This is a genomic window from Sphingobacterium faecium, from assembly GCF_003054045.1.
GTDB classification, from domain to species: domain Bacteria; phylum Bacteroidota; class Bacteroidia; order Sphingobacteriales; family Sphingobacteriaceae; genus Sphingobacterium; species Sphingobacterium faecium.
The window spans coordinates 57,672-115,342 of the sequence record NZ_QBKH01000002.1; the positions used below are offsets into that span (position 1 = coordinate 57,672).

Here is a 57,671-nt window from a genome sequence, read left to right on the forward strand (position 1 = left end):
CGATCGGTGATCGCGTGATCTCACTACAAGTTGCGGATGTGAATGTCGGTATTCTTTATATGTTTGGTGTGATCGCATTAGGTGTGTACGGTATTATGCTAGGCGGTTGGGCATCGAACAATAAATTTTCACTAATGGGGGCTATTCGAGCAGCTTCACAAAGTATTAGTTATGAGATCGCAATGGGATTATCCATTATTGCCTTATTGATGATTACAGGATCACTATCCCTAAAAGAGATCGTTGCAGACCAATCCGGATTTGTTAATTGGAATATTTGGTCTCAGCCTTTGGGTTTTATCATTTTTATGGTTTGTGCTTTTGCAGAGTGTAATCGTGTTCCATTTGATTTGCCAGAATGTGAGACTGAATTGGTTGGTGGATATCATACAGAATACTCTTCTATGAAATTGGGACTCTATATGTTCTCTGAATATATCAATATGTTTGTTTCTTCGGCATTAATGGCTTCTCTTTATTTCGGAGGGTATAATTTCCCTTTTATGAATGACTTAGGTCTTTCGGAGAATTGGATAACGATTCTGGGCGTATTGGCATTCTTTATTAAAATATTTGCTTTTATCTTTTTCTTTATGTGGGTACGATGGACTTTACCAAGATTCCGTTATGACCAATTAATGAATTTGGGATGGAAAATGTTAATCCCTTTAGCCATAGCAAATATCGTTTTAACAGGAATTATTACATTGATTAAGGATACATATTTTTCATAGAAAGGAACCGTTATGCAACCACTAAGTAATAGGAAAAAAGTTTTAGAACAGAAACCGATGAATTTTATGGAAAGGATTTATTTCCCAGCCATTGTAAAAGGTTTGTCCATTACGTTAAGACATTTTTTTAAAAAAATACCTACGATTAAATATCCCGAGCAACAACGACCTTTTTCTAAAAATTTTAGGGGACAACACTCTTTAAAACGAGATGAAGAAGGGCGTGAGCGTTGTACGGCTTGTGGATTATGCGCCTTGTCGTGCCCAGCAGAGGCGATCACGATGATTGCTGCTGAACGAAAAAATGATGAAAAGCATTTATACCGAGAAGAGAAATATGCCGCAGTATATGAAATCAATATGCTCCGTTGTATTTTCTGTGGTCTTTGCGAAGAAGCATGTCCTAAAGAAGCCATTTATTTGGATGGACCACATGTGACCGCCGATTATTTACGTAAAGATTTCATTTATGGAAAAGATAAGTTGGTAGAACCAAAATTTGATATTACAAAGTTGAATAGTTAATCAAAGACTTATGACCGTTTTTTATTTAGTTGCTTTCCTTTCTATTTTTTTCGCGCTGATGACCATCTTCACGAAAAACCCGGTGCATAGTGTTCTGTATCTCGTAATTACGTTTTTTACATTTACCATTCACTATATTTTATTAAATGCACAGTTTTTGGCTGTGGTGAATTTCATTGTATATATGGGTGCAATTATGGTGCTCTTTTTATTTGTACTGATGTTGTTGAATCTCAATAAAGATACAGAGCCTATGAAATCCAATCTAGTAAAAATGATGGGTGTGATTGCAGGTTGCTGTTTGGTAGTTGTTCTTTTTGGTGCATTTCGAGTTTTTGACTTGTCAAATCCTTTGATTGTAAAAGATCCCGATATCGGTTTAGTGAAAAATTTGGGAAAAGTGTTATTTAAAGAGTTCCTGCTTCCGTTTGAATTGTCTTCGATTCTATTGTTAACGGCTATGATTGGAGCAGTTTTATTGGCGAAAAAAGAAACAAGAAAAGTATAATGGAAGCAGCAATTCAACAATTACAAGGTGTTCCAATCAATCATTATTTGATTTTTTGCAGTATAATTTTCGTCATTGGTGTGATCGGCGTGCTTATTCGTCGTAATGTCATTATTATGATGATGTCTATTGAATTGATGTTAAATGCTGTTAATCTTTTATTAGCTGCATTTTCAGTGCAACATGGTGATGCTTCGGGACAAGTATTTGTATTCTTTATCATGGCTTTGGCAGCAGCAGAGGTTGCGGTCGGTTTAGCTATTATTATTATGGTATATCGAAATACGAAGTCGGTAGACATTGAGTCTCTTCACAAACTTCGTTGGTAATTTAGAGCATTAAAAAAAAGAAAGATAGTAGCTATGCGTGATTTAATTTGGTTAATTCCTTTATTGCCCTTGATTGGATTTCTGATCAATGGTATAGGACGACAAGTACTTTCAAAAGGTTTGGTAGGTTTTATCGGTAGTACTACCGTATTTGTTTCCTTTCTATTGAGTTGTACCTTATTTGCATCTATATATGAGGACCGTACGAGTGGTGAAAGTGGAATTATATTATATCATATTTTTGATTGGATCAAAATTGGAAATTTAGATATTTCTCTTTCGTTTCTGGTTGATCCCTTAAGTGCAATCATGTTACTCGTTGTAACGGGTATAGGATTTTTAATACATGTATACTCAATTGGATATATGCAGCAGGATGCTGGTTTTGCAAAATATTTTGCCTATCTGAATCTATTTATATTTTTCATGTTGCTATTGGTGATGGGGTCCAATTACTTGGTCATGTTTATTGGCTGGGAAGGAGTAGGGCTATGTTCCTATTTATTGATTGGCTTTTGGTATAAAAATAGTGATTACGGCGCAGCCGCGAAGAAGGCTTTTGTCATGAACCGCATCGGTGATTTGGGGTTTCTGTTAGCCGTTTTCTTTATATTCAATGCATTTGGTTCTTTAGAATTTGCAACTGTATTTCAATCTGCGAAAAACTATCCTATTGGGGATATGACCCTATTAACGATTACACTTTTGTTATTCGTGGCAGCAACAGGTAAATCGGCGCAGATTCCTTTATTTACTTGGCTACCGGATGCCATGGCTGGACCGACACCTGTATCGGCTTTAATACATGCTGCTACCATGGTGACAGCGGGTATATATATGATTGCTCGATCCAATATTTTGTTTGTTCTTTCTCCTCTAACGCTCCAGATCATCGCTGTTATAGGTGTTTGTACTGCACTTTTTGCGGCAGCAGTTGCTCTAACACAAAATGATATTAAGAAAGTACTGGCTTACTCAACCGTGTCGCAGCTAGGTTATATGTTTTTAGGATTAGGTGTTGGCGCGTTTACAGGAGCTTTCTTTCACGTATTGACCCACGCATTTTTCAAAGCCTTATTGTTTTTAGGTGCTGGATCAGTTATTCACGGTATGAGCAATGAACAAGATATGCGTAAAATGGGCGGTTTAAAAAAAGTATTACCTATTACCTATATCACGATGCTGATCGGTACCATTGCCATTTCGGGGATTCCTCCCTTTTCTGGTTTTTTCTCGAAAGACGAAATTTTAGCTCATGCTTTTGCTGCTAACCCAATTTTTTGGATTTTGGGATTTGCCGGAGCTTTGATGACTGCTTTTTATATGTTCAGATTGATTTATCTGACCTTTTTCGGGACTTTTAGAGGTACTGAAGAGCAAAAACATCACTTACATGAGTCTCCTAAATCGATGACTTTTCCCTTAATCATGTTGGCTGTATTATCTATTTTTGGAGGAGTCTTAAATCTTCCAGAGGTATTAGGGGGAAATGCTTGGTTGGCTAATTTCTTATCCCCCGTATTTGCAGATGGTGCTCGTCTACAACATACGCATGCCATTGAGCATAGTACTGAATATATGTTAATGGGAGTATCTATTGTTGGAGTTTTAGTAATGGCATTTGTTGCTTACAATAAATATGTCAAGCAAGGGGTTGTTCCGCAGCATGATCAAGTGGCAAGGACTGGCCTTGCAAAACTTTCTTATCATAAATTTTATGTCGATGAAATCTATGATCAATTGATTGTAAAACCGATTAATTGGTTATCTGTATTTTTTGGAAAGGTTGTGGATACCTCAGGCATCGATGGTTTGGTCAATGCAATTGGTAGATCATCATTTATGACAGGAAAGGGAGTACGTCTTTTACAAAGTGGAAATGTAGGTTTCTATCTTTTACTGATGGTAGTTGGGGCAATTGCCATCTTTATATACGGTTTATTGAGTTTTTAACATTGTAATAGCTATTTGATAATCAATGGATAACCTATTTTTACTTATTTTAACCCCTATAATTGGCGCAATCTTTTTACTATTTGTATGTCAACATGCATTAGCGAAAAAAGGGGCGTTGATTTTGTCTTTGATCACGTTGGGTCTGACTATTCCTTTTATTTGTCAATTCAATGCTTCAGGTGACTTTAATTATGAACAATCCTATCCATGGATTGCTGCTCTTGGAGTAAATTTTCATATTGGTATTGACGGTATTAGTTTGCCTTTATTGGTTTTAACAAATGTTTTAGTGCCATTGATTGTGCTCACGACTTTTAAAAAACCTTTTAAAGGTGATTTCTATGCATTGATGTTTTTCATGCAGAGCGGTTTGATGTTAGTGTTCTCTGCTATGGATGCTTTTACATTTTATGTGGGATGGGAAGCTGCTTTAATTCCGATTTATTTTATATGTGCATTGTGGGGTGATGGAGATCGAATTCGAGTTAATTTAAAGTTCTTTGTCTATACGTTTTTTGGTAGTTTATTGATGTTGATTGCCATATTATATCTACACCAACAGGTTGCTACCCATGATTTTGAATGGCATTCTTTTGTCTCACTTGATTTGGATGCTTCTACACAACGTTGGATATTTTGGGCATTCTTTATTGCTTTTGCTATTAAAATACCCATTTTTCCTTTTCATACGTGGCAACCAAATACGTATACACATGCACCTGCGGCAGGCACGATGCTATTAGCGGGCATTATGTTGAAAATGGGTGTTTACGGTTTATTGCGCTGGTTATTACCCGTTGTGCCAGAAGCTGTTGCCAGCTATGGTCAACTAGTGATGGTTTTATGTGTTTTTGCTGTCGTTTATGCCTCCATCATTGCTATTCAGCAGCAGGATGCGAAGCGACTGATTGCTTATTCTTCTATTGCTCACGTTGGATTAATTAGTGCAGGTGTGTTTACTTGGAATTTAACGGGTATGGGTGGTGCTATGATACAAATGATCAATCATGGTATATCTGTAGTTGGTTTATTTTTCGTACTTGATATCATTCAAGATCGGACTGGATCAAGAGATTTAAGAGATTTAGGCGGTATTGCAAAGCAAGCCCCGCGATTGGCTATTGTGTTTTTGATTATTATCATGGGCGCAATTGGTTTACCACTAACAAATGGTTTCATTGGTGAATTTTTACTATTAAAAGGGATTTATGAATATGGCATTTGGTATGCCGTTTTTGGAGGGCTAACATTGATTTTGGGTGCTGTCTATATGTTACGGTTATATCAAAAAACAATGCTCGGAACAACATCTGAAAGGACTGCGTCTTTTGTCGATATTTCTGGTGTTGAATTATATACACTAATAATCATTTCAGGATTGATTATTTATTTAGGAATTTTTCCAAATAGCTTATTGCATATTTCTTCAGCTTCATTGGATGTATTGGCTACATTCCTTGGAAGATAATTTTAGACTTAAACTTTACGAATAATAGATTCGATTATGGGGGCGATTATTACATTATCAATATTAGCATTATTGGTACTTTACTTAGGGTTATTTAAAGCAAATAAATCATTATTACCGGTATCTTTAGTTGGACTCCTTGTCGTCATCGGCCTATTGATCCATGATTGGAAAGCAGAAGCTATACCTTTATATAACGGGATGGTTTTATTTGATCACTATGCTGTAGCATTCTCCATACTTTGTACCGTGATTACGTTGCTGGTTTTGATACTATCTAAGGGGTATTTCACGTCTTCTAGTGATCATGTGGCAGAGTATTATACTTTGTTATTATTTTCCTTAACGGGTGCTGTTTTGGTTAATAGTTTCCACAATTTGGCGCTATTGTTTTTAGGGATAGAGATTATGTCTGTTGCCTTGTATATTCTGGTAGGGATACGGAAGAAGGATCCTGCTTCCAATGAGGCAGCTATTAAGTATTTTATCATGGGAGCGTTTTCAACGGGATTTCTGTTGTTTGGTATCACTTTGTTATACGGCGCTTCAGGATCCTTTGATCTGGTTATGATTAAAGATTATGTCACGAGTCATCCTAATGAGATCTCCCCATTGTTTTATGGAGGAATATTATTAATGATTATTGGTCTGATTTTCAAAGTCGGTGCTGCCCCTTTTCATTTTTGGACTGCAGATGTTTATGATGGAGCTCCAATCTTGATTACCAGCTTTATGAGTACAGTTGTTAAGATCGCATCCTTTGCTGGCTTGCTTCGTTTATTTACATTCTCCCTTTTACCCTTACAGGATTTTTGGACACCAATCTTTTTGGGCATCGCCATTATTACGTTATTTATAGGTAATCTTTCGGCTTTAATGCAATCGTCATTTAAAAGAATGTTGGTGTATTCCAGTATTTCGCATGCAGGTTACATGCTGTTTGCTATTATTGGTGTGGGAATAAATTCTGCTAATGCTATTTTTGTTTACGGAGCTTCCTATTCTTTAGCTACTCTAACTGCTTTTGCTGGATTGATTTTAGTGAAACGAGCAATGGGTTCAGATCATTTCGAGTCATTTAATGGGTTGGCCAAAAAAAATCCATATTTAGCGGCTATCCTGACTATAGCGATGTTATCCTTAGCTGGTATTCCATTGACAGCAGGCTTTATTGGTAAATTTATGATGTTCAGTGCAGTAATGGCTGATTATCATATTTTGTTATTGATATTAGCTGTTTTAAATGCAGCGATTGCTGTATACTACTATTTAAAAGTGGTAGTAGCGATGTATTTTAGAAATGGTGAAGCTAAACATATCCCGATCAATATGAATTATGTTTTGCTCTTTATTGTGACCACAGTATTGACGATTTTAATCGGTGTCTACCCAAATTGTTTTATGGAGTTAATTTAGATGGTATAATATTTGTGAATATCGCATGCATAGCTTATATAAGCTATGCATTTTTTATTTTTATTTCATGCTCTATAATTTATAGACAAATTGTATATTGTCAGTAGAATAAGTAATTGCAGATATTCATGATGTTTTTAGTACCGATTATAACTACAATAAAAAGACTTTTTATTATTGCTGTTGTGCTGGGTATTTTGACAAGCCTAGGATTCGCACAACGAAATATTAAAGGTCGTGTCATCGATGGTAAAACTGGAAAAGGGATCCCTTTAGCTAGTATTTCTTGGAGTGGTCATCATGGTGGTACTTCTGCTGATACCCTCGGTAATTTTAATATTACCCTGCGGGATGAATTTGACCAGATTGCTTTTAGAGCTGTTGGTTATGAGCTTAAGTTAGTCGATCTCAATATGATTCAAGATTCGGTTTTGAATATTTTGCTCTCTGGCAAGGAAAATCAGATCGGTGAAGTAGTGGTTCATGCTAAAGGTCGTAAATATAAAGATCCTGCGTTGGCATTAATCGAAAACGTAATTGCCCATAAAGATGCTAATCACATCTCCCGGTTAAAACATATTCAATACGAGGAGTACGAAAAATCACAATTTGGTACTGTAGATCTAAAAGCAAGAGTAGATAAGCTCCCTCGTAAATTGCGGTTTTTGTTTGAGAATAAAGATACGATCAGTATCCCCGGTAGTTCTATTTTACCTTTTTTCTTAGAAGAAAATGTTTCAGAAGTATATTCCACATTCAAACCTTCAAGAAGGAAAAAAATCATTATAGGACATAAAGTGACGGAGTTGAATAAGCGTTATATCAACAATGCCAATATCCAAAGTTATTTTCAAGATCAATTTCGAAACATTGATATTTATGAGAATAACATTCAGTTGATCAGTAAATCTTTTTTAAGTCCAATAGCAGGAAATGCTCCTTCGTTTTACAAGTATTCCATTAAAGATACTTTAGTTCATAATGGTCTCAAGTATATTGAATTGTATTTTGAAGCCAAGTCAAAAATGGATGTATTATTTAAAGGATCTATTTGGATTTCTGATGATGATCGATATGCTGTTTATTATGCGGATATGGAGCTTGGTGAAGAGGCAAATATCAATTGGGTAAATTCCATAAATATCGGTTTAGAGTTTGAAAGGCATCCTGCTGGTCAAATGATCCCTAAGCGATCTAATCTTCAGATTTTATTTGGAACGAGTAAAGCAAATGCGTTGTATGGAAAGAAAGAAACTTACTATTCAAAATATAAAGATGATCCGATCAGTGATCAAATCTTCTCCGGTATTCCTATTGAGAAACGCTATATAGATCAAAAAGATACTGTTCAATGGGATCGTGTTCGTGTAGTGCCCTTAACACAAACAGAAGCAAATACCTATACCAATATTGATTCGCTATCCGAAATGAAATCTGTCAATCGATTGATAGCGATAGGTTATTTCCTTGTGCGAAGTTATTATAATGTTGGTAAATTTGAATTTGGCCCATTAGAGTATACTTATAGCTTTAATGAAATCGAGGGGAGTAGGATACGCTTAGGAGGGAGGACTACGGAGTTGCTGTCTAATAAATTCTTTTTCGAGGGGTATACTGCTTATGGCACCAAGGATCAGAAGCTGAAATATTATTTGAATGTGGCGCATACGTTAAATGGTCAGTCTATTGTACAATTTCCTGCACATTACCTTTCAGCGACTGTTCAGCATGATGTGATGGAACCAGGTCGTAGTCTAGGATATTTGAAGGGAGATGGTTTCTTCCAGTCCTTTAGGAGAAACAAACCGACGAAATGGTTATGGAATGATATTTATCGATTAGAGCATTTGATTGAGTTCGGCAATCATTTTAGTGTCAAGACGACTTTAACTCGGCATGAACGTAAAGCTGCTGGGGATCTTTCTTTTGTGACATCAAATGCATCGCCAGATACTATTCCAGGTATTAATACTAATGATGTGCAGCTGACATTGCGATGGGCTCCTGGAGAACAATTTTATTATCGCAATTTAGTCAGAACACAGATTCGGAATAAATTTCCGATTTTGACATTACAGTACAATAAAGGTTTGGATGGTTTCTGGAATGCAAATCAACGTTATGATGCATTGAGATTTAAAATTTTCAAAAGGATATTCATGGCTCCAGCCGGAACTGCTGATATGGAATTGAGTGCTGGTCAGATATGGGGCTCATTATATTACCCGCTTTTGGAAATGCCGGATATTCAAGCGGATAAATCGGGACCTTTGCAAAATTTTGACTTGATAGCAAATATGGAATTTGTTGCAGATCGTTTCGTCAAGTTTGCATATTATCACCATTGGGATGGTTACATTTTCAATCGAATCCCTTTATTACAGCGCTTAAAATGGCGTGAGGTAACAGGATTTAAGTTCTATTATGGAAAATTGAGCGATCGTAATAATCCCAATATAAATAAAGATCTCCTCCAGTTTGATCGCGATGATCAAGGTATTTACAAGACACAAGTGATGGGCAATCAACCCTATATGGAGGGAATCGTTGGGATTGATAATATTTTTAAAATATTTAGAGTCGAATATAAAAGAAGATTAACCTATCTGAACTTACCAAATGTATCTCGTGATACGTACGGCGTTTCACTTCATTTAAATTTTTAAATTTATGGAATATCAAAATCTATTATATCAAGTGGATAAGCATATTGCTTTTATTACGATCAATAGGGCTTCGGCATTGAATGCTTTAAATCAACAAACACTAGATGATCTTGAAGCTGCCCTTGTCTCTGCCCAAAGAGATGTCGAAGTTAAGGGAATTGTCATTACGGGTGCTGGTGAAAAAGCATTTGTTGCAGGTGCCGATATTAAAGAATTTATTGATCTTAGTCAATCTGATGCGCATTCTCTTTCTCAAAAAGGACACTATATTTTTACGGAATTGATCGAAAAATCTAAGAAACCTGTTATAGCTGCAGTAAATGGTTTTGCTTTAGGAGGTGGTCTAGAATTAGCGATGGCCTGTCATATGCGTTTTGCGTCAGACCAAGCGAAATTGGGCCTTCCAGAGGTTTCTTTAGGTCTTCTTCCAGGGTATGGCGGCACGCAAAGATTGACGCGATTAGTCGGGCGCGGAAGAGCATTGCAGATGATACTTACAGCAGATATGATTAGTGCTGATGATGGATTTAGAATGGGACTGATCAATGAGGTACTACCTGCTGAGGGATTAATGGATCGGGTGATTCAGGTCTTAGATCGGATTTTTTCGAGATCAAGTACTGCTGTAGCATCGGCTATTGATGCGGTAAATGCCTGTGATGATTCTTCTAGAAATGGTTACCAAGTCGAAATTGATCATTTTTCAAATCTATTTTTAACCGACGATTTTAAAGAAGGAGTGGATGCTTTTTTAGGAAAAAGAAAACCAAATTTCTAGTATTAGTCTTTTTGTTGCCCTATTTATTCAAACCACTTAAATAGAACATTATTTCTGTGATTACAGCATGGGTAAAAGCTCTTATCGTAAGTATTTAGCTCTATTTTGTAAACCAATAGCCAAGATATCATTCAAATATTGCATTTTTTGGTATGAAGGCGCTTTGTTTAATTATCAGGGAAGATCGAAAAAAACAATTGAGCCAAGATGATACAAAAAAACTTTTGTATATGTGAAATAATGATTTAAAGGAAGGATTATACACTATTTCATCATTAAAGGCGTTTTTTATAGTAAGATCGCGCAGAAACTGTGCGGATAAGAATTCATATTCAAAACATGATGCTTTGATCATTTTTTGAAATCAAATCCTAGAAGAACTTTAAATGTGCAGTCGTCAGATTTAAAGAAATTATCAGAATTTTCTCTGATTTAAAAATTTTAACAATGACAAATGATGAATTAAGAATGCTAGCCACTTGTTCGGGTAGAGGAGAAGTCGAAGAGATGGAACAAATCATTGCGCAAGCGACAAAAAAGATCGAATTTCAGGATTATGCCCTGAAAAATACAGTTGCTGAATTGATCCGCAATCAGCATTACAGCATTTTAGATAAATTTATTATTAAAGGATTTATTTCAACAGACCTGTATGATTATGATCGTTTTGATCATACTGTTATCTCGACATTGATCAATCCGATGATGGTGAAGGATGATGTGCTCGAAAGCTATCAGACTTGGTTAGGAGGCTATTTAAAACAAGTTGAAGATCTCGATGAACAAATTGCTGGTACAACACTTCTTGAATTTGCGCTTAAAGAAAATGCGCCAATCGAACTATTAAAAACTATTGTCACTGCAGGAGCTGATGTACATCGTGTAGACCAATATGGACAGACCTTACTATTTAAAGCATGTAACATGAGGACGCAAGTAGCGGATCATAAAAATAGTAAAGTAGACTGGTTATTATCTGAAGGAATTGATCCCAATATTGCTAATGTCGAACAAAAAACAGCGTTACATATGGCGGTAGATAACTTAAATATGGAGTTTATTACTAGCTTAATGGATGCAGGAGCGGATGCAAATTTTTTAGATTGGCATGGAGAAAGTGCTTTTTACTATGCTGCTGTCAGACAATCGAATCCTGACTTGTTGCTTAACATGTTAAATTACAGTCAACCCGATTTCCACAGCGTGAATAAACAGGGTGAAAATTTACTCAACGCTTTTCTCCGAATGATGCATATCGAAAACGACCGTCACTTGCACGTATTATCGTTGCTATTGTCAAATGGTGCAGATCTTACCGAACCCTCGCTTTGGTATCAGAAAGCAAAAACTGGAGTTGATTGGTTGGTAGAGAAGTCCGTTATCACAGTGGAAGAAGTCATGGAAAAAGACTTTATTGATGTCAATTATAGAGATGATCAGGGTAACACGCTTTTACACAAGGTGTGTCAAGTGAATCTCAATTACGATGAATTTAAGGCTCGTGATCTGTATAAAAAAGTCAAGTATTTAGTGGACAAAGGAGTAGATCCACAAATAGAAAATAGTTTAGATAAGAAAGCTGTGGATTATGCTATGGAAGACAATCTAAAGATAAAAACGGTAGAGTGGTTATTAAAATATTAAATCCAAAAAAATATGTCTCAATCATTTATAGTGGCTTGCGAAGGAGGTAAACGCAAGATTGCTGAAATTTTATTGGAAAAGAATCAGGTCGATGTCTCCTATACAGATGAAAGGGGACGTACCGCATTACACTACGCGGCACATCGTGGTTACTTGGATTTAGTGAAAAAATTAGTGGAAGCAGGAGCTTCTATAGATTATGAAGATCATCGGGGAGAAACACCTCTGTATTTTTCATTATTGCAAAAACAGAAACCTTCCGCTCTATACCTGTTAGAAAAAGGGGCAAATCCTCGTATTAATGATTTTGCCGGTAATAGTTTACTCCATATTGCTGCTCGTACTGGTCAACAAGATATGGCTGAACAATTGATTGGAGCAGGACTAGATGTAAATGCATTGAATAATGAAGCAGTCTCTCCCTTGTTACTAGCCGTTCAAGAGAAATATCCGCCTGTCGTTCAGCTTCTGGTTGTACAAGGAGCCAATCTAGATATCACAGATAAGGAAGGCAATACCGCATTAAATATTGCTGTCGCCTTGGGGTCAGTATCTATTGTAAACATGTTGTTGGATAATGGTGCTTCGGTCAATATGTTGAATGATCTCAGTGAGGGGCCCCTATTATTAGCCGTAAAATTGGGGAATCGTTTGCTTGCACAAAAACTGATAGAACAGGGTAGCGATATATTTGCTGAATCTGTTGAAGGAATCTCTCCCGTGTGGTACGTATGCAATAGCAATCAAAAGGAATTACTTGCGTTATTTCTTGAAAAAGGCCTATCGCCAGATTATGCGCGTCCTGTAGATTCTTTTGATGGAAAAGATGGAACATATCTTCAGACCTTGATTGCGCGTGCAGGTGGTCGGACCTTTATCTTGGGTATAGAGCCACATTATGCTGGTGAGACATTGCTACAAACTGCTACAAAAATGGGTTACCTATCTTTGGTGAAGCAACTATTAGATCGTGGGGCATCTATGAATAAGCAAGATGCATCTGGTAATACTGCTTTGCATTATGCAGCAGCATATGGAAAAAAAGATGTATTACGCTATCTACTCTCTAATGGGGCTCTTACAGATGTTTCAAATGTCCTTGAGCAAAAACCCATCGATTATTCGAATATGCAAGGATTTAACGAGATTACTGCCTTACTGATTGATTTTGGTGCGAAAACAAATGCCATCGATGAAGAACCTTTGAACGCAGGGAAAAAAGTGTTTTCAGAACCGAAACAGGGGATGGAAATGGGGCTCAAGAAACAAGCATTATTTGATTTGAAGGAATTAATGGATGCTGGGATAATCAATCAAGAAGAATTTGATCTGGAAAAAGCAAAAATACTAAAGGCATGATCTTCATCAATCATTTCAAAAAAGAAAAGCTTGCAAATTTAATTTGCAAGCTTTTCTGTTTAATGTGTAGCCCGTAGGGGAATCGAACCCCTGTTTCTAGAATGAAAATCTAACGTCCTAACCCCTAGACGAACGGGCCATTTGTTTATTAATGTGATGCAAAGATAAGCGCATTTTTTACTCTTCCAAAATAAATGTTACACCTTTTTCGTAACTGTTTGAATCTGAATAAAATTATTTTTTTATCTTCCTCTTTTAGCTTCGAAAATCGGCCTTATTCGACCACATATGCTAGTAAATAGTCATTGAACTTCTCATAGTATACATCAAAAGAGCGGTTGTACTGTTCACTGGTTAAGTACAATTTCAATAGCCCTTCCTCTTCATATTCAAAAGGAGCGATGGTCATATTGTGAAGGAAGGAAACTCCAGCGTTGCCCTGTAGTTTGTATACCGCTTCTTTTGCACTCCAACAAGCATAGAGTTGTTCGATCCGGCTTTTATCTTTAGAAATGAAGTGGAGTTCTTCTTCTTTGAGAAATTTATGTGCTATACGCTCTACTTTTGATTTGATCAATTCCATATCTATACCTACCTGTCCACTTGAACTTATAATTGCTCCCGCATAATCAAAAGAGTGCGTAAGGGATATCTTTTGTGGAAAATTGGCCAAGTATGGTTTGCCATTTGTATCCGAAGGACAGTCAATGTAAGCGGTTGTATTGAGTAAGGTTCGCAATAGTACCCGAGTCGCTAACCAGTGTAGGCGTCGCTTGCCATTGGAAAGGCTGGTCAGCTTTTGCTCCTCTATAGTATCTAATTGTAATTGCTCCGACAATGTTTGTTCATCTTCTTCAATTCGCCAAATTGCAAATTTGGTATGCTGATCCAATTCTCGTAGGTATACTAAGCTCATACTCAAACTTAGATAAATTTGATCTGATAAGCAATATAATTACATGGATATAGCAGTAAAGATTTTGTTGCAGGCTATTTCTCTTGATTAACTCCTTCTATATACATGTCATTGTCGTTGGTATTTTCGTTCATTTAAAAATTTTCATGACGGTTATGTTCTCAGAAACTAGGATAAATAAGGTGAAATTTTAATACTACTTCACTTTCCCGCAAAAAGTAGGAGGAGAAATCGATAACTTTGTTGTTGATATAGCACATTTAAAATTGTAAATAAAACAAATTTATCTAAGTTTGAAAATAAATGGTTATTGTGGGTTCAATTTAGAAATTTGAAATTCAGCTTTAATCATATGTAATAAAGAATAATCATGATTTTATCCGATAAACGTATACTTGAAGAAATTGAAAAAGGCCATATTGTTATAGAACCATATGATCGTAAATGCTTAGGCACAAATTCTTATGATGTTCACTTAGGAAAACATTTAGCGACCTACAGAAGTCGTGTGTTGGATGCTAAGAAACATAATGAGATTGATCACTTTGAAATTCCAGAAGAAGGATTTGTTCTTGAGCCCAATACATTATACCTTGGAGTTACTTTGGAATACACAGAAACCCATCAGCATGTCCCTTTCTTGGAAGGAAAATCAAGCACGGGTCGTTTGGGTATTGACATCCATGCAACAGCAGGTAAAGGTGATGTTGGATTTTGCAACACTTGGACATTGGAGATTTCCTGTGCACAGCCAGTACGTATCTATGCTGGTATGCCCATCGGTCAGTTGATTTATTTTGTTGTTGAGGGTGAGGTTGAAACGCTTTATAATACGAAGGGCAATGCCAAGTATAATACTAAGACGACAAAACCTGTGGAATCTATGATGTGGAAAAATTCATTTTAAAGAAGAGGTACACGGCAATTAAAATCAATATTTCCGGTATTGCCTTCTTATAGCACGAATTAAAAAAAACACCAGATTATCAATCTGGTGTTTTTTTATGCTTGGATATAAAATATGCAAACAAGATTAATTTTCAAGGGTGTAAGACATAGCCTTTAAAAACTTTTTTTTGATCTTTTATCCTCCGAATTCCATCAAATATGATTTTAAGAATTCATCCAAATCTCCATCTAATACAGCTTGAGTATTGGATGTTTCGTGATTGGTTCTTAAATCCTTAATTAATTTATAAGGATGTAAAACATAATTTCTTATTTGAGAACCCCATTCGATTTTCTTTTTATTGCCTTCTATTGCATCTGTTGCTTCTTGACGTTTTCGCATTTCAATTTCATACAACTGTGACTTCAATAATCGGAAAGCATTCTCCTTATTTTGCAACTGCGATCTAGATTCTTGATTTTTGATGATAATGCCTGTCGGTTTGTGGTGGAGTCGCACAGCAGTTTCGACTTTGTTCACATTTTGACCACCAGCACCGCCAGCACGAAACGTATCCCATTCGATCTCAGAATCTTTCACTTCGATCTCGATATTATTATCGATTAAAGGGTACACATATACGGATGCAAATGAGGTATGGCGCTTACCATTGGAATCAAAAGGTGAAATTCGCACTAAACGATGGACGCCGTTTTCTCCTTTCAAATAGCCATAAGCAAAATCTCCAGAAATTTGAAGTGTCACTGTTTTTATTCCTGCAACTTCGCCTTCTTGAGAATCCTGTTCAGTTACTTTGTAGCCATTTTTCTCTCCCCACATGATATACATGCGCATGAGCATAGCCGCCCAGTCACAGCTTTCTGTACCTCCAGCACCAGCTGTAATTTGTAGAATTGCATCCAGCTGATCTTCTTCAGCACTTAGCATATTTTTAAATTCCAACTCTTCTACTGCTTCTAGCGCAATATGGTATTGTTCATTAAGTTCGACCTCTGTGGCGTCACCCGCTTGATAAAACTCATATAATACACCTGTATCATCGACAGAGGCGGCGACTTGATCAAAATGATCAGTCCATACTTTCTGTACTTTGATCGATTGCAATATTTTTTCGGCTGCTTTTGAATCGTTCCAAAAATCTGGTTCTAAAGTAATTGCTTGGTCTTTTTCTAAAGCTTCTTTTTTGACATCAATGTCAAAGATGCCTCCTCAGGGAAGTTACACGATCCCTCAAATCTTGAATTTGTTCTTTGGTCATAATGGCAAAGATACAGCTTTCTACAGTAAATGCCCAAAAAGCTCATGGTAGCATTTTGGTGATCGAGATTAATTTTAATATTTCCGGATCAGTATAGTTTTGGAGGGCAAAGGAGAAATCATTAAATTTCTTTTATATATGCTACAATTAACATGGTAAATAAAACAAATTTATCTAAGTTTGATTAAAATAGAAAGATATGTTACCAAAAATAGATTTTACAAAGACGGCTGCTTACCGTTATTTAGCTGATCATTACATTAGTATTAATGCGCATAGTCTAAAAGATTTGTTTGATGAAGATTCATTCCGATTTGAAAAATACAGTATTGAATTCAATGATTTGCTTTTAGATTATTCTAAAAATAGAGTGAACGATGAGACTTTGGCATTATTACGACAATTGGCTCAGGAATGTCAGCTGAGTGAAGCTATCGCAGCGATGTTTGATGGAGAGAAGATCAACGAAACAGAGGGAAGACAAGTGTTGCATACTGCTTTACGTAATCAATCCGGAAAGTCAATTCTAGTGGATGGTCAAGATATTATGGAGGACATCAATGCGGTGTTGGGGCAGATGGAATCTTTTACACAGCGTATTCTTTCTGGAGAATGGAAAGGCTATACAGGTAAAACGATTACAGATGTGGTTAATATTGGTATTGGAGGCTCAGATTTAGGCCCTGTTATGGTAACGGAAGCATTGAAAGCCTACCGTACACATTTGAATATGCATTTTGTATCTAATGTAGATGGAACGCATATTGCAGAAGCCCTTAAAGGTCTTGATCCAGAGACTACCTTATTTTTAATAGCATCAAAGACTTTTACTACACAAGAAACAATGGCTAATGCCAATAGCGCCCGAGATTGGTTTTTAAATAGTGGTGCACATAAAGCTGATGTTGCGAAACATTTTGCTGCATTAAGTACCAATACTGCTGCGGTTGCTGAATTTGGTATTGATACGAAGAACATGTTCCAGTTTTGGGATTGGGTAGGTGGTCGTTACTCCCTTTGGTCAGCTATTGGTCTGTCGATCAGCTTGGCTATAGGTTTTGATCATTTTAAAGAATTATTGACTGGGGCTTACGAAGCTGATGAGCATTTTAGAACGGCATCATTTGAAGAGAATATTCCAGTTACTCTGGGTTTACTAGGTATCTGGTATAATAATTTCTTTGAATCAGACAGTCATGCGATCTTACCTTATGACCAGTATTTACATCGTTTTGCGGCTTATTTCCAGCAAGGAGATATGGAGAGTAATGGTAAGAGCGTAGATCGTAACGGCAACGCCATAGACTATCAGACAGGTCCAATTATTTGGGGAGAACCAGGCACCAATGGTCAACATGCCTTTTATCAGTTGATACACCAAGGAACCAAATTGATTCCTTGTGATTTCATTGCACCTGCGATTAGTTTAAATCCAATCGGTAAACATCATCAGATGTTATTGTCCAATTTCTTTGCACAGACAGAGGCATTGATGAATGGCAAATCGGAGGAAGTTGTAATTGCAGAGTTAAAAGCATCGGGCAAATCTGAAGAAGAAATTGAACGGTTGAAAAACTTTAAAGTATTTGAAGGAAATAGACCGAGTAACTCTATTTTGCTTAAAAAAGTTACACCACGTTCTTTGGGAACATTAATAGCGCTATATGAACATAAAATATTTGTGCAGGGCATTATCTGGAATGTATTTAGTTTTGATCAGTGGGGAGTTGAATTAGGAAAACAACTTGCAGGACAGATTCTTCCTGAATTGGAATCTGAAGATATCATCACGACACATGATTCCTCTACCAATGGATTGATCAACCAATATAAAGCTTGGCGTTCCTAATAATCTCTATAACATAAAAAAAGCGTGGTTAAATACTTAACCACGCTTTTTTTATATAAAACTTATTGATATATCCAGATAAGCAATTCTTTTTATAAAGATAGAATCTCTACGATTCTTAATAAATTTTGATTAATAGAATCAATATGTTTAATCGCCTTATTAAACGAAATAAATTCAACTTCACCGTGAACTAGACCTGCCATTTCTCCCTTACGACCCTCAAGGAGTGCTTCTACTGCAGCAACTCCTAATCGGCTAGCTAGTACCCTGTCCATACAAGTTGGGCTTCCACCACGTTGAATATGTCCTAATATAGATAAACGTACGTCATATTGTGGAAAATTTGCTTTAATTCTTTCTGAGACAACCATTCCGCCTTCCGAATCTCCTTCTGCAACAATTACTATGCGTGATGCTTTGCTTTTACGCGTTTTATCCAAGCGTTTCATAATGGCATCATAGTCCACATTAAATTCGGGGATCAATACCGCTTCAGCACCAGTACTAATACCAGATCTTAAGGCAATCAATCCAGAATCTCTTCCCATAACTTCAATAACAAAAAGTCGGTCGTGAGATTCTGCTGTATCTCTGATTTTATCAACAGCTTGTACAACCGTATTAATGGCTGTGTCATATCCTATGGTAAAATCAGTGCCTGCGAGGTCATTATCAATTGTTCCTGGAAGACCAATGATCGGAATATCAAACTCTTCAAGAAATTTAGAAGCACCTGTGAAAGTTCCGTCACCACCAATCACAACTAGCGCATCGATCTGATGTTCCTTAATGTTTTCATAAGCTTTTTGACGACCTTCAATAGTTCTAAATTCGTCACTTCTTGCTGTTTTTAAGATCGTGCCACCGCGCTGAATGATATTAGCGACAGATTTTACGTCCATGGCATACATATCACCATTGACCAAACCGTCATAACCTCTTCTTACGCCAAACACATTCAAACCATTATATATACCTGCTCTAACTACCGCGCGAATGGCAGCATTCATTCCTGGAGCATCTCCTCCAGAAGTTAATACTGCTATATTTTTAATATTACTCATATTTCAAACTTAAATAAATTGTCTCTTATATGCAATATAAATCAGTTGAATATCAAAAACAATGTAGGTGATATGATTTGTTTTTACTTATCACTTACATATTATTGTTCTATAAATCCTTTTTTCCTTTACTTATGACAAAATTTTTGGATAATAAAGAGGAATTATTTTTTAGTGTTAAATGCATCAATACCACTTTGCAAATATTTTGCGTATTCGACAGGATCATAGTTTGCTCCTGATGGCGGGACTAAAACATTTCCTTCTGTATCCACAATAACATAGAGCGGTTGCGAATTACTATTGAATTTTGAAGCTTGAAAATCGGAGTTTTTATTTCCGATATTTTTTATTTTTTTGCCTGAATAAGCTGATATAATTTGTTCTGCTGCTGGTAATTCTGTGCGGTCATCCACAAAAAGTTCAGCCATTACAAAACCTTCTTTTAATAATTTGGCTACGGTTGGATCTGTCCAAACGTTTGCTTCCATCTTTCTACAATTAACACAGTTCCATCCTGTAAAATCAATCAGTACAGGTTTTTTTAATTCTTTAGCTGTTTCTAAAGCCTGATCATAATCATAGTAAGGGTCAAATCCTTTAGGTGTACCACGCTCATGAAATATCTCTGCATATTTTTTCACTTTACCGTCTGAATGAGTAGGTGACCCATTTGCTATTCCTGCTGATAAATCAAAATCTTGAGTTGCTGATGGAGGTAAGAAAGCGGAGATAGATTTTAATGGTGCTCCCCATAGTCCTGGAATCATATACATGACAAATGAAAAAACCACAATCGCTAAGAATGTACGTGGAACAGATAAAAATTTCAATTCACTATCGTGTGAAAACTTAATTTTACCAATTAAGTAAAGTCCCATTAAACCAAAAATGACGATCCAAAGTGAAAGGAAAACTTCGCGGTCCAACCAATTCCAATGATAAGCTAGATCGACATTGGATAAGAATTTTAGTGCTAGTGCTAATTCCAAAAATCCTAAAACAACTTTTACACTATTTAACCATCCTCCAGATTTTGGAAGTGATTTTAAAAGCGATGGAAACATGGCAAATAAACCAAAGGGAATCGCTAATGCAATGGAGAATCCCAGCATACCGATGGCTGGCCCTAATCGTTCGCCTTTTGATGCAGCTTCTACCAATAAAGTTCCTATAATCGGTCCTGTACACGAGAAGGAAACTAAAGAAAGACTAAAAGCCATAAAGAAAAGACCTACTAACCCACCTTTATCGGATTTAGCATCCATTTTATTAACAAATGAGCTTGGTAGTGTGATTTCAAATGCACCGAAGAAAGATGCAGCGAAAGCCACCAATAGCAGGAAGAATATAAAATTGAATATACCATTTGTTGACAAAGCATTGAGTGCATCCGATCCAAAAAGGATAGTAATGATCATACCCAAGGCAACATAGATAATAATGATAAAAAGACCATATAATAAAGCTTTACTGATACCGCTTGCCCTAGATCCAGCCTGTTTTGTAAAAAAACTAACTGTCAAAGGTAGCATCGGAAAGATACAGGGCATCAATAGAGCTGCAAAACCACCAATCAATCCTGCGAGAAAAATCCCCCATAAAGACTTTTTTACTTCAGGTGTGGCTTTTACTGCTAAATTTTGCGTGTTTTTAACTGTATCTTGACTTATAGTGTCGGGACTTTCTGAAAAAACCAAATCTGAAGGGACGTCTGAAATTGCTGCCGTATCAGCTGATTCTGAAAATTCGATTCCTTCTACACTAAGCAATGAGTCTTGCACCGATGCAAAGGAGAAGGCAGGAATGAATAAACTGAAAATAACGAAGTAAAGTAAAAATAGTTTCTTTTTAGCCATTTTTTGTAGAGTTCATATGTAAGTTGTAAAATTAGAAAAAGGGGATGAGAATCCCCTTATCTTTTAGTAGTTGTAAAGTCAATTTTACTTCAGACAGATCAATTTGCAATATATTCTGACCAAGATGGCTGTTTTATGTTAGTTGGATTCCTAAAATTAACATTTTATTTAACCTCAAATTGGTTTTAACAAACCATTTGCGATTTAAAAAGATCTCCCTATAAAAAAGCGCCATTTAGATCTTTTTTTGCTTGATCTAAATAGCGCTAAATTTCTTGTATTGGTTTTATTATTTACTACTTGATGGTAACCGTAAATGCATAATCAGTTGGAGGAAGACATTGTGTTTTATCACACGCTTGATATTCAACAGAACCTTTTACGGTTGCAGTTCCTTTATTCAATTTTACTTTTTGTTGGAAAACAACTTCCTTATTAAAATAGCCTACATTCATTTTGAATACTTCTTCATACTTAGTCGCTGGTTTTGGCTCAGCTGTTTTACCATTTAATGTATAATCTTTAGAGGCAGGATATGTAAATGAAGTTGGAATAGGACCATTTTCACCTATGTTTTGAGAATAGATATGCCAACCATCTTGAATGGTTGCTTTGATAAAAATAACAGCTTCTTTACTGTTTAATTTTTTTGAAGCAACAGTCCATTTTACCGGATTATGGATTTGAGCTACAGCACCTGAAATAGCAAAAAATAATACTGCTATTATTAATGTTAATTTTTTCATTGGTATATATTTGTTTTAAATTGTTATGAAGCTATCATAAGTAAATTTATAGCTAATTATTAGCGGTATTGCTTATGATGATTTCATCAGAATAATTTGTTTTTGTTTATTTTAATAGTTATTGTGCTTTAGTATGACGTAGCAAAATAGCTAAAGTTTAATTTCCTTTAGCAAATTTAGTGCTTTGATGAGATATATTTATCTGTTGATGGTAAATATTTTTTTATGCTATAGTACATACTTAATTTCCTTGAGATCAAATGCCTTTATTTCCTGATTTATTTGCACTTGTAATTGACCGTTAGGCAGCACCTGTATAATTTTTCCTTTAATTTCTACATCCGCAATTTTATAGGTCTTTGTTTCATTTTTACGAAAAAGATGTTGATTGAACTCTTGAAGTTGTTGCACTTGATCTGCATTTTTCAAGCGTTTGTATTCGGTGTCTAAAAATAGATATAGTTCATTTGCTAAACTCGATATATCATATTCTTCAGCGGTATCATTAATCGATTTTAGCGATGTGATATGTGGATGGTCTATAAATGTGGTCTGATTCACATTAACACCTATTCCGATAACACTGGAACCAATTAAAGTTCCTTTGATGCTGTTTTCAATTAATAGGCCCGATATCTTCTTCTGGTTTACATAAATGTCATTAGGCCATTTAATTTGTACTATCTCTTTTGTTTTGGTCTTTAACCATTTCATAATCCCAAGACATATTGCACATGATAAGGCAAATTGCTCGTCGATTTTTAGAAAATGAGGATATACTAAAATTGATGTAATAATATTTTTACCTGGTTCGGTGATCCACATATTGCCCCTTTGACCTTTACCAGCGTATTGTTCAACTGCTAAAATGGCAGAACCTTCATCCTGTGGCTTGAATTTTGACAAGTTATCCTTAAAATAATCATTTGTGGATGACACTCGGTCGACAGTAATTACATTTTGACCAATGATAAGTCCTGAAAATGTGTTATTTTGCAAAGTGAAAAAATTTTAATTGTATATAATAGTCAAAACTATAATATTTTTTAATGGATAAAAATAAAAGTTCGGAATTGTCAACGCGCCTATCAGAGGTTGTTGTGTATGGTATGCAAGAGAAGAAAGCAAGTGAAATAGTGCGATTGGATTTGAGAGATATTAACAGTTCTGTTTCTGATTATTTTGTCATTTGCCATGCCGACTCCCATATTCAAGCCAATGCAATAGCAAAAAGTGTGGAGGATGAGGTTTATAAAACATTTGGTCAGGATCCTCAGTATAAGGAGGGACAAGGTATTGGAGAGTGGTTGATACTTGATTTTGTAGATGTGGTCGTTCATATTTTCAAAAAGGAGAAAAGAGCGCTATATGCGATCGAAGATTTATGGGGAGATGCTCAAATTCAAAATTTTCAAAGTGCATAGATTTGGATATAAAAATAGATTTAAAACGATATAAATAAGATAGAATGAAGAAAATACCAACTGGTAAAATAACCCCAAAACCGCCCAAGTTTAATATCTTGTGGTTAAGTTTTGCTTTGATTGTGGTTTTTTTTGCCCTACAATACGTTTTTAGCGATAGTACGGCTAAAAAGATTACTTACAGTGAGTTTGAATCTACAATCTTACCAACAGGAGATGTAGAGCGGTTAGAAGGTACTAAGAAAAATGACCTTGTACAGATTGACGTTTATATTAAGAAAGATCGTTTAAAAGATGAAAAATATAAGGATGTTGCTCCAGGACCCAATGCATTAGCATTAACTCCTGTTACTGGACCGCAATATTTTTTTACGGAAGCTTCTGCGGAGATTTTAGCGGCTAACTTAAAGGCAGCACAAGAAAATTTACCTGCAGGTACCCCGCGATTGAGTGTCAGCTATGAAGATCGTTCCAATCCTTGGGCCAATTATTTCGTAACGTTTATTTTGCCATTAGTCGTGATGGTATTATTATGGTTATTCTTAATGCGCCGTATGAATGGTGGAGGCGCTGGAGGTGGAGGCCAAATATTTAATATTGGTAAATCAAAAGCTCAACTTTTTGATAAGGAATCTTCCATCAATATCACTTTTAATGATGTAGCTGGTTTAGAAGAAGCGAAGCAAGAGGTTATGGAAATTGTGGATTTCTTGAAAAATCCACGTAAGTATACCAATCTAGGAGGTAAAATTCCTAAAGGAGCGTTATTAGTAGGCCCTCCAGGAACAGGAAAAACATTACTTGCGAAAGCCGTTGCTGGTGAAGCACAAGTTCCATTTTTCTCCTTATCAGGATCTGATTTTGTTGAAATGTTCGTTGGTGTAGGAGCTTCTCGTGTTCGTGATTTATTTAAACAAGCAAAAGAAAAAGCACCATGTATTATTTTTATTGATGAAATTGATGCTATTGGTCGTGCTCGTGGTAAAAACTCGATGATGGGTGGTAACGATGAACGTGAGAATACATTAAATCAACTATTGGTCGAGATGGATGGTTTTGGTACAGATTCAGGCGTTATCATCCTAGCTGCAACAAACCGTATTGACGTATTGGATAGCGCTTTATTGCGTCCAGGACGTTTTGATAGACAAATTTCGATTGACAAACCAGATTTAATTGGTCGTGAGCATATTTTTAAAGTGCACTTAAAGCCTTTAAAATTGTCGGAAGAGGTTGATGCCAAGAAATTATCCGCACAGACACCAGGATTTGCAGGTGCTGAGATTGCCAATGTTTGTAATGAAGCTGCTTTAATTGCTGCGCGTAAAAACAAGACGGAAATTGATATGCAAGATTTCCAAGATGCAGTAGATCGTGTTATTGGTGGTTTAGAAAAGAAAAATAAAATCATCTCTCCGGAGGAGAAAAAAATTGTTGCTTATCATGAGGCAGGCCATGCGATTGCAGGTTGGTTTTTAGAGCATGCAGATCCTTTGGTTAAGGTATCTATTGTACCACGTGGTGTTGCGGCATTAGGGTATGCACAGTATTTGCCTAGAGAGCAGTTCTTATATACCACAGAGCAGTTAGTGGATAGTTTGTGTATGACTATGGGTGGTCGTGTAGCTGAAGATATTACTTTTGGGCGTATATCTACTGGAGCTCAAAATGATTTGGAACGCATCACAAAATTGGCATACGCTATGGTTGCGATCTATGGTATGAATGAAAAAGTTGGAAATGTTTCTTTCCGTGATGGATCCGAGCAATTTCACAAGCCTTATTCTGACAAAACGGCAGAGTTAATTGACTCTGAAGTTCGTAATCTAATTACTGATGTTTATACCAGAACAAAGCAATTGTTACTAGAAAAACAAGATGGTTTAATCGCTATCGCAGAGAAATTATTAGAAAAGGAAATCTTGTTCCAGAGCGATTTGGAAGAAATTTTAGGAAAACGTCCATTTGACACGAAAACTACTTATGATGAGTTTGTGAATAGTGGAGATGGGGGTGGTGTTCCACAAACGGATCTACCTTTAGATGTTTTACCAGAAGAGACGAGTGTCGCAGAACCTAAAATCGGGATCAAAGAAGAAGATAATCCAAACACATAATATTTATTGTACAGCGCTTCTTATATTAAGAGGCGCTGTATTTTTTACTACCTCCGCCATATGAATGTTAAAAATAGCAGTAGCAAAGAGCAGATGTTAGGTAAGATCAGACAGGCTCTAGTTCAAAAAAGTGAAAATCCGCATCCCAAATTCAAAAAAACACCTTTATATCACGAGGAAGATGAATTAGTTGACGTTACGTTTGCGCGAGAACTGACAGCTGTTGGAGGGAAGTTTTTGTATTGTGATGGTGAGATCAATCTCATCGAAAATTTGATTCATTTAACGGAAGAAAATAATATAAAAAAAATATTTACTTGGGAAAAAGGTGTTCAAGACTTGTTGAATCCTTACGGGTTTCCTATACATACCAATGAAGTCGAATTTGATGCTGCTGATGCAGGGATTACGTCTTGTGAAGTTTTGATTGCACGTAATGGAAGTATCATGGTTAGTAATGCTAATGCTTCTGGACGGCGATTGGGTATTTATCCGCCAATTCATATTGTGATCGCAAAAGCTTCTCAAATGGTTTGGGATATTAAAGATGCTTTATCCTATATGCAACGTCGGTATGGTAATCAGATGCCTACGATGGTATCCACAGTTACCGGACCTTCGCGTACTGCAGATATCGAAAAACGCTTAGTTTTGGGAGCGCATGGTCCAAAAGAATTATATGTTTTATTATTAGAGGATCGTTTTTAATTATATGATACAGGAATATCTGTTTTTAACTCCCGTAGCGAGTATTATTTTTGCTTTAACCATAGCTTCAAGTATTTATAGTTTTTCAAATCCTCAAGTACTGGGTGAAATGATGTTGCACCCCTATAGCATCTATCGAAAGAAAAGAGTCTATACGATCTTAACGAGTGGGTTAGTTCATAAAGATTGGGGTCATCTTTTATTCAACATGATCACCTTTTATTATTTTGGATTTGGTTTAGAAAAGATATTAATCCAAATCAGTGATTGGGGTCATCTTCAGTTTGCCATTATTTATGTGTCAAGTTTGATACTCAGTGATATTCCAACCATTTTTCAGCATAAAAATAATTATGGTTACTACAGTTTAGGAGCTTCAGGAGCAATCTGTGCTGTATTATTTAGTTATATTATGTTTGACCCGAAAATGATGCTGGGTATCTTCATGATTATTCCGATGCCTGCGTATATATTTGCGGTCCTCTTTTTGGGGTATTGTGTATGGGCGTCTAGAAACTCAAGAGATGGTATCAACCATGATGCACATTTATTCGGCGCATTATCTGGAGTGATTATCACTTTGATCCTTTATCCTTGGATTTTTAAACATTTTGTAAGTCAGTTTTAAACTATCCTATCCAACTTTGGCGGTCAAGGCTTCTAAATTGAATAGCCTCCGCTAAATGATGGTTTTTGATATCAATTTCATGTTCCATATCGGCGATTGTCCTTGCAACTTTTAAAATGCGATCATAGGCCCGAGCAGATAAACCTAATTTTTCCATAGCATTTTTAAGTAATTTTCTTCCTTCAGCATCTATTTGGCATCTTTCCCGAACTTGTATACTACTCATTTGTGCATTATTATGGATATTTTGAAAAGCCCTGAAGCGTTCGTTTTGAATTTTTCTGGCTGCCATAACCCGTTCTCTGATGATATGGCTTTTTTCGGATTTTTGGTCAAACGTAAGTTCTTTAAAAGCCACTGGGGTCACTTCTACATGAAGATCAATACGGTCTAATAAAGGACCCGATATTTTACTTAAATATCGTTGTACGGTGTTGGTGCCACAGGTACAATCTTTTTCGGGATGATTATAGTACCCACATGGGCATGGGTTCATCGCTGCAATTAGCATAAAGCTCGCTGGATAGTCTACAGAAAATTTTGCTCTGGATATCGTAATGCTACGTGATTCCAAAGGCTGTCGCATCACTTCTAACACTGTTCTTTTGAATTCAGGAAGCTCATCTAGAAACAATACACCATTGTGCGATAAGGATATCTCTCCTGGCTGAGGATTCGTTCCTCCACCAACAAGTGCTACGTCCGAAATCGTATGATGTGGAGATCGAAAAGGTCTTCTAGTCATTAAAGATTCTTTTGCTGTTAATTGACCTGCCACAGAGTGTATTTTGGTTGTTTCTAAGGATTCCTCTATGGTTAATGGTGGCAATATTGTAGGCATTCTTTTAGCAAGCATTGTTTTCCCCGCCCCTGGAGGCCCTATCAAAATCAGGTTATGACCACCAGCTGCAGCTATTTCTAGCGCCCTTTTGATATTTTCTTGTCCTCTCACATCTCCGAAGTCGTCTTCATTTTGATTTGCATGATTTAAAAATTCATCCTCAATGGATACACTTGTTACTTTTAAATCACTTTTGTTATTAAAAAAATGAATTACTTGTAACAAATTATCGACACCCAGAACAGTTAAGTTTGAAACAATAGCAGCTTCTCTGGCATTTGTCTCTGGTAGAATTATACCTTTAAATTTGTCTTTTGCTGCTTGAATAGCAATGGGTAATATTCCTTTCACGGGTTGAATATTACCATCTAAAGAGAGTTCCCCCAAGATAAGATAATCTGCTAACCGATTTGCTTCTATTTGATTTGACGATGCTAATATGGCGGTTGCAATCGCCAAATCGTATGCTGAACCCTCTTTTCGAATATCTGCAGGGGCAAGATTAACGACTATTTTTTGCCTTGGCATTCGATAGCCACAAGACACAATGGCACTTTCTATTCTTTGTAGACTTTCTTTAACTGCATTATCTGGCAAACCAACGATATAGTATCTCGTACCTGCGGTTATATTTACTTCCACAGCTACAGAGGTGGCCTCGATACCATAAACGGCGCTGCTATAGGTTTTTGTTAACATAAAAATGGTTTAAACGGCTATTAAAGTTAATTAAATTTATCTAATAATTGTAAGAATTATTTTTTTTACCTTTAAAAATAACCTGAATTGTTTTTTTTGTTCAAATTTATTATATTGTAATAGCTGGTATTTATCATATATCAAAAAATATTGGCTTTTGGCAAACGATTTGCTTAGCTAATTGTATTATTACTGAATAAAACGGATTACAAAGGATTAACATTTTAAGTTTAATAATATGAATGATAATAGTAAAGTAGTATTGGCATTATTAGCAGGTTTGGCTGCAGGAACCGCTTTAGGAATTTTATTCGCACCTGACAAAGGAACAGAGACAAGAGACAAGCTTAATGAGTCATTGGCTGATTTGGGAGATGCTATTCGCGAACGCGCTGAAGAGCAGTTTGATCAGTTAAATGATTTTAAAGAAAAAGTTGTTGCTACTCTTAAAACAAAAATTAATAAAGGAGAAGAGATTTTCGAAGATGAAATTACAGAGCATGCATAAATAGCGGTAATTTTTACCTAAAGAAATTATTATCAATACTATAATCAGAGGCTTATAGCCTCTGGTTCTTAACATAGAAATAAATGGAAGAAGAAAAATTCTCGCTAAGTGGTACATTCCAAAAGACAAAGGAATATTTAGATTCGCAATTAAATTTAATTCGGCTAAAGACAGTGGAGCGATCTTCTCGTTTAATTGCAAGTTTGATTGTTGATGGTGCAAAAATAATTTTAAGTTTATTTATTGTATTCTTTCTTTGTCTTGCTTTGGGATTTTATTTAGGAGAAGTATTAGGAAGCAATTCTTTAGGTTTTTTAGCTACGGCAGTTATATTTTTGCTTGTACTCGTTTTGATTCGGGTACTTGAGCCGACGTTGGAGTCTAAATTTATGGATTTGTCAATTCGTCGATTTTCTGCGAAATGGACAGACGAATTAGAGGAAGAAGAAAATATTGTGAAACAAGAAAAAGTAGAAGATGACGAAACAAAGCAAAATTCATAACCTCGCAGAGTTGAAGGCGGAGATTACTCGTCTTAAGGTTTTAAAAAATGAACAAGAAGCGTACTTGAAATCGCAAATGACCTTGCTAAATCATAAAATAGAGACTCCTATGCGTATATTTAATGTCGTGAAATCAAATGTTCCGGGATTAAATATGATTACAGGACTTTTCTCTCCGGCAAAAAATAGTGGCGGCACAGATTCTGATTGGTTGACTAAAGTATTGCGAATTGGTGTGCCCTTCGTGATGAATCGATTTTTCTTTAAAAAAGCAAGTGTTTTGAAAAAAGCACTTTTATTATTAGCTTCAGAAAAAGCTCTTGGGCAGGTCAATCAGGATAGTATTACTGGTATTATTGCAAAAGTGACGGATTTTATTAAACCTAAAAAAAATAAAAAAAGAAAAGGGACCATCGGAACACCTCCCGTAGTGGAAGATCAGGTTAACGAATATGGTATTCCATCTTACAGTGAAACCTATTAAGATATATATTCTGTTAAGTTAGGTATGGTCTTCTGACTTATATCCTTGGAAATTGAATCTATTCTTTAGATCGCTCGTTTTCATTTTAACAGAAATATGTTTCTTGCTTTTTATGTGGTTTCTGGTAATAAGTGATCATTCATTTTTTTAAGATGATCATGCATTAAATTTTGATCAGATCATTTGATTTGAGTTTCTCTTAAGGTCTTCAACTAAATTTACCACATAAGCTATTGATTAGTGCAATAATAAGGTTATTTTTGCAGGATATTTTATTGTAATGGGTAAAGACAAACTTAGAAAATTTGCGGAGATTGGTACTTTTGACAATGTCGTAGAACTTGATGCTGGTAAAGCACTTAAAGGTCAATGGGCTAAATCGCATTTTAAAAATGATCATCCAATCGTTGTAGAATTGGCTTGTGGAAAAGGAGAATACACGGTCAATCTGGCAAAGCTTTTTCCCGAGAAAAACTTTATTGGTGTTGATTATAAAGGAAATCGTATCTGGAGAGGTGCTAAAACTGCTATCGAAGAAGGGATTCATAATGTTGGATTTCTTCGTATTCAGATCGAGACCATATTGGAACACTTTGAAGAAAATGAGATTTCTGAAATTTGGATCACATTTCCAGATCCTCAACCCCAAGAGAGTCGTGAGAAAAAACGTTTGACGAATCCTACTTTTTTAGGTCGGTATAAATTTGTATTAAAAGAAGGTGGATTGATGAATCTCAAAACAGATAATGATGGATTCTATAATTACACATTAGAACAGATAGAAATCTTGGGTTTGCATAAACATGCAGAGACCGCTGATTTATATCATTCTGATTTAGTAGATGAAGTATTATCGATCAAAACGTATTACGAAAAAAAATACTTAGCTGTTGATAAAAACATAAATTATGTAAAATGGTCTTTTGATCAGATTTAATAAATAAAAATAATCATATAAAAGGAGTGAGATTTTTAATTTACTCCTTTTTTTATGCTCTTGATTAACATGATGTTTATATTGCCTTCCATTTAGTAAAACAATGTTAACATAAAACTAGGGCTATCTTAATATAGTGATTGCATTTTTGTGCGGAAGTAAAACACGTTGACAAAACAATTTTGCATGAATCACGATTACCTATCTCATTTTAAAAAAGCACTGCTCGTATGTAGTATACTCGAATGCAGTTCTTATCCTCTTTTTGCGTCACATCTCCATCTTAAAACTCAAGAATCACCAGAAGAGATATTGGAACAAGAAAATATTTCTTTTCAGGGAAAAGTAGTGGATGGAAATGGACATCCACTTGCTGATGTTTCTATTCTTAATGGTAATAAGAGCATTGGAAAGACGGATAAAGATGGGGCATTTACATTAACGGTTGTTAAAGGAACAGTCTTAACTTTTAAGTCCTTGGGGCATCGCACCTATGAGGAGCATGTCAACAAACATTCTGCAGATGTCGAAATCAGATTACATGCTACCGAGCGCGCTCTTGAAGAAGTAGTTGTTACAGCATTGGGCATCAAGCGTGAAGAAAAGTCTCTTGGTTATTCGGTTAGTACGGTAAAGGGTGAAGAGCTTACGAATGCAGTTTCGAGCAATTGGATGGATGCGCTTTCTGGTAAAGTGGCGGGCCTCAACTTGATGCGCTCAGGAGCGGGTCCAGTAGGATCAACAAAGATTATTTTACGTGGAGAGAATAATCTTACAGGAGAAAATCAAGCATTGATCGTTGTAGATGGTGTGATGATCAATAGTGGATCAGGTCGACGATCAGGCAATGCCTCTGATGCTATTTATGGTACTGGTGGTGATAATATGCCAGCAGATTATGGTTCTGGGATGGATGATCTAAATCCTGAAGATATCGAAAGTGTTTCCGTATTAAAGGGACCGGGAGCAGCAGCTCTTTATGGACAAAAAGCAGCCAATGGTGCGGTGATTATTACGACTAAATCTGGCGCCAAAAGAAATGGAAAATCATTAGGGATCACCTTAAACTCCAATACTTCATTTGAAAGCGTCAATCGTTGGCCAGACCTCCAATATGAGTATGGTCAGGGGACCGGTGGCGCAGATTATTATTCATTCGGGACTTCAATTGATGGGGGGAGTACAAGCGGTACGAGTTCTGCATATGGACCTAAGTTTGATGGTCAATACTTTTTTCAATATGATCCGAACCTTCAAACAGTAGGCACAGAACGAACCCTTTGGAAGCCCTATAAAAATATCAATAGTTTTTTTGATATTGGTAAAACTTATATGAATACCCTCTCTATAGATGGTGGAACGGAAAAAACCAATGCACGCTTCTCGGCGACCAACGTGCGGAATACCTGGATTGTGCCTAATACGGGCTATGACCGTAATACAGTTGCTTTATCTGTCAACTCAAAGGTGAGTGATAAGTTGAGTATCACTTCGAAGGTAAGTTATAATAACCGGCATAGTGATAATCTACCAGGAGCAGGTTATGGTAATCAATCGTTGATGTATTGGTATATCTTTTGGCAACCTAGTGCAGACGTAAATTGGTTACAAGATTATTGGGTAAAAGGTAAGGAGGATCGGAAAATCATGTATCCATTTAGCAGTTACCCCGAAAATCCATATGCGATTTCTTATGAATTTATTAACCGTAATAATCGTAATACATTTACGGGTAATGCACAGGCCTCTTATCAGTTTTCAAAAGAATTTAGTGCACAAGTTAGAGCCTCTATCGATTTCTCCAGCGAAGATCGAGCACAGTTGCGACCTTATGATGCCGGTTCTAAATTAGCTGAAGGAAGTTACCGTACACAAGAAATTTTTTCAAAAGAAACCAATCTCGATTTCTTATTGAAATATGATAAAAAAATACATGAAGATTGGCAAATAACTGCTACAGGAGGTGGAGCTACATTACGTAATCACTATCGGATGACCTCTTTAGCATCGGATGGTCTAACTTTTCCTGGAGTATACAACCATACTAATAATAAGTATGGTATTAAAAGTGTTCAAGACATTAGAAATTTTGAAATCAATAGCTTTTATGGTTTAGTTACAGTAGGGTACAAAGATTATTTATTTTTTGATGCTACTGGACGTATGGATTGGTCGAGTACATTAGCTTCGTCCATCGTTCCCGATAAAAATGTAGGTTTCTTCTATAACTCGTTCAACAGTAGTTTGGTATTATCCGAATTATTTTCATTGCCCAAAACTATTAATTTTGCAAAATTGCGAGCATCTGTTGCTTGGGTAGGATCGGGAGTTGATGCTCCCTATATGACGCAGTTTGGATATTCAGGAGGTAATCCTCTTGTTGGAGGTTCACTGCAAAACCCATCTACACTGGTCAATCCTTATATCGAACCGCTTTCGACACGATCCATAGAATTTGGAACAGATGTGCGCATGTTTAAAAATCGCTTAAATGTTGATGTAGCAGTTTATCAAGGAAATACAAGTAAACAACATCTTTATCGTACGATAGATCCATCGTCAGGCTACTCCAGATACTTAATGAATATGGGTGAAGTTCGCAATAGAGGTTTGGAAGTCGCTATCAATACCAATCAACTTGTCAATAAGGAAGGATTTAATTGGTCATCGACGATCACTTATAGCGCTAACGGAAATACCATTATGTCTATTCCCGACTCTTCTATTGTGCTTCAATATCGTTCAGTCGGAAGTGGACAAATTGTAGGTTTACAAGGAGGAAGTATGGGAGATATGTATGGCATAGGATATCAACGTGCTCCAGACGGCCAAATTATATACGATGAAAAAACCGGTGTAGCCTTACTCACGGAACAGGTTGTCTATTTAGGTAACACGATTCCAACAGGCAAATTTAGTTTGGGAAATACATTTAGTTATAAAAATTTTAGATTAAACGTCTTATTTGATACTCAATGGGGAGCAGTTGGTCATTCGCTGACCCATTATAAATTAGCAGAACAAGGTAAAACAAAAAATACACTTCCAGGGCGCTATAATGGGATCATCGGAAACGGTGTTGTTTCCAACGGGGATGGTACTTATCGCAAGAATGATGTAGTCGCAACCAATATCGACGAATATTACCGCTCACATTATGGTCAAGACAATGCCGAAGGAAGTACATTTCCAACTGATTTTATCAAATTTCGTGAAGCAAGACTGGATTATTCTTTCAAAAAAGATGTTTTAAAACGGTGGGGATTAGATAGGGCTACTATCGGTCTTTATGGAAGAAACCTATTTATTTGGTCTAAATGGCCGGCATTTGATCCTGAATTTGGAACATTGGATGGTGGAGATATTGTAAAAGGTTTTGAAATCGCTCAATTTCCATCTACACGCACGATAGGATTTAATTTAGTCTTTGGTTTTTAAGCTGAAATACAATGAACAATACGATCAAAAAAATATCTTTTGCTTTTTTAGCATTATCGATGAGTCTGCAGTCCTGTGATAAAGGATTTATAGAGTTAAATACAGATCCTGTAAAAACAACTCATGCGTATCCTTCTCAATTTATGGCTAATGCATTTTTAAATGCGGTCACAGCCAATATGAATCGCAATAGAAGTTTCACCAATGAATTGATGCAAGTAACTGTCTCGATCGGTGAAGGAGATGGTAAAGTCTTTCGTTATGACTTTAGGCCAAGCTGGTCAAGTTATCTTTGGGATCAACATTACAAGCAACTGATGAACTTTAAGGATATGTATCTGACGGCTTCAGAAGGAATAGGACTCAATAGATCCTATCAAGCGGTTGCATTACTGGGGCAATCTTGGTTGTTTTCTATCTTGACCGACACGTATGGCGATGTTCCCTATTCAAAAGCTTTAATCGGGAGAGACTCACTTATTTTAGAACCTCAATTTGATAAACAACAGGATATCTACATCGGCATGTTTGAAAAATTTGAGGCCGCTAATCAATTATTCAAGGGAGGCGATGCCCTTGAAGCTTCTAGTGATCCCATCTTTGCCGGTGATGTTTTGAAATGGCGCAAATTTTCGAACTCTATGTACCTTCGGTTATTGCTTCGTATTGCACACAAAGCCGACGTCGGTCCCGATGCGATTAAAAAGATACAAGAGATCCTACAAGATCATCCAACTGAGTATCCAATCATGAGCAGTAATAGTGATGCCGCAGTTTTAAGATGGACAGGACAGGGGGCCTATGTATCACCATTTATGGGCACTAGAGCACAAGACTTCCGTGCGACCTCTCTTGCTTCTTTCTTTATTGATCATTTAAGAGATTGGAACGATCCACGTCTCCATATTCCTGAATATGGAACTAGTGGTATTAATAGATTGGGAATTGCACCTGTGTCTGGAAATTATGTTGGCGTAGAAAGTGGTTATGCTGCTGGAAATGCCGAGGATTATACGAAGTTGAGCTATTTTTATTCATATGACCAAAATGCAGGTGTCAATAGTTTGCAGACGGAACCATTGACTGGTATGTTGATGAATTATGCTGAAGTTGAGTTTATCAAAGCAGAAGCGATCATCAAAGGGTGGATTTCTGGTTCGGCCGAAACCCATTATAAGAGTGGAGTGGAAAACAACATTAAGCTTTGGATTCCTAATTGGACACTTCCTGTTCAGGATTATCTCACAAATGCAGACATACAATGGGACGAAAGTAAAACTGTAGCACAAAAAATGAAAATGCTGCATTTGCAGAAATATTATGCACTTTTTATGGTCGATATGCAGCAATGGTTTGAACACCGTAGAACAGGCTATCCCGTTTTACCAAAAGGTCCCGGTTTAAAAAATAATGGTGAAATGCCATCGCGCATGGTATATCCCGTTATCGTACAGTCTTCAAATCCTACAAGCTATAAAGAAGCTATTGCTAATCAAGGAGCTGATTTGATCAATACCAAAGTCTGGTGGCAGAAACCTGAATAGCAGATTCAATTGAAATTAAGATGAAAAAAATATTATTTAATGTCATAACAGTGATGGTGGTTCTGGTAGCCATTACATCATGTCAAGATACCCATTACCCGGGAGGTACAATTAGCTCTTACATCGGTATTTTTGATCTTCGAGCCTTATTTAAAGGTGAAATGGTTACGATCGATGCTGAAAAACTAGCAGGTTCAAGTAAGTTAGCCGCACTGGTTGTATCGGATCATAAAGGACGGAATCTGCCTGAAGGATTATTAGTCGTACAGGATACGAGGCGTTTAGGAAAATTACGAGGTATATCAATCGATCTGGGCGATGCTGCAATGAATTATCAACCAGGGGATTCGGTCATTATTGATCTTCTTGGAAGTCAACTTTTGCGAGAAGATGGTATTTTGAAGCTTAAAAATATTAAAGCAAATCAAGTTGCAAAGGTGGCTTCTGGACGACCAATTAGAAATAATGTTGTGACGTCGAAAGCGATATTGGAAAATCCGGAGGCCTATGAAAGTACGCTGGTTATTATTTTAAAGGGGGGATTTAATCCAATTCCTCAAGCAGGCGATGTACTTTTGGGAACTAAAGTCTTAAATGATGGTTTTGCAAACATTAATTTAGTGACAAATGAACAGGCTGAATTTTCACAACAATCACCCTATGTTCTAGGCAACTATTATGGTATAGTTTTCAATCAGGAAGATGGTAGTGGCGTACGGACTCCCTATCTGAGATGCCGTTCAAAAGAAGATATCCTGATGTTAAGTTCTGAAATTGAACTTGCATCTGTTTTGATCACAGGTTTTGCGAGCGATGTTAAAGGGTCAGATACCAACTATGAATATATGCAGTTTATGGCTACTGAAGATATCGATTTCTCTAAAACACCTTATGCTGTTGTTGTGAGCAATAATGCTAATGCTTCAACACCTACAGGTGCTCCAGCAAATGGATGGGCAACAGGTGGTATGAGAACTTATAAGTTTAATTTAACAACAGGTATGGCTCGTAAGGGGGCATTCTTTTATGTTGGTGGAAAATATCAGCTGATCAATGGAAGTGCTTCTACCAGTTTGGCTAGTGCCAATTGGGTGCTAAACTATGACTACAATGAAAATAATGGATTTGATTTTGGAAACAAGACATCAGGATTGTTAGCCAATAGTGGTAATGCCTTTGGCATAGCTGTTTTTAAAGGAACCACAGTGACTAAAGATTCCAAGCCAGTAGATGTTCTCTATAATTCTGGGGGCGGAGCGCTTTGGGAAGGTAATAAAGGATATCGTATTACTAATAATGATTTCTATGATGTTATCAATCCTTTGACTATGGAATCTCAGCCATTCTTCAAACAAGGTACAAATCAATTGTTTTTGAAGTACAATACGGCAGATGTTGGCTATTTCGTCAGTCTTGGCGGCGAGTATAATCTCACCCTAGGACGTTGGACAGTAGCTCGTAGCCAAAATAATGTAGAGATGAGTAAGACGTCTGTCATTACGGAAATAGAACATGAAGAAGCGACTAAACTGGTCGAATAATAGGTAGGATATATATCATAAAAGAAATGGGTTGAACTTACGTTCAACCCATTTCTTTTATAAAGAATTTTCTAAACTAACTTTTGGTGGAAAGTTTTTATGTTTTCTTTTGCTTATTTTTTCGATATTAACAGGTTGAGGTATTTTTACATAATAACCTGTGCCGTCATAAGGACGTTTTAATGGGTCTTCCTGACAGGCAGTTGAGCAACAACCTTCTAATTTTTCTCCACATTCGTCGCATTGTGTAAAGTGCTCATTACAAGTTGGGCTTGCACAATTGATCATTTTGGGAGTTTGATTACCACAATTTTTGCAAGTGGAAACCACTACTGGATTAACCGAATTCACATCAACTGTTACTCGGTTATCAAAGACATAACATTTACCATCAAAATCTTTACCACCAGCTTCTTTACCATATTTGATAATTCCTCCATGTAACTGGTAAACATCTTCAAAACCTTCTGCTAATAATAGCGCTGAAGCTTTTTCACATTTTATACCACCAGTACAATAGGTTAAGATTTTTTTTCCTTTATACTGTTCCAGTTCTTTTACTTTTTCCGGAAATTCTCTGAAATTTTCCATGTCTAACGTGACCGCATTTTTAAAATGTCCCACATTGTGTTCGTAATTCGAACGAACATCCAATACAACGACGTCATCCCGATCTTTCATTTCCATGAATTCTTTCGGTTCTAGATGTATACCCGTTTTCAACGTTGGATCGATTATTTTTGGATCGCGTAAACCAGAATGAACAATTTCGGATTTGTAACGGCAGTGCATCTTAATAAAAGAAGGTTCTGTTACATCGTCAATCTTGAACTCGGTATGATTGAATCTACCATCCGCATAAATGGCATCCATGTATGCTTGGCAAGACTCTGGTGAGCCCGAAACCGTTCCATTAAGACCTTCGTCTGCAACGATAATACGTCCAACTAGGTTTAATGATTTACAAAATTCTAAGTGATCTGCTGCAAATTTTTCTGCGTCAGCAATAGGACTGTAGCAATAGTACAGTAAAGTTTGATAGTGTGCCATAGTTTTCATTGATACCGCTGCAAACGGCGTTTAATGCAAATGAATTATAGGACAAACTTAGCTAAAAATTGGAAATTATACAATTTTTAACGTTTTCTCATCGACCTATGAAGAACAAATATCATGATGAAACATAAAAAATATGACGGTGAAATAAATGATATTCATCATTTTTTCTTCAAAGGCTCCAATAGATACTCCAATCCATTTAATTTTATCTCATAAAGAGTACCCAATTGAATCCCCAGCTTTCCCGCAGGAAAACCCTTTTGATGGAACCAAACCAGATAAGGCTCGGGTAGATTACATAAAGTATAGCCTTGGTATTTTCCAAAAGGCATTTTTACTGTTACCAGCTCCGTTAATATTTCAGGGTTCATCATTAGTCTGCAGGATTACCATTTTTGATACGAAAGACCATCATCTTTAGGGCAATCACGAGGTGATTGAATAGATTGGGAATTGTACCGTAATATTTTTGAAAGATTATAAAACGCTCTTTTAAAGATTCTCGATGTTTTTGTTTAGACATTCCTCCGACTAAATATCTTGCGACATGCTGATGGGCATTGACACATATATTGGCTTTTTTAGCGGCTTTGATAACCCAATCAATATCCGCACATAAAGTATACTGGAGATCATACGGTTCGGCGAGAGTTCGCTTGACATAAATAGCTTGATGGCAGATATTCATACCGTAGCGAAAGCTCTTCCAATTAAAATGTGCAGGAACTTGATGTCGGCGTTCGCCAATGATTTCACGTTGATCGTTGATTAAAAAGGTTTCACCGTACAATATATCTGCTCCTTCACTTACTTCGGCGAGATTAGCCAAGGTTTCTTTACTATACAATTCGTCCCCTGAATTTAAGAAAAGAACATAATCACCGGTTGCAAGTGCTAAGCCCTTATTCATAGCATCGTAAATTCCTTTATCTTTTTCGGAAACAAGAATATCAATATTTGATTTGTATTTTTTTATCAGATCCAGCGTTCCATCCGTAGACACTCCATCAATGATGATGTATTCAATATGTTTATAAGTCTGGTTGACAACCGATTTTATGGTATGCTCGATATCCCGTACATTATTGTAAACGACTGTAATGATGGAAAACGTCGGATTGTTATACATACTATTTTTTTAGTTCGTTAAGTTTCTTTTTAGCAAAACGGATTCCTCTTTTCCAGATGGAGCCTTTTCTATGGGCATAAAAATACTTAATTGATTCATAAGCTTGTGTATGCTCTTGAATTTCTTGCGGAAATTCCGTTATTTTTTTATCAGCAAGAACGACATGGTAAGTCGATTCGGCTGCGGTATGTGTACCTGAACCGTCATTACCAATGTTTTGGGTTAATGAATTCCGAGGATAGAGCACCAAACCATTATTTTTGAAAACAGAGGCATACCAGCGGATCGCCCAAGAATTAATTTTACCAGCTTTAAATTCCTGTACCTGTTTCCAGAAATTTTCTTTTCCTTCTATACTAAATTGATAAATTTGTTCCGCTGTAAAATCATCGGTCAACTGGTGTATATCCGGGTTAAAGTACTTCCAGGCATGATCCCAAGTTGCCCATCCCCAACTATTTGCAACACGAAAGAAAAATGTTTCGGGTAGCATCTCTAGATCTTTCAGAGGATAACCGTATCCTGATATTTGCATCACACGATCTTCATGCTGATACCGAGCCAAAGCATCGTTAAAGTAGGTCAAGGCAAACGGAGATGTCGTCAGATCATCTTCCAAGACTATAATTTGGCCATATTGCTTGACGACTTTAGAAACCCCATCAATCACATTTGCTGCCAGTCCACAATTTGTATCTCGTAAAGTGAGGTGTATTTTTTTAAATTTCCAATCTCTCTTTATAATTTCTCTTACCTGTTCCACAGCAAGTTTTGATCCTTCATTTTTTGGAGCATCTGAATAGATGAATAGTTCGGAAAATGAAGCCAAATCGTTCTTTTCCAAAGCCTTTAAGGTGCTTAATGTGTGATCTGGTCGATTGTATACAAATAAGATAATGGGTGCTGTCGACATTCTTATATTCCTAAACAGTTATTTTCTTTATAAAATAGAGCGGTTACCTTTCTATGAATCGCGCCGATCGCAATTCCGGAGAAGGGGATGTGTTTAAATCCTTGTTGTATCAGATAGTCCATCGCTGGTTGATAATGTTCTCTTTCCGCATCGTCCAATATGAGCACACCTGTTTCACTTAATCTTTGAATGGCATTTTTGCAACAAGCGATTCGTTTTCTGCCATCAACAATGATGATATCAAAAAGCTGATCTTTTTGTAGGATTGCATGCACATAATCATCGCCCTCTAAACCAATGTGTTTTATTTCTACATGGGCAGGCATTTGATTTTTAATGCGTTCAAACCAATTTTTATCATGTTCAACAGCGGTTACTTTTTTGACATGCTTTGCATAAAATAGGGTAGAATTACCGGCTCCATATTCAAAAAGTAACAGTTCTTTATTTAATCTGCCTTCGATAAAGTCTAAAAAGGAATAAGTCAACCAAGGAATTGGATTTCCGTCTGGATCTAGAGATTCTTTTTTTAAATACGAGTTGGTCCAGCCCGTTTCTACGAAATATCCTTTAAATGCCAAGGAGAGGAGACCTTTTATCAATTTGCTATTGAGTAATGAACGATAACTACCTGTTTTTTCCATTTATTAAAGTTTATAATAGAAATAAACTTAACGATTTATTTTTAAAAATTTCTCTTTTACAGTAGATAATAATCCAAGTAGAAATAGTGATCTAATCATTAAAATTGCATTTGGTCGAGTTCTTTTAATGAATATGAGGAAAAAAGTAGATGCAAAATAGGCAATTAAAGTAGCATAAGCAGCTCCAATTATTCCAAATTTTGGGATAAAGATGTAATTCAATATGACATTGATAATCGCCCCAAATGCCGTACGGTAGAGTGTGATTTTAGTAAGTCCTTCAGCAATTAGGAATTGTGCGCTCGCTGTGCCTAAGAATGTAAATACACCAGCCCAAATATGCACTTGAAGCGTGTGTAACCCTTCTCCATATTCTGGAGCATAATAATATTTAAAAAGAAAAGGAGCCATGAATGTAACCACCAATGCTACTGAAACACTTACAAATACCATAAGTTCATACAGGTTGCCCAATCTTTTCTGGTATAATTCGGGACTTCCTTTTCTGGCATTCATAATCGCTGGAAACAGTGATGTAGAAATTGCGACGGGCATAAAATACCAGCTTTCGCTTAGGCTTACGACTATAGAATAGACTCCTAACGCTGATTTTCCTAATAAAGCATCGATCATGAGTTGATCTATCTTCATGTAAAAGGTGATAAACAAAGAAGAAAATGCCAGTGGCCACCCTAATTTGATCAGTTCTTTGGCAGTCGTTTTATCATATTTCCAAGCTGAAATACGATGACCAAGTTTATGATAAAGGGCTAGATAGCCGAGTTGTAAAATAATCACATCAAAAACTAAGGTCCATATAAAAGCATCTAAAGGAGCTTTCAAGAGTATGAGTGTTAGTTTTATTGCAGCAGAAAGAACATTACCCCCAACTTGTACGATCATGATCATTTTACCTTTTACCTGTGCCTGAAAAAAGCTATCGATGATCTGTACCGCTTGAATAATACAGATTAGCGATACCAGGGCAACTTGTTTGAAAGAGGCCGCAGGAGCTTCTGGTGCGAAATGAGTAATGAGGAAATAGGTGAGATAAACCAGGGGTAAAACTAAAAAGCCTGTTATGACCCGAATACGTAGAGCGGAGCCTAGCAACACCTTTTCTTTTTCAGGATGTTGTAATAGTTGCCGAGTGATTAGACCATCTGTACCCATTGTCGCGATTCCGGTAAAAAAGGCCAGTAACACTAAAGGATAGTTGTAAGTTCCAAAATTTGCACTACCAAGATAGGAGGGCAATGCAAATGAGGTCACCAACATTTTGACAAAAAGAGATCCAACACGTGCCAACAAAAGCCAACCTGTGTTTTTGAAATATTTTTCGAATGCTTCTGGATTAAATCCTGGTAATGCTGGTATTTTCATTATGATGCAAACCTACTGATTTTTTTTAGAGGTTTGCATGAGAATGAAGCGTATATTGTTAGAGCACATTAATAGCACTGGTGAATTCTGATAGGCTCGGATGTGTGGGTTCAAGATCTGTGACCAGATAATTGACATCATGAAGCGGTACCACTTTCATTTTTTGAACCGAGTTCAATTTTTCAGCAATACTTAAGATTACCAATTTACTCGAACACTTAATCATCGCTTTTTTAATCTGGACAACTTCCCAATCCGAATCTGTTACACCATCCTGAGTGGAAAGGCTATTTGTTCCCAATAAACAAAGGTCAACTTTAATGTCCGATAATTCGTTGGTTACTTGAGATCCAGATACGATATTTGTATTTCTGGATAATTTTCCTCCGATTAAAATAACTTCCAAATTCGGCTTTTCAGCGAGCTCGAGTGCGACCAGAGGGCTAATGGTGAAAATAGTACATTGTAGACTATCAGGAACAAGTCGAGCTAGCTCGATCATGGTTGTACCACCACCTGCCAGAATCGTCATCCCATTCTGAAGTAAAGAAATGGCTTTCTTGGCGATTTCTTTTTTAGCCTCTTTTGCATATACATTGCCATCTTGAAAAGGAAATTGAAAAGACTTTGATAACGCACCACCATATACTTTTAGTACTTTTCCATTTTCTGCCAATTCATTTAAATCACGACGAATTGTATCTTCAGAAACATTGAGCTGAATGCTTAAGTCTGACGATAATACTTTATTATGTAAATTGATTTGGTGTATAATGAAAGCTTGTCTTTCCTCTTTTAACATGACAGATAGTTTATATAGTCGAAATTATTTATATACAAATGTAATTAAATGAAGGTATAAAAAATAAATGTTTTTTTAATCGGTATCCTTATTTTTTAATTTCGTTACTCCTGCTTTAAAACGAGGCTTAAATCCAGCAGGTTTGCTGCTTTCTTGTGTCGGCAGATCCACTGGGGCTGTTTCCGTTGTGGGAATTGATGCAACCGTTTTATCAGTTTGCCCTTCCACTTGCTGCTCAGTTGGTATGTTATCCTGTGCTGCTGTTGCTTGTTTCGTGATTCCTGCTTTAAAACGAGGCTTAAATCCAGCAGGCTTGCTGCTTGTTTCTGTTGGCAGATCCACTGGGGTTGTTTCCGTTGCGAGATTTGATGCTACCGTTTTATCAGTTTGCTCTTGCTTCTCAGTTGGTATGTTATCCTGTACTGCTGTTGCCTGTTTTGTGATTCCTGCTTTAAAACGAGGCTTAAATCCAGCAGGTTTGCTGCTTGCTTCTGTCTGCAGATCCGTAGAGATTGTTTCTGTTGCAGGATCAGATGCTCCTAGATGATCAGTTAGCTCTTGCGCTTGCTGCTCAGTTGGTATGTTATGCTGTGCTGCTGTTGCTTGTTTTGTGATTCCCGCTTTAAAACGAGGTTTAAATCCAGCAGGTTTGCTGCTTGCTTCTGTCGGCAGGTCCGCTGAGGTTGCTTCCGTTGCAGGATGAGATGCTCCTAGATGATCAGCTTGTCCTTCCGCTTGCTGATCAGTTGGTATTGTGTTTTGTTCTGCAGCCGGTTTTGTTACTCCCGCTTTAAAACGAGGTTTAAACCCAGTAGGTTTTACTATAACATCATTATCGGAAGCAGAATCACTTGTTTTATCAACACGATTATTTGATGTTTCAGTTTCTTGAGGTACAATATCCTGTGTTACTGTTGGAGCTTTAAAACGAGGTTTAAACCCAGTAGGCTTAGCTGGACCGTCATTATCGGGTGCAGATTCACTTATTTTTTCAACACGATTAATTGGTGTTTCAGATTCCTGAGAGAGCACATCCTTTTTCGGTGCGGGAGCTTTGAAACGCGGTTTAAAGCCAGTAGCTGTAGTAGTCGCTTCTGCTTTCACAGATTGCTGTTCTTTTACAATAGCTTGCTGTACTTCTTTTTTGTCGATCGGCGTTTCTGCTAGATGATAACTTTTACGGAGCTTATTAAACCAAAATTTTTTTGTATGATCAAAACTTTTGGATCCCATAGCCATATAATGCTTTTTAAATTCTTCATAAAGTGAGTTGTCGGCTTTTTGTAAAGCCGTTAAGTCAATCTTTTTTTTAGCGAAAAATTCTTCAAAAGTCATCCTGAAAACATTTAGTCTACTACAAATGTATAGTATTTTATTAATCTTTAATAGTTTGAAAAGGATTAAGCTTAATTTGGAGTATAAAAAAAGAGCTTTACGCTCTTTTTTTATACTGTAATAAGTTTGGACTATGCCATATTGTGATATACCGCTTGAACGTCATCATCTTCTTCGATTTTATCGATCAATTTTAAGACGTCTACGGCATCTTCTTCCGAAATATCGGTGTGAGATAAAGCGATACGCTCTAACTTGGCAGAAGAAACAGCAATACCTTTTTCTTCCAATAAGCGTTGCATATTTCCAAAATCTTCAAATGAAGTTTGAACAACCACAACATCATTTCCTTCTTCATCGGCCTCTACATATAATTCTTCAAGACCACCATCGATAAGTTCCAGTTCCAATTCTTCAATATCGACATCCTCTGTTGCAGGAAATCTGAACAATGATTTACGGTTAAAAATAAAGTCCAAAGATCCAGTTTTACCCAATGTACCACCAGCTTTAGTAAAATAGCTGCGTATATTGGCAACAGTTCTATTGGTATTATCGGTTGCCGTTTCAATTAAGATTGGCACACCATGGGGGCCATATCCTTCATATACATATTCTTCGTATCCTTTAGAATCTTTTTCAGAAGCTCTTTTAATAGCTGCTTCTACACGATCTTTAGGCATATTAACAGCTTTCGCATTGTTTATCGCTGTACGTAATCTAGAATTTGACTCTGGGTGAGGACCGCCTTCCTTCACTGAAATTGCAATTTCTTTACCTAAACGCGTAAATTGGATTGCCATTTTGGCCCAGCGTTTAAATTTACGTTCTTTTCTAAATTCGAAAGCTCTTCCCATATTATAGTTTGTTTGTTTTAAGATTCTCAATCATATCGGCAGTAAGCTTTGCTAAATCAAAAGCAGGCTTCCAATTCCAATCTGTTCTCGCTGGAGAATCTTCAATACTAGCAGGCCATGAATCTGCAATCGCCTGTCTAGGATCATTCTCCGAGTAAGAGATTGCAAAATTAGGAAGAATTTTTTTAATTTCTTCAGCAAGTTCTTTTGGCGTAAAACTTACACCCGTAAGATTGTAACTTGAACGAATCGTTAAACTTTCTTTTGGAGCATCCATCAGTTGTAAAGTACCGCGAATAGCATCATCCATATATAACATTGGTAAAGCGGTATCTTCCGATAAGAAGCATTCGTAGCTACCTTTTTTCAATGCATCATAAAAAATGTGTACTGCATAATCAGTGGTTCCACCTCCTGGCTCAGCTTTCCATGAAATAATACCAGGATAGCGAATACTACGGATATCCAATCCACGGTGTTCTTGGTACCATTCGACAAGTCTTTCTCCAGCCAATTTACTGATACCGTAGATCGTGTTTGGATCCATGATACAATATTGTTCGGTATTTGTTTTAGGAGAATGCGGTCCGAATACAGCAATTGAACTTGGCCAAAAGATTTTTGCTATTTTATATTCAACAGCTAGGTCTAGGACGTTCAAAAGGCCGTTCATATTGAGATCCCATGCTTTTTGAGGATACTTTTCACCAGTTGCCGATAACATGGCGGCCAATAAATATACTTGTGTTGGTTTATATTTTTGAAATAAGGATTCTATAGCACTTTTATCAAGTACATTTAGGGGTTCGAAAATTTCCCCGTCCTTTAAATTTTGGGGTTCTCTAATGTCGGATGTAACGACACTTTCGGTCCCAAATTTTTCTCTTAAAGCTGTAGCCAATTCAGTTCCGATTTGACCATTTGCACCGATTATAATAATGCTTTCTTTCATCGATGCAAATATAGTATTTTTATTATCCTAATCAATGTTTCAAAAGTAGCATTTGAACTTAATTTTCTGCCTCTTATTTTTCAGTAAAGTATTTATTATCATGGTATTATTGTGACTTTGTTTGATGTTTTATACCCTTTTTTTTAGTCTTTTTTTTATCGAAATTCTTGATATTTTTTTCATTTACTAGCCAGACTATACAAAGCAATCGATTGCTTGTTTTTCACTAAATAGGGTCAGATTTATCAAATCATTTTATTTCGTTTTTAAATCTCCCTTATTGCACCCTTTTTAGTGCTAATTATTGACGCTATTATCTTGATCATATTTTGTGATGCATACATATGCTTAGGGTTTGGTCTTGACATGTTAATCTGGCGTCCCTGTTATTTTGCACATGAAAGCGTGTTGATTACTGTGCGCTTGCAAAAGATTTTTGTATATGTTTTATCTTTAAATGCGTATAAGTTTAATTGTTAGTTTGACTTGTAAACATCGCTAAGTTTTAAGATATTTTATTAAAATCGCTTTAATTTATTGATATTAATATATATTTCCCTATTTTTTTGCAATAATGATCACATATTTAGCTCTAATTTCGTAAGTTTGAGAAATAACAATATTCTATTTAGAATATTGAGGTAAAATTTTATAACAAATTAAAGAAAAAGTAACAAAATGAAAGTCGCAGTAGTCGGCGCAACAGGCCTTGTAGGTACTGAGATGTTAACAGTGTTAGCAGCGCGCAATTTCCCAGTTTCAGAATTAATTCCAGTAGCTTCAGAGCGTAGTAAGGGTAAGGAAATTGATTTTAAGGGAAAGAAGTATAAGGTGGTTACACCATCTGAAGCTATTGCTTTAAAACCTGATGTTGCTTTGTTCTCTGCAGGTGGTGGTACTTCTCTGGAGTATGCGCCATTATTTGCTGCCGCTGGCATTACCGTTATAGACAATTCATCTGCTTGGCGTATGGATCCTACTAAAAAATTAGTAGTTCCTGAAGTGAATGGACATGTATTAACCGCTGAAGATAAAATTATTGCAAATCCAAATTGTTCAACCATACAGATGGTTGTTGCATTAAAACCCCTTCATGATAAATATAAAATAAAGCGTGTTGTCGTTTCTACTTACCAATCTGTAACAGGTACAGGGGTGAAGGCTGTTGATCAATTGATGAATGAGCGTGCTGGTATAAAAGATGGTGAGAAAGCATATGCATATGAGATCGATTTAAATGTCATTCCTCAAATTGATGTTTTTCAAGAAAACGGCTATACCAAAGAAGAAATGAAAATGATTTTGGAAACCAACAAAATCATGGGTGATGATTCTATCAAAGTAACAGCGACGACAGTTCGTATTCCAGTAATTGGAGGACACTCTGAGTCTTTAAACATTGAATTTGAACATGATTTTGATCTTGCAGATGTTCGTGCGGCGTTATCTGCACAAAGTGGTGTTATTGTCGTAGATGATCCTGCTAATCTGCAGTACCCAATGCCTAAGGATGCTCATGGTAAAGATGAAGTGTTTGTGGGTCGTATTCGTCGTGACGAATCGCAAGCGAACACCTTGAATATGTGGGTAGTTGCTGATAATTTGCGTAAAGGTGCTGCTACCAATACCATTCAAATCGCAGAAGCCTTGAAAGAAAAAGGATTAATTTAATATCATTTATATCTATAAAGGAGCTATGTCATATCGATATAGCTCCTTTGTTGTTTTCTGATTTTCAGATTGTTCATTTTTTTATTTCTACTCTGGACTGAAAAATGGATATCATGAAAATAGCATTTCATCTACTGGACAGCTCCTTTTAATCCATTTTCTTTTTAGATATCAATTCTGTCCTACTAAGCTTGACCGTTTGTTTTAAAAGTAGATGCTAATTTCCAAAATCAGTACATCATTAATTTCCTTAAGGGTACTCTTTTAGGGATAAAAAGTATTCGTTATAAGAACTTCCTAGTGATTATAAATGTTCGAAATTTTTATGCTGAGGTATGGTCCTTTTCTAAGGATGTTCTGGGGCATAAGTAGGAAGCAACATGGGGCTAGGTTGTATGTGTGAGCAGGATGTAAGCATGGTGTTTACATGATGAAAGCACCATATATATGTGAACTTAACGTGGACTCACTGTGCACTTATGGTGGACTCACCTCTATCTTGGCTCGACTTTAGCATAAATTATTACACCTATTTATTGGTCTATTATTCAATTATATAGTTTATTTTCCGACAAGTTTAGCTGTGCTAAGGCCATGATAATTATTCATTATAAAACTGATGGTAAGTTGCTGATGATAGTCATAACGGGGCTTAGATGCTTAGTCATTTTAAAGCATAACTTAGCGCTAAGCTTTTAATTTTTGTGAGCGCATAGCTAAGCTTAATAAGAAGATTTTTATGCAAGTATCATAGTTTTAAATAGTTTAAACATAAAAAAGGTTTGTATCATACGATACAAACCCTTTTTATGTTACTAATCTTGTATTAGATTATTTTACTGGAACAAATTTCCAAGTATCATAGAATTTGTTTGATCCGTTTTGACCAGTCGTTACATAACCGACATTATTAATGCCAAACCCAACAGCATCTTGTCTAGCTGAACCTTGGAAAACTTGATTGTCCTCATTCCAAACATCAGTAGTCGGATTATATTCCCAGATGGTGTTGATTACTGTAGATTTCAAACCACCTACTACATAGCCCAAGTTGTTTAATACAAAAGCAGAAGTACTTGAACGTGTTAAATTGTAAGTATATGAATTGTCATTGCGATTCAAATCATTTAAAGGTGTCCAGTTTTCACCATCAAATTTAAAGAAGTCCTCAGGGTATGCCGTATTGTCAATACCACCACCTATGTAAGCGATATTATTGATGACAAAAGCAAAACCATTTCTTCTATTAGATCTTAATGGACTCTCTACTGCTTTCCATTCGTTAGTTGTAGGATTATATCTGTAAAAAGATTTCACGTTTGTATTGTTGTCGTTACCTCTAGAACCAGTACCCACATATCCAAAACCACCTACTGAGAAGGCAACCGCACCATAGCGAGCAGCATCAACAGGAAGATCAGCGATCTTAGTCCAAGTGTTAGCTGTAGCATCATATTTATAAAAATCCGATAATGCATTTGTTCCATCAAAACCAGTACCAACATAGCCATTGTTACCAATTGCAAAAGCAACTGCACCATTACGGGCAACACCAGGAAATTCAGCTCTTTGAGACCAAGTCTCAGTCGTTGGATTAAATGCCCATATATCTTTTTTTCGAACAGATACTTGACCTTCTGTTGCAATACCAGTTGCTACATAAGCGATATTGTTTATTAAGAAAGATACTGCCCCACTTCTTGCACCACCATCGAAAGCAGAACCTCGAGTCCATTCTATTACTTCATCTGTATCATCACTATTCTTTGATTTACAAGAGTAAGTAGAGAAAGTAACGACGCATGCTAATATTACTAGTAGCCAATTTTTCTTGTTCATAAACTGTTAAAATTTAGTATATAAGATGTTTAATTTTATTTTTGGGTTGTTATTTGCATCTTTTGCCACAATAAGCCTGTCTGTTTTAGAGAATAATCCTGTTGTTGGTACACTCAAAAATAAAGAGGTATTATAAAAGCTTTCTTTTTTGATATTATTTAAATATTCAATCAAATTGAACGTATATTTTGCATTAGCTCCAAAGTTATTCGTGCCCGAATATGCTGCTTGTTGTATGGTTGTCGTAAAAGGTGAATTAATCATACTAATCGGATTTCCTCCTGAATTAGCCACCATTAAGATTACACTTGATGGTGAGTTGAAAAATGAATTATAATATTTACCTTCTGTCTCTATAACGAGTTCTGCCTTATTAATCGCTACAGTTGGATCGTTCACTAAAGCTAAAAGTGTCGGAAAAGTGATTTTAACAACAGTACCTGTACTTCCTTCTAAGAATACATCGCCCTCTGTTACTGTGCTTTTTAACTCAGGGTTTGTGAGGTTCAAAGTACTGAAGGCAGTTCCTGCACGATCTGCTTCAACATTGTTAAATTGATATGCTTTATCTCCTAAATCAAATTTAGCAACCGAATTGACTTTAAATCCTTCTGCATTGATGAAGTTATAATGGATCTGCATCACAACCGTATCTGAATAACCAATGATAGCTGTATTACTATTTCCAGGAACCAGTGCAATACCTTTGAAAAATTCAGCAAAGTTGTCATCTGATGAAATTGCTGAATGTCCCTCCTTAATATAAGAAAATAATTTGTTGCCGAATGTATTGTCCAATTTAATAGAGACAGAATCTAATTGGTTAACAAAAGGTTTGAATGATAAAGTTCCCAATGCGTTAGGAGCATACGCGAATTTTTGATTATTGTAGATAGCAGCACCACTTACAAACACAGGTCTTTCATTGATATCAGCACCCGAGTTGACTTCTTTAAGTGTAATTTGCTGTGTAACTTCATGAACAGCTATGGTTTGTGTTTTTGTTGTATCGCCGTAAAAATATTTGTTGGGTTTTAACACAAATGTGATCGAATCATATTGCGCTGCAGTAGGAATGGAGGCAGTCGTGATATTTCCGATTCCAAGGCGCATATAAGAAGTTGCACTCACAGATCCGGTAGTTGTATTGGAGTTCTTGCCAACGAGGATCACTCCAGTTCCTGATGTAGGTACATCATCAAGTTGATAAGTGGATGCATTCACTTGAATCGAATCAATAGGAACAATGCCCATGGATTCATCTCTTGAATTGTCTAAAGAGAGCGAAATATCTTTATTACATGCTGAAATGCCTATCAGTAATAACGCTGAGAATAAAAATTGAATACTACGTCTCTTAAAATTTCTTATCATGCTTAAAAATTGAATAATGCAAATGTAATCAATGCGCATTGTTAATCAGTGTTATATTTTGTTAAATATGGTTAATTACCAAGGCGAATGCAAATCTAGTAATTTAAATTTGTTTTTAATTATGGCACATAAGTTTAAATTATTGATAACACTTTCGGTATTAACTGGTATCGGGATGATTAGTATCCTGATGATTTGGTTATACGGAAGTTATAATAATCGCCTTGAGCTCTTTCTTTCTTCAGCAGAAAGAAGCATGTTTAATGTGGTTCAGGACGTTTATCAATCTCATAGCAACGAGATTAAAAGTGAGCAAGGGGGTGCTTTAGGAACCTTACGAAAAAATCTGAGGACAAAATACACGGATGCTGAGATCGATACACTTTTCAAGGATTTGGTTTCTAACCATAAAGGTCACCCTATGAAAGGGGATAACGGTATGCCGCATGATTTTAAACAAAAGCACCTGAATGGTAAATCTGGAGGAGAGATGATGGCTCCTTATCTATTTTTGCAAATTAGGATGTCTGATAGCATGATTGCAGAGATAAAAGATAAATTTCATACTGCACTTGAAGCGAAGGGTGTACGTGCCGATTATGAAATTACAACTGAAATATTCCCGCGTGATAGTCTTTTTGCTATTCGTAAGGAATACCGTGCGAAAAAACTATCTTGGACGCGTCCCATCATGATTGATGGGGTCGAGAGCAAATTTTTGATTGTCAAATTTAAGCAAGTTTGGAAAAATCTATTGTTTGATCTGGGGTGGCAATTGGGTATTGCGATTCTTTTGATCAGTATATTTATAGGTTCATTTCTGTATCTTTTTAAAACACTCTTTCGACAGAATCGACTTGCAGAGATGCAAAAAGCATTTGTCAACAATATGACACATGAATTGAAAACGCCTGTTTCAACCGTGATGACCGCTATTGAGGCGATACAACTTTACGGCGTAAGGCATGATCATGAAAAAATGGATCGTTATTTAGCGATTTCCAGAAATGAGCTCGACCACCTCTCTGCTATGATTGATCGTGTTTTACAATTGGACGTGGACGAACATACTGGACTAAAATTGGATAAAAGTGAAGTGGATCTTATTCAAGTTTTGAAAGATGCTGCCAACACTTTTGGAATTCATGTCAACAAGCAGGTAATGATATCTTTGGATATGGAGATGCCTTCTTTATGGATCAATGCTGATATCTCGCATTTAAGAAATGTTATTAATAACTTGTTGGAAAATGCAGTTAAGTATTCTGGAGATCCTGTCGAAATTAATTTAAATGCGCAAGAGTATCCCAATGATATCGAATTTACGGTTTCGGACAAGGGTAAAGGTATTGCTGTTGAATATCAAAAAGAGATTTTCGAGATGTTTTTTCGAGTGCCTGAAGGAAATTTACATCAAGTAAAGGGCTTTGGAATTGGTTTGGCATATGTGCGACAAGTTATTGTGCAGCATGGTGGGAAAATAACTGTCAAAAGCAGTTTAAATAAAGGGAGTACCTTTATTGTTAAATTACCAAAATAATAGGATTATGATTGATATCTTATATGTAGAAGATGAGTCAAGTTTAGCTCTTATTGTTGCAGATAGTTTGGAAACGAATGGTTTCTCTGTCCGGCATTGTCAGGAAGGGAAGAGTGCTTTGCGAGCGTTTGAGAAGGAAAAACCGGATATCTTGTTGATTGATGTAATGATGCCTGTTATGGACGGTTTTACTTTGGCTACTCATATCCGAGAGCGCGATAGTCAAATTCCTATTATTTTTCTGACTGCTCGGGTACAAACGGAGGATGTTGTTAAAGGATTTCATTTAGGGGCAAACGATTATGTGAAAAAACCTTTTCGCATTGAGGAACTTGTTGTTCGTATTGAATCGCTGTTAAAAAATAGTCCAAAAATGCAGTTTAGTCAAAATTTGATGATTGGCGATTATGTCCTCGATAGTCTCAAGCAAACACTGAGTTACCATGGAGACATGATCAAATTGTCTTATCGGGAGAGTGAATTATTGCGAAGCCTATATGAGAATAGAAATCAAGTTGTACCGCGTGAAGATATTATGAAAACCTATTGGAGTTATGATAAATATTTTTCGGGTAGAAGTTTGGATGTTTTTATCAGTAGGATCCGTAAATATTTAAATAAAGATGCCCGCATTAAGATTACGAATATACGAGGCATCGGTTATATGCTATCTGTTGATTAAAGAATATTTATAGACTGTTTTTTTTGAATAAATTGTTAATTTATAGCGGTTTAAAATGTTTTCATATTCAACTTAGATAAATTGGATATAAAATACAATTTATCTAAGTTTGTATGCAGTAAAAAAAGTGTAAAATGAAAGATAGTGTATTGAGTAGAAAAGAGAAAATTATTCGTGAGGCTTTGAATTTATTTTCTGAGCAAGGATATGCCGATACCTCTACCAAAGCTATCGCTCAAAATGCTGGTGTCTCTGAGGCCTTGATTTTTAAACATTTTGGCAATAAAGATGCGCTATTGGTTCATTTGATCAAGGCTGGATATCGCAAAGTCCTTACTCACCACAAAGGGATGATGACTTATGTCGATTCTAAAGATTTTTTACGCAAGATGATTAATCTACCCAGTAAATTGGTCGCGGACGAGCCCATTTTTTGGAAACTTCAAGAGCGCCTTTCTCATCATCCTTTTTCGAAACAGCAGCATGAGCAGTTTATGAAACCTGTTCAAGCCATTATCGTGAGAGCTTTCAAAGAATTAGGCTATAAAAACCCAGATCTGGAAACCGAACTGCTTTTAATAGTCATCGATACCCTATGGAAAAAAGAGGCTAATGGCGAACTTGATCATGCCATGGAATTAGCGATCCTCCTAGAACAGAAATACGATTTGATTTAATTTTCATCTTGTTTTTTGGAACGAACTATGCAAGTTTGTGCATGTTTTATCAAATTTGTTGCATAAACTGTTTTTTATTATGTAAAAAATGTCCGTTCTTAGTACTCAATTTTATACAAACTAATTATGTTAAAAAAACTAGCTCTAGTTGTCGTCGCATTGACATCATCTATCTCTTTTTCACAAGCACAGGACAAAAAAGACTTTGTCAAGTATATCAATTCCCCACATACTTGGGTGGACTCTGTCTTTAATACATTGACTCCCAAAGAACGTATAGCACAATTATTTTTAGTACGTGCACATACCAATCTGGGACAGCGCTACATAGACTCTGTTGCTCAGGTGATTAAAAATGAACAGTTGGGAGGTCTTGTTGTTTTTCAAGGTGGACCTGTTCGTCACGTCGATATGTTCAACAAATACCAGCAACTTTCCAAAGTACCTTTATTGATTACATTTGATGGAGAGTGGGGTTTAGGCATGCGTTTACCGGATTCCACATTATCCTATCCTTATCAAATGACATTGGGTGCAGTTCAAAATGATCAGTTGATTTATCAAATGGGGCAAGAAGTTGCAAAAGATTTTCACCGGATTGGTATGCACTTTAATTTTGCTCCAGTAGTGGATATTAATAATAATCCTAAAAACCCTGTGATCGGTTTTCGGTCCTTTGGTGACAATAAAGAAAATGTGACCCGCAAAGCCAAAGCATATATGGATGGGATGATGAATGGTGGTATCATTTCATCCCTGAAGCATTTTCCTGGGCATGGAGATACGGATGTAGATTCGCACCATGATTTGCCTCAGCTTACGTTTAGCAAAGATCGTTTGGAGGCTTTGGAAATGTTTCCGTTTAAAGAATTGATCAAAGCGGGTGCACCAGCGATCATGGTTGCCCATATGAATATTCCGAGTTTAGATCCAGCCCCCAATATTCCTTCTTCTATTTCAAGACCTATTGTAACCGGTATACTCCGTGAAGAATTAGGATTTCGTGGTCTGACGGTCACGGATGCTATGGATATGAATGGTGTTAAAAAGTTTTTCCCTAATGGTGAAGCTGATGTCATGGCTATTATAGCTGGACATGATTTGTTAGAGATCTCTGAAAATAGCAACCGCGCGATTGATTTAGTGCTTCAAGCTATTCAAGAGGGGAGGATCAATCAAGCGGATGTAGATGCACGCGTGAAAAAAGTACTTGCTTCTAAATTATGGTTAGGTTTAGATCACTATAAAGATGTCAACACGACCAATCTTTATGGTGAGTTGAATAGAACTTCCGCCAAACAATTGATCGATCAGTTGGCTGAAGCATCTGTTACTGTTTTAAAATCTACCGATAAAATAAAAGTATTTAAAAAATCAGAAAAAACAGCAATTGTTAATATTGGATTAAAATCTCCAGCTGCTTTTCAACAGATTATGGCAGATGCTTTATCGGATGAGACCCAGTATTATATCAGCGATGAAACAAGTAAAGATGAACTCAAAAAGATCATCAAGGAAGTCAAAAGAAATAAGCAGATCATCTTGGCTATTCATGATACACGGTCTCGTCCTCGTCCACAATTTCCTATAAACGAAGAGGTACAAAATCTAGTTAAAAAGCTCGCTAAAAAATCAATTGTTACCTTCTTTACCAATCCCTATGCGATGGATGGTTTTAAAGGTGTACAAAAAAGTAAAACCATACTCGTCGCCTATCAGAATGATGAGTTTATGCAAAGAGCTGCAGCAAAAGCGATATTGGGACAGTATGTGACAACAGGTAAATTACCCGTCACCATCAACAAACACTTCAAGTACGCTGCCGGAAAATAAGTCCTTATCTACCTTTAATATAATAAGAAAAGGGCTGATCTATTGATCAGCCCTTTCTTTCTTTTTTTATTTCATTTCCTTACTTCTTTTCTTGGATGATGAAGTCTGTCATCACTTTAGCACTTTCATCCTGTACAAAGTCAAACTCCATCTTAGGTTGTGGTTTTCCCTCTTCCCATAGTGGTAAGCCTCTTTGTTTCAATAAAGCATTTACACGATCTCTATTTTTCTTTTGATTATCGTCGCGTTCTTTTTTGAATTTATCAAGTTGCAAAGGTATTTTAGTTTCTTCGTCACGTTTTTCAAATGAAGCAATATCCTCCAGTAAGAACTTGTATTCGGTTGAGTTTTTCATTCTGGCTTCATGCTCTTGCTCCAATTTTTTATTGATCGGAGTTAAATCAGCCACTTTTTTATAGGTACTTGATTTTATTTGATCCCATGGTAAAGCAGACGGTTCCGAACTTTCTCCAAACTTTTCAGCTGAATATTGTGTTGGGAATGTGACATCAGGACTTACTCCTTTATGTTGTGTACTGCTACCATTGACACGGTAAAACTTACCTAAGGTAATATTGATCTGACCATATTCAGGCGCTCCGTTAGGGGTGTCTGGATCTTTCTCTTGTTGTGCTTTCAATAATAATTTACTTGTAGGGCTGATCACGCGAGACATATCCACGGCAGACTGTACCGTACCCTTACCGTACGATTGTGAACCTAATATCACTCCACGTCCATAATCCTGTATAGCACCCGCAAAAATTTCGGAAGCAGAAGCAGAAAAACGATTGATCATAACACCTAATGGGCCATCCCATGATACACCTGCATTACGATCCTCTTCAACATCTATTGAATTGCGCACATCACGTACTTGTACCACTGGACCTTTGTCAATGAATAAACCGGTCAGGTCGATCGCCTCTGGAAGAGATCCTCCACCATTGAATCGTAAGTCAATCAGCACAGCATCTACTTTTTCTTGTTTCAGCGTATCCAATAATAACCGAACATCACGAGTTGTACTTTTGTAGTTTGGATCACGTTTGCGGTAGGCTTCAAAATCCATGTAGAATTTTGGAATATTAATGACACCAACACGGTAAGTTTTACCATCAGTGCCTTTTACATTCAAGATTTCCTTTTTAGCAGACTCCTCAGCCACTACGATGCGTTCTCTCGTTAAAGATACGATTTTAGGGTGTGCGCCAATGGGTTGACCAGCAGGTATAATCTTCAATCGTACAAGTGTTCCAGCAGGCCCTTTGATTTTCGCGACTGCAGCATCTAATCTCCAACCTATGATATCTTCAAATTCACCATCTTTTCCCTGTGCCACCCCTACGATCTTATCATCTATCGCTAGGCTTTTGTCTTTAAAAATAGGTCCGCCCGGAATAATTTCACTGATGGTCACCATCTCGTTATCAATTGTCAATCGTGCACCAATACCTTCAAATGTATTAGCCATTCCCTCATTAAAGGCTTGTGCAAAAGAAGGGTTGAAATACGAAGTATGTGGATCTACAGCATCTGTCAATGCGGTCATGATCAACTGAAATGCATCATTTGAATTTGTTTTTTTACCCTGAGAGATCAAATTGTTATAACGCTTACG

The 57,671-nt window shown here is 36.5% G+C and carries 49 protein-coding genes and 1 tRNA gene (2 of these 50 cut by a window edge); 29 read left to right on the forward strand and 21 right to left on the reverse strand.

Features of this window, described 5'->3' with window-relative positions; genetic code table 11:
- From nuoH to C8N37_RS04760, 11 genes are all read left to right on the forward strand, one after another.
- Window positions 1-734, forward strand: the 3' portion of a protein-coding gene (nuoH, locus tag C8N37_RS04710) for an NADH-quinone oxidoreductase subunit NuoH (protein WP_108157833.1). The gene continues 307 nt to the left of window position 1, outside the view; 734 of the gene's 1,041 nt are visible here — the last part of the coding sequence; the start codon falls outside the window, past its left edge; its stop codon occupies window positions 732-734.
- Between the two features lie 12 nt (window positions 735-746).
- Window positions 747-1,259 carry a NuoI/complex I 23 kDa subunit family protein gene (locus tag C8N37_RS04715; protein WP_045753752.1) on the forward strand — a complete coding sequence of 171 codons (513 nt, stop codon included), beginning with the start codon at window positions 747-749 and terminating at the stop codon, window positions 1,257-1,259.
- Window positions 1,260-1,269: 10 nt separating this feature from the next.
- Complete coding sequence (locus tag C8N37_RS04720) at window positions 1,270-1,767, forward strand: NADH-quinone oxidoreductase subunit J family protein (RefSeq protein WP_094771699.1); 498 nt, start codon at window positions 1,270-1,272, stop codon at window positions 1,765-1,767.
- Window positions 1,767-2,096, forward strand: a complete 330-nt coding sequence (gene nuoK / locus C8N37_RS04725; RefSeq protein WP_045753750.1) for an NADH-quinone oxidoreductase subunit NuoK — start codon at window positions 1,767-1,769, stop codon at window positions 2,094-2,096. The genes C8N37_RS04720 and nuoK overlap by 1 nt, the downstream gene beginning before the upstream one ends.
- A 33-nt stretch (window positions 2,097-2,129) precedes the next feature.
- Window positions 2,130-4,049, forward strand: a complete 1,920-nt coding sequence (nuoL, locus tag C8N37_RS04730) for an NADH-quinone oxidoreductase subunit L (protein ID WP_108157834.1) — start codon at window positions 2,130-2,132, stop codon at window positions 4,047-4,049.
- Window positions 4,050-4,074: 25 nt separating this feature from the next.
- Entirely contained in the window at window positions 4,075-5,520 is a 1,446-nt protein-coding gene (locus C8N37_RS04735; RefSeq protein WP_108157835.1) for a complex I subunit 4 family protein, read from the forward strand.
- A 36-nt stretch (window positions 5,521-5,556) separates the two neighbouring features.
- A complete protein-coding gene (locus C8N37_RS04740) occupies window positions 5,557-6,936 on the forward strand; it encodes an NADH-quinone oxidoreductase subunit N (RefSeq protein WP_108157836.1) in 1,380 nt (459 codons plus the stop codon).
- A gap of 128 nt (window positions 6,937-7,064) precedes the next feature.
- Window positions 7,065-9,602, forward strand: a complete 2,538-nt coding sequence (locus tag C8N37_RS04745) for a DUF5686 family protein (protein ID WP_108157837.1) — start codon at window positions 7,065-7,067, stop codon at window positions 9,600-9,602.
- 4 nt (window positions 9,603-9,606) lie between these two features.
- Complete coding sequence (locus C8N37_RS04750; protein WP_108157838.1) at window positions 9,607-10,380, forward strand: enoyl-CoA hydratase/isomerase family protein; 774 nt, start codon at window positions 9,607-9,609, stop codon at window positions 10,378-10,380.
- A gap of 447 nt (window positions 10,381-10,827) precedes the next feature.
- Window positions 10,828-12,024 (forward strand): ankyrin repeat domain-containing protein, encoded by a 1,197-nt coding sequence (locus C8N37_RS04755; RefSeq protein ID WP_108157839.1) that lies wholly within the window; start codon window positions 10,828-10,830, stop codon window positions 12,022-12,024.
- Window positions 12,025-12,036: 12 nt separating this feature from the next.
- Window positions 12,037-13,383: an ankyrin repeat domain-containing protein gene (locus C8N37_RS04760; protein WP_108157840.1), complete on the forward strand. Its 1,347-nt coding sequence runs from the start codon at window positions 12,037-12,039 to the stop codon at window positions 13,381-13,383.
- Window positions 13,384-13,450: 67 nt separating this feature from the next.
- Here the strand turns inward: C8N37_RS04760 and C8N37_RS04765 are convergent.
- Together C8N37_RS04765 and C8N37_RS04770 are read right to left on the reverse strand one after the other, a co-directional pair.
- Window positions 13,451-13,522 (reverse strand) — tRNA-Glu (locus C8N37_RS04765).
- A 135-nt stretch (window positions 13,523-13,657) separates the two neighbouring features.
- Complete coding sequence (locus C8N37_RS04770; RefSeq protein WP_108157841.1) at window positions 13,658-14,299, reverse strand: 4'-phosphopantetheinyl transferase family protein; 642 nt, start codon at window positions 14,297-14,299, stop codon at window positions 13,658-13,660.
- A 370-nt stretch (window positions 14,300-14,669) separates the two neighbouring features.
- Between C8N37_RS04770 and dcd the strand changes: the two genes are divergently transcribed.
- A complete protein-coding gene (dcd, locus tag C8N37_RS04775) occupies window positions 14,670-15,206 on the forward strand; it encodes a dCTP deaminase (protein ID WP_108157842.1) in 537 nt (178 codons plus the stop codon).
- A 177-nt stretch (window positions 15,207-15,383) separates the two neighbouring features.
- Here dcd and prfB read toward each other — a convergent pair.
- A protein-coding gene (prfB, locus tag C8N37_RS04780) for a peptide chain release factor 2 (RefSeq protein ID WP_146171005.1) occupies window positions 15,384-16,467 on the reverse strand; the annotation gives its coding sequence in 2 pieces (ribosomal slippage) (window positions 15,384-16,406 and window positions 16,408-16,467; 1,083 coding nt in all).
- 199 nt (window positions 16,468-16,666) lie between these two features.
- On the opposite strand from prfB, the gene pgi reads away from it, so the two are divergent.
- Complete coding sequence (pgi, locus tag C8N37_RS04785; protein WP_108157844.1) at window positions 16,667-18,316, forward strand: glucose-6-phosphate isomerase; 1,650 nt, start codon at window positions 16,667-16,669, stop codon at window positions 18,314-18,316.
- Between the two features lie 92 nt (window positions 18,317-18,408).
- Here pgi and pfkA read toward each other — a convergent pair whose 3' ends face one another.
- The 4 genes from pfkA to C8N37_RS04805 all read right to left on the reverse strand — a co-directional run bounded on the left by pfkA (window position 18,409) and on the right by C8N37_RS04805 (window position 22,987).
- Window positions 18,409-19,383, reverse strand: a complete 975-nt coding sequence (pfkA, locus tag C8N37_RS04790) for a 6-phosphofructokinase (RefSeq protein ID WP_108157845.1) — start codon at window positions 19,381-19,383, stop codon at window positions 18,409-18,411.
- A 164-nt stretch (window positions 19,384-19,547) separates the two neighbouring features.
- The gene (locus tag C8N37_RS04795; RefSeq protein ID WP_108157846.1) at window positions 19,548-21,242 is read right to left on the reverse strand and encodes a protein-disulfide reductase DsbD family protein; all 1,695 of its coding nucleotides are present in this window, start codon (window positions 21,240-21,242) and stop codon (window positions 19,548-19,550) included.
- A 296-nt stretch (window positions 21,243-21,538) separates the two neighbouring features.
- Window positions 21,539-21,988 (reverse strand): protein-disulfide reductase DsbD N-terminal domain-containing protein, encoded by a 450-nt coding sequence (locus C8N37_RS04800; RefSeq protein ID WP_170114469.1) that lies wholly within the window; start codon window positions 21,986-21,988, stop codon window positions 21,539-21,541.
- A 228-nt stretch (window positions 21,989-22,216) separates the two neighbouring features.
- Window positions 22,217-22,987, reverse strand: coding sequence for a biotin--[acetyl-CoA-carboxylase] ligase (locus tag C8N37_RS04805; RefSeq protein ID WP_244914344.1), 771 nt, complete (start codon window positions 22,985-22,987; stop codon window positions 22,217-22,219).
- Window positions 22,988-23,037: 50 nt separating this feature from the next.
- Between C8N37_RS04805 and rsfS the strand changes: the two genes are divergently transcribed.
- Genes rsfS through C8N37_RS04825 form a run of 4 tightly spaced genes read left to right on the forward strand, consistent with a single transcriptional unit; the run spans window position 23,038 to window position 26,865 of the window.
- Window positions 23,038-23,412 (forward strand): ribosome silencing factor, encoded by a 375-nt coding sequence (gene rsfS / locus C8N37_RS04810; protein WP_108157848.1) that lies wholly within the window; start codon window positions 23,038-23,040, stop codon window positions 23,410-23,412.
- 44 nt (window positions 23,413-23,456) lie between these two features.
- The gene (gene ftsH, locus C8N37_RS04815; RefSeq protein WP_108157849.1) at window positions 23,457-25,529 is read left to right on the forward strand and encodes an ATP-dependent zinc metalloprotease FtsH; all 2,073 of its coding nucleotides are present in this window, start codon (window positions 23,457-23,459) and stop codon (window positions 25,527-25,529) included.
- Between the two features lie 60 nt (window positions 25,530-25,589).
- Complete coding sequence (locus C8N37_RS04820) at window positions 25,590-26,237, forward strand: LutC/YkgG family protein (RefSeq protein ID WP_108157850.1); 648 nt, start codon at window positions 25,590-25,592, stop codon at window positions 26,235-26,237.
- A 4-nt stretch (window positions 26,238-26,241) separates the two neighbouring features.
- On the forward strand, window positions 26,242-26,865 hold the full coding sequence (locus C8N37_RS04825; RefSeq protein WP_108157851.1) for a rhomboid family intramembrane serine protease: 624 nt from the start codon (window positions 26,242-26,244) through the stop codon (window positions 26,863-26,865).
- 1 nt (window position 26,866) lies between these two features.
- On the opposite strand, the gene C8N37_RS04830 is transcribed toward C8N37_RS04825, so the two are convergent.
- A complete protein-coding gene (locus tag C8N37_RS04830) occupies window positions 26,867-28,405 on the reverse strand; it encodes a YifB family Mg chelatase-like AAA ATPase (protein ID WP_108157852.1) in 1,539 nt (512 codons plus the stop codon).
- A 238-nt stretch (window positions 28,406-28,643) separates the two neighbouring features.
- On the opposite strand from C8N37_RS04830, the gene C8N37_RS04835 reads away from it, so the two are divergent.
- The 7 genes from C8N37_RS04835 to C8N37_RS04865 all read left to right on the forward strand — a co-directional run bounded on the left by C8N37_RS04835 (window position 28,644) and on the right by C8N37_RS04865 (window position 37,360).
- Entirely contained in the window at window positions 28,644-28,913 is a 270-nt protein-coding gene (locus C8N37_RS04835) for a YtxH domain-containing protein (RefSeq protein ID WP_094771691.1), read from the forward strand.
- A gap of 83 nt (window positions 28,914-28,996) precedes the next feature.
- Window positions 28,997-29,416, forward strand: coding sequence for a hypothetical protein (locus C8N37_RS04840; protein ID WP_108157853.1), 420 nt, complete (start codon window positions 28,997-28,999; stop codon window positions 29,414-29,416).
- Window positions 29,391-29,900 carry a hypothetical protein gene (locus C8N37_RS04845; RefSeq protein WP_108157854.1) on the forward strand — a complete coding sequence of 170 codons (510 nt, stop codon included), beginning with the start codon at window positions 29,391-29,393 and terminating at the stop codon, window positions 29,898-29,900. Before C8N37_RS04840 ends, C8N37_RS04845 begins: the two co-directional genes overlap by 26 nt.
- Before the next feature lie 280 nt (window positions 29,901-30,180).
- The gene (trmB, locus tag C8N37_RS04850; protein WP_108157855.1) at window positions 30,181-30,837 is read left to right on the forward strand and encodes a tRNA (guanosine(46)-N7)-methyltransferase TrmB; all 657 of its coding nucleotides are present in this window, start codon (window positions 30,181-30,183) and stop codon (window positions 30,835-30,837) included.
- 186 nt (window positions 30,838-31,023) lie between these two features.
- Complete coding sequence (locus C8N37_RS04855) at window positions 31,024-34,275, forward strand: SusC/RagA family TonB-linked outer membrane protein (RefSeq protein WP_108157856.1); 3,252 nt, start codon at window positions 31,024-31,026, stop codon at window positions 34,273-34,275.
- An 11-nt stretch (window positions 34,276-34,286) separates the two neighbouring features.
- A complete protein-coding gene (locus tag C8N37_RS04860; RefSeq protein ID WP_108157857.1) occupies window positions 34,287-35,819 on the forward strand; it encodes a SusD/RagB family nutrient-binding outer membrane lipoprotein in 1,533 nt (510 codons plus the stop codon).
- 20 nt (window positions 35,820-35,839) lie between these two features.
- A complete protein-coding gene (locus C8N37_RS04865; RefSeq protein WP_108157858.1) occupies window positions 35,840-37,360 on the forward strand; it encodes a DUF5689 domain-containing protein in 1,521 nt (506 codons plus the stop codon).
- Between the two features lie 57 nt (window positions 37,361-37,417).
- Here C8N37_RS04865 and trhO read toward each other — a convergent pair whose 3' ends face one another.
- The 10 genes from trhO to C8N37_RS04915 form a co-directional block, all read right to left on the reverse strand.
- Complete coding sequence (gene trhO / locus C8N37_RS04870) at window positions 37,418-38,410, reverse strand: oxygen-dependent tRNA uridine(34) hydroxylase TrhO (protein WP_108158403.1); 993 nt, start codon at window positions 38,408-38,410, stop codon at window positions 37,418-37,420.
- Between the two features lie 167 nt (window positions 38,411-38,577).
- On the reverse strand, window positions 38,578-38,793 hold the full coding sequence (locus C8N37_RS04875; protein ID WP_108157859.1) for a DUF3820 family protein: 216 nt from the start codon (window positions 38,791-38,793) through the stop codon (window positions 38,578-38,580).
- Window positions 38,793-39,548, reverse strand: a complete 756-nt coding sequence (locus C8N37_RS04880; RefSeq protein ID WP_108157860.1) for a glycosyltransferase family 2 protein — start codon at window positions 39,546-39,548, stop codon at window positions 38,793-38,795. The genes C8N37_RS04875 and C8N37_RS04880 overlap by 1 nt, the downstream gene beginning before the upstream one ends.
- Before the next feature lies 1 nt (window position 39,549).
- Window positions 39,550-40,461 carry a glycosyltransferase gene (locus C8N37_RS04885; protein WP_108157861.1) on the reverse strand — a complete coding sequence of 304 codons (912 nt, stop codon included), beginning with the start codon at window positions 40,459-40,461 and terminating at the stop codon, window positions 39,550-39,552.
- 2 nt (window positions 40,462-40,463) lie between these two features.
- Window positions 40,464-41,105, reverse strand: coding sequence for an FkbM family methyltransferase (locus C8N37_RS04890; protein WP_108157862.1), 642 nt, complete (start codon window positions 41,103-41,105; stop codon window positions 40,464-40,466).
- A 27-nt stretch (window positions 41,106-41,132) separates the two neighbouring features.
- Window positions 41,133-42,488 (reverse strand): flippase, encoded by a 1,356-nt coding sequence (locus tag C8N37_RS04895; protein WP_108157863.1) that lies wholly within the window; start codon window positions 42,486-42,488, stop codon window positions 41,133-41,135.
- A 58-nt stretch (window positions 42,489-42,546) separates the two neighbouring features.
- Window positions 42,547-43,290, reverse strand: a complete 744-nt coding sequence (locus C8N37_RS04900) for a DeoR/GlpR family DNA-binding transcription regulator (RefSeq protein ID WP_108157864.1) — start codon at window positions 43,288-43,290, stop codon at window positions 42,547-42,549.
- A gap of 75 nt (window positions 43,291-43,365) precedes the next feature.
- Window positions 43,366-44,625 carry a hypothetical protein gene (locus C8N37_RS04905; protein WP_108157865.1) on the reverse strand — a complete coding sequence of 420 codons (1,260 nt, stop codon included), beginning with the start codon at window positions 44,623-44,625 and terminating at the stop codon, window positions 43,366-43,368.
- 131 nt (window positions 44,626-44,756) lie between these two features.
- The gene (locus tag C8N37_RS04910) at window positions 44,757-45,482 is read right to left on the reverse strand and encodes a YebC/PmpR family DNA-binding transcriptional regulator (RefSeq protein ID WP_108158404.1); all 726 of its coding nucleotides are present in this window, start codon (window positions 45,480-45,482) and stop codon (window positions 44,757-44,759) included.
- Between the two features lies 1 nt (window position 45,483).
- Window positions 45,484-46,434 (reverse strand): NAD-dependent epimerase/dehydratase family protein, encoded by a 951-nt coding sequence (locus tag C8N37_RS04915; protein WP_108157866.1) that lies wholly within the window; start codon window positions 46,432-46,434, stop codon window positions 45,484-45,486.
- A gap of 678 nt (window positions 46,435-47,112) precedes the next feature.
- Between C8N37_RS04915 and C8N37_RS04920 the strand changes: the two genes are divergently transcribed.
- Entirely contained in the window at window positions 47,113-48,105 is a 993-nt protein-coding gene (locus tag C8N37_RS04920; protein ID WP_108157867.1) for an aspartate-semialdehyde dehydrogenase, read from the forward strand.
- 831 nt (window positions 48,106-48,936) lie between these two features.
- On the opposite strand, the gene C8N37_RS04925 is transcribed toward C8N37_RS04920, so the two are convergent.
- Together C8N37_RS04925 and C8N37_RS04930 are read right to left on the reverse strand one after the other, a co-directional pair.
- Window positions 48,937-49,944, reverse strand: a complete 1,008-nt coding sequence (locus C8N37_RS04925) for a Kelch repeat-containing protein (RefSeq protein ID WP_108157868.1) — start codon at window positions 49,942-49,944, stop codon at window positions 48,937-48,939.
- A gap of 6 nt (window positions 49,945-49,950) precedes the next feature.
- Complete coding sequence (locus C8N37_RS04930) at window positions 49,951-51,318, reverse strand: DUF4270 family protein (protein WP_170114470.1); 1,368 nt, start codon at window positions 51,316-51,318, stop codon at window positions 49,951-49,953.
- Window positions 51,319-51,439: 121 nt separating this feature from the next.
- On the opposite strand from C8N37_RS04930, the gene C8N37_RS04935 reads away from it, so the two are divergent.
- From C8N37_RS04935 to C8N37_RS04950, 4 genes are all read left to right on the forward strand, one after another.
- Window positions 51,440-52,858, forward strand: coding sequence for a sensor histidine kinase (locus tag C8N37_RS04935; RefSeq protein WP_170114471.1), 1,419 nt, complete (start codon window positions 51,440-51,442; stop codon window positions 52,856-52,858).
- 7 nt (window positions 52,859-52,865) lie between these two features.
- On the forward strand, window positions 52,866-53,540 hold the full coding sequence (locus C8N37_RS04940) for a response regulator transcription factor (protein ID WP_108157871.1): 675 nt from the start codon (window positions 52,866-52,868) through the stop codon (window positions 53,538-53,540).
- 134 nt (window positions 53,541-53,674) lie between these two features.
- Window positions 53,675-54,217: a TetR/AcrR family transcriptional regulator gene (locus tag C8N37_RS04945; protein WP_108157872.1), complete on the forward strand. Its 543-nt coding sequence runs from the start codon at window positions 53,675-53,677 to the stop codon at window positions 54,215-54,217.
- Window positions 54,218-54,343: 126 nt separating this feature from the next.
- On the forward strand, window positions 54,344-56,050 hold the full coding sequence (locus C8N37_RS04950; protein WP_186812804.1) for a glycoside hydrolase family 3 protein: 1,707 nt from the start codon (window positions 54,344-54,346) through the stop codon (window positions 56,048-56,050).
- Window positions 56,051-56,129: 79 nt separating this feature from the next.
- On the opposite strand, the gene C8N37_RS04955 is transcribed toward C8N37_RS04950, so the two are convergent.
- Window positions 56,130-57,671 carry the 3' portion of a carboxy terminal-processing peptidase gene (locus C8N37_RS04955; protein WP_108158405.1) on the reverse strand. 579 nt of this gene lie beyond the right edge of the window, so the window shows 1,542 of its 2,121 coding nt (coding positions 580-2,121); its start codon lies off the right edge, out of view — the gene reads right to left on this strand; it ends in the stop codon at window positions 56,130-56,132.

What these genes read in the sequence shown, in the direction of transcription:
- C8N37_RS04715 (WP_045753752.1), top strand. Translation starts at nt 747, where the DNA reads ATGCAACCACTAAGTAATAGGAAAAAAGTTTTAGAACAGAAACCGATG.
- C8N37_RS04720 (WP_094771699.1), top strand. Translation starts at nt 1,270, where the DNA reads ATGACCGTTTTTTATTTAGTTGCTTTCCTTTCTATTTTTTTCGCGCTG.
- nuoK (WP_045753750.1), top strand. Translation starts at nt 1,767, where the DNA reads ATGGAAGCAGCAATTCAACAATTACAAGGTGTTCCAATCAATCATTAT.
- nuoL (WP_108157834.1), top strand. Translation starts at nt 2,130, where the DNA reads ATGCGTGATTTAATTTGGTTAATTCCTTTATTGCCCTTGATTGGATTT.
- C8N37_RS04735 (WP_108157835.1), top strand. Translation starts at nt 4,075, where the DNA reads ATGGATAACCTATTTTTACTTATTTTAACCCCTATAATTGGCGCAATC.
- C8N37_RS04740 (WP_108157836.1), top strand. Translation starts at nt 5,557, where the DNA reads ATGGGGGCGATTATTACATTATCAATATTAGCATTATTGGTACTTTAC.
- C8N37_RS04745 (WP_108157837.1), top strand. Translation starts at nt 7,065, where the DNA reads ATGATGTTTTTAGTACCGATTATAACTACAATAAAAAGACTTTTTATT.
- C8N37_RS04750 (WP_108157838.1), top strand. Translation starts at nt 9,607, where the DNA reads ATGGAATATCAAAATCTATTATATCAAGTGGATAAGCATATTGCTTTT.
- C8N37_RS04755 (WP_108157839.1), top strand. Translation starts at nt 10,828, where the DNA reads ATGACAAATGATGAATTAAGAATGCTAGCCACTTGTTCGGGTAGAGGA.
- C8N37_RS04760 (WP_108157840.1), top strand. Translation starts at nt 12,037, where the DNA reads ATGTCTCAATCATTTATAGTGGCTTGCGAAGGAGGTAAACGCAAGATT.
- C8N37_RS04770 (WP_108157841.1), bottom strand. Translation starts at nt 14,299, where the DNA reads ATGAGCTTAGTATACCTACGAGAATTGGATCAGCATACCAAATTTGCA.
- dcd (WP_108157842.1), top strand. Translation starts at nt 14,670, where the DNA reads ATGATTTTATCCGATAAACGTATACTTGAAGAAATTGAAAAAGGCCAT.
- pgi (WP_108157844.1), top strand. Translation starts at nt 16,667, where the DNA reads ATGTTACCAAAAATAGATTTTACAAAGACGGCTGCTTACCGTTATTTA.
- pfkA (WP_108157845.1), bottom strand. Translation starts at nt 19,383, where the DNA reads ATGAGTAATATTAAAAATATAGCAGTATTAACTTCTGGAGGAGATGCT.
- C8N37_RS04795 (WP_108157846.1), bottom strand. Translation starts at nt 21,242, where the DNA reads ATGGCTAAAAAGAAACTATTTTTACTTTACTTCGTTATTTTCAGTTTA.
- C8N37_RS04800 (WP_170114469.1), bottom strand. Translation starts at nt 21,988, where the DNA reads ATGAAAAAATTAACATTAATAATAGCAGTATTATTTTTTGCTATTTCA.
- rsfS (WP_108157848.1), top strand. Translation starts at nt 23,038, where the DNA reads ATGGATAAAAATAAAAGTTCGGAATTGTCAACGCGCCTATCAGAGGTT.
- ftsH (WP_108157849.1), top strand. Translation starts at nt 23,457, where the DNA reads ATGAAGAAAATACCAACTGGTAAAATAACCCCAAAACCGCCCAAGTTT.
- C8N37_RS04820 (WP_108157850.1), top strand. Translation starts at nt 25,590, where the DNA reads ATGAATGTTAAAAATAGCAGTAGCAAAGAGCAGATGTTAGGTAAGATC.
- C8N37_RS04825 (WP_108157851.1), top strand. Translation starts at nt 26,242, where the DNA reads ATGATACAGGAATATCTGTTTTTAACTCCCGTAGCGAGTATTATTTTT.
- C8N37_RS04830 (WP_108157852.1), bottom strand. Translation starts at nt 28,405, where the DNA reads ATGTTAACAAAAACCTATAGCAGCGCCGTTTATGGTATCGAGGCCACC.
- C8N37_RS04835 (WP_094771691.1), top strand. Translation starts at nt 28,644, where the DNA reads ATGAATGATAATAGTAAAGTAGTATTGGCATTATTAGCAGGTTTGGCT.
- C8N37_RS04840 (WP_108157853.1), top strand. Translation starts at nt 28,997, where the DNA reads ATGGAAGAAGAAAAATTCTCGCTAAGTGGTACATTCCAAAAGACAAAG.
- C8N37_RS04845 (WP_108157854.1), top strand. Translation starts at nt 29,391, where the DNA reads ATGACGAAACAAAGCAAAATTCATAACCTCGCAGAGTTGAAGGCGGAG.
- trmB (WP_108157855.1), top strand. Translation starts at nt 30,181, where the DNA reads ATGGGTAAAGACAAACTTAGAAAATTTGCGGAGATTGGTACTTTTGAC.
- C8N37_RS04855 (WP_108157856.1), top strand. Translation starts at nt 31,024, where the DNA reads ATGAATCACGATTACCTATCTCATTTTAAAAAAGCACTGCTCGTATGT.
- C8N37_RS04860 (WP_108157857.1), top strand. Translation starts at nt 34,287, where the DNA reads ATGAACAATACGATCAAAAAAATATCTTTTGCTTTTTTAGCATTATCG.
- C8N37_RS04865 (WP_108157858.1), top strand. Translation starts at nt 35,840, where the DNA reads ATGAAAAAAATATTATTTAATGTCATAACAGTGATGGTGGTTCTGGTA.
- trhO (WP_108158403.1), bottom strand. Translation starts at nt 38,410, where the DNA reads ATGGCACACTATCAAACTTTACTGTACTATTGCTACAGTCCTATTGCT.
- C8N37_RS04875 (WP_108157859.1), bottom strand. Translation starts at nt 38,793, where the DNA reads ATGATGAACCCTGAAATATTAACGGAGCTGGTAACAGTAAAAATGCCT.
- C8N37_RS04880 (WP_108157860.1), bottom strand. Translation starts at nt 39,548, where the DNA reads ATGTATAACAATCCGACGTTTTCCATCATTACAGTCGTTTACAATAAT.
- C8N37_RS04885 (WP_108157861.1), bottom strand. Translation starts at nt 40,461, where the DNA reads ATGTCGACAGCACCCATTATCTTATTTGTATACAATCGACCAGATCAC.
- C8N37_RS04890 (WP_108157862.1), bottom strand. Translation starts at nt 41,105, where the DNA reads ATGGAAAAAACAGGTAGTTATCGTTCATTACTCAATAGCAAATTGATA.
- C8N37_RS04895 (WP_108157863.1), bottom strand. Translation starts at nt 42,488, where the DNA reads ATGAAAATACCAGCATTACCAGGATTTAATCCAGAAGCATTCGAAAAA.
- C8N37_RS04900 (WP_108157864.1), bottom strand. Translation starts at nt 43,290, where the DNA reads ATGTTAAAAGAGGAAAGACAAGCTTTCATTATACACCAAATCAATTTA.
- C8N37_RS04905 (WP_108157865.1), bottom strand. Translation starts at nt 44,625, where the DNA reads ATGACTTTTGAAGAATTTTTCGCTAAAAAAAAGATTGACTTAACGGCT.
- C8N37_RS04910 (WP_108158404.1), bottom strand. Translation starts at nt 45,482, where the DNA reads ATGGGAAGAGCTTTCGAATTTAGAAAAGAACGTAAATTTAAACGCTGG.
- C8N37_RS04915 (WP_108157866.1), bottom strand. Translation starts at nt 46,434, where the DNA reads ATGAAAGAAAGCATTATTATAATCGGTGCAAATGGTCAAATCGGAACT.
- C8N37_RS04920 (WP_108157867.1), top strand. Translation starts at nt 47,113, where the DNA reads ATGAAAGTCGCAGTAGTCGGCGCAACAGGCCTTGTAGGTACTGAGATG.
- C8N37_RS04925 (WP_108157868.1), bottom strand. Translation starts at nt 49,944, where the DNA reads ATGAACAAGAAAAATTGGCTACTAGTAATATTAGCATGCGTCGTTACT.
- C8N37_RS04930 (WP_170114470.1), bottom strand. Translation starts at nt 51,318, where the DNA reads ATGATAAGAAATTTTAAGAGACGTAGTATTCAATTTTTATTCTCAGCG.
- C8N37_RS04935 (WP_170114471.1), top strand. Translation starts at nt 51,440, where the DNA reads ATGGCACATAAGTTTAAATTATTGATAACACTTTCGGTATTAACTGGT.
- C8N37_RS04940 (WP_108157871.1), top strand. Translation starts at nt 52,866, where the DNA reads ATGATTGATATCTTATATGTAGAAGATGAGTCAAGTTTAGCTCTTATT.
- C8N37_RS04945 (WP_108157872.1), top strand. Translation starts at nt 53,675, where the DNA reads ATGAAAGATAGTGTATTGAGTAGAAAAGAGAAAATTATTCGTGAGGCT.
- C8N37_RS04950 (WP_186812804.1), top strand. Translation starts at nt 54,344, where the DNA reads ATGTTAAAAAAACTAGCTCTAGTTGTCGTCGCATTGACATCATCTATC.